This window comes from Alphaproteobacteria bacterium (assembly GCA_033344895.1).
Taxonomy (GTDB): Bacteria; Pseudomonadota; Alphaproteobacteria; order UBA8366; family Aestuariispiraceae; genus Pacificispira.
The window spans coordinates 1022982-1079344 of sequence record JAWPMN010000001.1 but is presented as its reverse complement, the minus strand read 5'-3'; the positions used below and the strand labels follow the sequence as shown (position 1 = coordinate 1079344).

Here is a 56363-nt window from a genome sequence, read left to right as displayed (position 1 = left end):
AGGAAGGCGTTTGGCTTCAGCGCGGGGAGGCCGTTGGCGGCACGAAACTGATTGACCAGCTGCAGAACCCGACGACGCCAGTCGCCTTCTGCCGGGCGGGCCGGTTCGGCGATGACGACGGCCCAGATGTTGGTTGGAATATTCGGCACCAGCGAACCGTCGCTGTTCAGATAGGCAACGCCGATTTCCTGGACGTTCGGATTGACCAGGATGCTGTCCGGTCCGCCTTCCCGCAGCCATTCGTTCAGCATGTCGCCGACGGCCCCTTCGGTCGTCGCGTAGCGGCCGCCGAACTGGATATGGGGATAGCCTTTGTCCTGCAGCAGCTGTTCCAGCCCGTCGGACAGGGCGTTGAGGCGTTGTCCGGCATAGATCGACAGCGTCAGCTGACGGGCGATCTGGGTCAGGCGCGGTTCATAGTTCAGGCGCGGCAGGCTGCGTTCGGTACGGGCGGCGTTGATCAGCTGGATGAGGCGGGACTCCGTCTCTTCCCGCTTGTCGGCCGCTTGCGCGTGGGCGGTCGGGTCGCCGATGAGAACGGTGGCACCCAGTACCAAGCACCCGAGGGCCCGTCTCCATGCCGATCCGCGGCTCCACCGCACGGAACCGGACCGCCCTATTCCGTCACGAAGCGCGGGGCCGCGCGCCCGCCGCCGGCCCCCAAGGCGTCCCGAACCTTCTCCGCGACCGCCATGTAAGCCGCTGCGTGCGGGCTGTCAGGCTTGGACACGACGATCGGGTTCCCGCCATCGGCGGTTTCGCGAATTTCGATCTCCAGCGGGATTTCGCCCAGGAACGGGGCGCCCAGCTTCTCGGCTTCCATCTTCGCCCCACCATGCCCGAAAATATGGGCTTCATGGCCGCATTTCGGGCAGACATACATCGACATGTTCTCGATGATACCCAACACCGGGACATCGACCTTGCGGAACATGTTCAGACCCTTGCGGGCGTCCAGCAGCGCGATGTCCTGCGGGGTGGAGACAATCACCGCCCCGGCGAGCGGCACGTTCTGCGACATGGTCAGCTGCGCGTCGCCCGTGCCGGGCGGCATGTCGACGATCAGAACGTCCAGCTCGCCCCAGGCGACATCGTCCAGCATCTGCTGCAGGGCGCCCATGACCATCGGGCCGCGCCAGACTACCGGCTGGTCCTCGGCAACCAGGAATCCGATGGACATGACCTTGATGCCGAAACTTTCCAGCGGCTCCAACGTCTTGCCGTCCGGCGAATTCGGGCGGCTGCCGGAAATTCCCAGCATGCGGGGCTGTGACGGTCCATAGATGTCGGCGTCAAGCATCCCGACTGACAGGCCGAGCCGTTTCAGCGCCAATGCGATGTTGACCGCCGTCGTGGACTTGCCGACGCCGCCCTTGCCGCTGGCCACGGCGACGATCTGGCGAATCTGGTCCGAACCCTTCTTCTTTGCAGGGGCGGCGGGCTTCTGGGCGCCACCGCCTTTCGGCGCCTCCGCCGTAAGGATGGCGGTTGCGTTCAGAACCCCGGACATCGCGCCGACGACCTTTTCGACATCCCGACGCACCGGTTCGTAGCTTTCGGCCTTCGCCGGATCGTCAATTTCCAGCGTCACCTGAACCATTCGGTCCTTGACCACGATCCCCGCGATCAGCCCCGCGCTCACCACGTCGCTGCCGCCTGGCGCCCGTACGCCGCCCAATGCCTTGCGGACGCTGTCTTCGGTGATGTCGGCCATGGATGCGGGTCCTCCTGCGAACGGTCGGTCGAAATAGTTGGACAAAGCGCCGCATTCTCGGGGGGCGACGCTGGCGATTGCCTTTCGGCTACATATATGAAGCGGGGAGGCGGCGCAAAGCCCTGAAATCCGGACCGGGCTTGACGCACGGGTTGTTTGCACCGGTAAAATCGAGTGTTATGCGCCGCGAACCGGGTCGAAACGGGGATTCCGGAACGCACCCGGCGCGTCCTGACCGGGCACGGAACGTGACAACGGTCGGGCAGGGTGCCTGAACGCATCAGCACAACAACGGCGGACGGATAGAACGAGATGCCATGGGAAAATAACAGCGGCGGCCCCTGGGGTAGCTCGGGTGGCGGCGGCAATCGCGGCAATGGTGGCGGTGGGCCGAACAGTCCCTGGGGGCGCCCCGGGGGCGGCGGCGGTGGCCGCGGACCGGGCGGGCAACCGCCCGACGTCGAGGAAATGGTCCGGCGCGGCCAGGAGAAACTGAAATCCATGATGCCTGGAGGTCTGGGCGGCAAGGGCATAGTTGCCCTGATCCTGCTGGTCGTTCTGGGCTGGCTGGCGACCGGCTTTTACCGCGTGGAGCCGCAACAGCGCGGCGCGGAACTTGTCTTTGGCAAGCTCGTCGCGACAACCGAGCCTGGCCTGAATTATAACTTCCCGGCCCCGATCGGTGAAGTCCTGCTGCCCAATGTGACCGCGATCAACCAGGTCAACATCGGGTTCCAGAACCTTAGCAACGGCAATAAACGCGTGATTGATGAGGAAAGCCTGATGCTGACGGGGGACGAGAACATCGTCGCCGTACAGTTCTCGGTTTTCTGGAAAATCAAGAAGGCGGAAGATTTCCTCTTCAACGTCCGCAATCCCCAGGAGAGCGTTCGCAATGCCGCCGAGGCTGCAATGCGCGAAATCGTGGGTAAGAGTGGGTTCGAATACATCCGTACCCGAGGTCGGAATGCGGTCGGATTGGATGCCCAGAAACGGATTCAGGAAATTCTGGACAGCTATCAGGCCGGTATCGAGATCACCCAGGTCAATCCGCAGAGTGTGGAGCCGCCGGGTGAAGTGATCGGCGCCTTCCGTGACGTGCAGGCCGCAAATGCCGACCGCGAACGGATGATCAACCAGGCAACGGCCTATTTCAATGAAGTGACCCAGACCGCCGAAGGTGAGGCCCAACGTATCCTGCGTGCTGCCGAAGCTTACAAGGAGGAGCGGGTCAATCAGGCGCAGGGGGATTCGCAGCGTTTCCTGTCGATTCTGACGGAGTTCGAACAGGCGCCGGACATCACCAAACGCCGGATCTATCTGCAGACCATGGAGGAAATCCTGGAGCGCATGAACAAGGTTCTGATTCAGAATAGTGGCGAAGGCGGGGGGAGTGGCGTGCTGCCTTATCTGCCGCTTGACCGGCTGACGAACCAGCAGTCCCAGAACCGGGGGGCGAGCCAATGAACAAGAAAGGTATCGCAGTCCTCGTCATCGTCGTCATCGGCCTGATCGTCACGGCCAGCGCCGCGTTCACCGTTCGCGAGACGGAACAGGTACTGGTGCTGCGTTTTGGTGAGGTGCAACGCTCGATCACCGAACCCGGCCTGAACTTCAAGCTGCCGTTCATCGATACGGCCCGCTTCTTCGACAAGCGCGTGCTGGATTATGACGCGACGGTTCAGGAGATTCCGACGGCGGACCAGAAGCAGTTGGTCGTCAACGCCTTCGCACGGTACCGGATCGTCGATCAGTTGGATTTCTACACCACGGTCGGGACCGAATTTAACATGGAGCAGCGGTTCGATGCGCTCATCAACTCGGCCCTGCGTCGGGTTCTGGGTGAAGTCGAACTTTCCGTGGTCCTGACGCCGGAACGAGCCCGACTGATGAGCGAGTTCACCCGAATCGTTGCAGACGAGGCGAAGGATTTCGGGGTGGAGGTCGTCGATGTCCGCATTAAGCGTATCGACCTCCCGGCTGAGAACAGCAAGGCAATCTTCGATCGTATGAGCACCCAACGAGAGCAGGAAGCCCGGCTTGTCCGCGCTGAGGGTGACAAGGAGTCCAAACGCATCCGTGCAGAGGCCGATAAGCGCAAGCGTGTTATCGTTGCCGAAGCGGAGCGCGAGGCCGAGATCCTGCGCGGTCAGGGCGACGCAGAAGCGCAGGCCCTTTATAACCAGGCCTACGGCAAGAACGTCGAATTCTTTGATTTCTGGCGTTCGATGCAAGCCATGCAGAAGGGGCTTTCCGGGGATACGACGACCTATGTCGGCCCGCCGGACAGCGATTTCTTCCGGTTCTTCCGGGACGAAACCGGCGCAGCGCCGGAATCGCAGTAAGTCCGGTTTTCAGAAGTACGAAAAAGACGGCCCCGGATACCCTCCGGGGCCGTTTTTGTTTCCCCCCCGCAACGCCAATACGTGTATGAAGAAGGCGCTTTCGATTGGGGGAGGAAAGACCCGTGAGTCCCGAGATTTCGAGCCTGATCCAGGAATCGCTGTCCAGCGCCATCGTGCTGATCCTGGTGCTGTTTGCGTTGATCCTGGTTTTCCAGGGCGTGAAGGTGGTCCCGCAGAGCCGGGTTTATGTCGTTGAACGGTTCGGCAAGTACACGAAGACGCTCAGCGCCGGACTGAACTTCATCGTGCCGTTCCTCGATCGGGTTGCGCACCGCATTTCGATCCTGGAGCGCCAGCTTCCGGAATTCGAGATATCGGTCATCACCCGCGACAACGTCGAGGTCCGTCTGGAGGCCACGGTCTTTTACCGCGTGCTGGATGCCGCTTCCTCCGTCTATCGCATCAACAATATCGATCAGGCGATCTATACCGCCGCGACCTCGATCGTCCGGTCCGCGGCCGGCAAGCTGGAATTGGACGAGCTGCAGTCGTCGCGCGAATCCATGAACGCGGAGATCGCCAAGAACCTGCAGCAGGCCGCCGAGGTCTGGGGGATCGAGATCACCCGGACCGAGATCACGGACGTCATCATCGACGAGCAGACCAAGGAAGCACAGCGCCAGCAACTCAACGCCGAGCGTCAGCGCCGCGCGACCATTGCGAAGGCGGAAGGCGAGAAACGGTCGGTCGAACTGGCAGCCGAGGCCAAGCTGTACGAGGCACAGAAGGATGCAGAGGCGATCCGCGTTCAGGCCGAAGCCAATGCCTATGCGGTCAAGGTCGCGGCCGAAGCGGATGCCGAACAGACCCGTCTGATCGCCAAGGCCATTGCCGAGAACGGTCAGCCGGCCATCGATTTCGAGATCATGAAACGCCAGGTGGATGCGCTGGCCGCGGTTGCCGGTGCGGATAACGCCAAAACCGTCATCGTCCCGACGGATGTGACCGGTGCCATCGGCTCGCTTCAGGTGCTGGCGGAGACGCTGGCCGGATCGCGGCGAAGCGGCTAGGCGGGCCAGGCCGATGGATCACTTCGTATCGATTACCTACTGGCTGTTTCGACCGGAGGTCTGGATCATCCTGGCGATGGTGCTGATCATCGCCGACATCATGATCGGGCTGAACCTGTTCGTCCTGCCGGTCGGGGTGGCGGCGGCGCTGGTGTCGGCGGCGCTGTTTGCGGAGAACCGCTTCTGGTTCAGTGACACGATCCTGCTCGAGGATTGGCAGGACGTGCTGATCGCGTTCGCGGTCCTGTCCGTGGTGTCGGTGTTCCTGATCCGGAAGCTGTTTCAGCGGCGCCGGGACGACTCACCCGACATCAACGAATACTGAGCCCTAGCGCGCGCCGCTTGCGGCCTCTGAAACCGCTTCCCGCTCAATCAACAGTGCCGGCAGGCCGCCCATGCCGTCCCGGATGTCCTGTTCCACCGCGAGGGCCAATGCGTCCTCGTCCCGGCCGCGGATGGCGCTGATGGCCTCCACATGCCGGTCTTCCAGATAGGTCGTGCCCAGGCTTTCGCGTGTCAGGTACAGGAACGGTCCGATCTGAAGCCAGAGACTTTCGATCAGCGGCATCAGCACCCGACCGGGTGCGCATTCATACAGCGTGAAATGGAAGGCGCGGTTGCGTTCCTGATAGCCGGCCCAGTCGCCGGCGGCGATGGCGTGGTCCTGTTCGGCATTGATGGCATCCAGACGGTCGGCCAATGCGGCATCGGTCTGCGGAAAGGCCCGGCGTGCGGCGAGAACCTCCAGCGCGACCCGTGCTTCGGTCAGTTCCCGGAACGTTTCCGGCGTCATGTGGGGCACGGCGATCCGGCGATTGGGCAGAAGGTCCAGGGCCCGTTCCGCGACCAGACGGCGCAGTGCCTCGCGGGCCGGCATCATGCTGGTGCCCAGTTTTTCCGCCAGACCGCGGATCGTCATCGCCTCGCCGGGGCGGAAACGGCCCAGCATGATCTCTTCGCGCAATTCGCGATAGACCCGCTCCTGCAAGGTGCCGGCGGGGGACGAGTCGTCGGGTGGGGTCGGGTCGTTATGGCTGCTCATTTTGTGATCACATTGTGGTCGGCGAACCGACCATGAGCAACAGAAATCGACGGAATTCGGGTGTCTGGCGTCAGATGTCCTTGACGCCTTCATCCTCTTCCTTGTCCCGTCTCGGGCTGCGATCGTCCTGAGGGGGGATGCGCCGGATGATGATGTCGCCGTTCGGCAGGACTTCCGGCGGCTCGTAGAGCGGGATCGTGTCGACGAAGAGTTCCAGCGCGCGCATCATCCGGTCCAGCCCTTCCAGGGCCAGGGTTTCGGGCGTCTTGTCCTCCTGCGCCAGGGCCGGGCTGCCCGACAGTGGCATCAGAATGGTCAGGGCGGAAACAAGCATCATGCGACGCATCGGAAACTCCTTCGCTCAAGCGACTGGTCTAATGTGGTGGCGGTGGGTCGTCGTGTCAAAGGACGCACATTCCTCCGGCCCCGGCGGGTTGCCCCTCCGACCGCTTTGGGGCAATGTCCGGCTAACCAAGGAACAGCCATCCAAATCGGGGGTTCTCGACAATGAGCGATACCTATGACGTCGTAGTAATCGGCGGCGGTCCGGGCGGTTATGTGGCCGCAATCCGGGCCGCGCAACTGGGCATGAAGACGGCCTGTGTGGAAATGCGCGGCGCGCTGGGCGGCACCTGCCTGAATGTCGGCTGCATCCCGTCCAAGGCGCTGCTGCAATCCTCCGAACTGTATCATGAGGCCCAGCATTCCTTCTCTAACCACGGCATTGTGGTGAAACCAAAGCTGGATCTGGGCGCGATGATGACGCGCAAGGCCGGAATCGTCGACGGCCTGACCAAGGGCATCGAGTTCCTGTTCAAGAAGCACAAGATCGACTACCTGAAGGGCCGTGGCCATATCGACGCGCCCGGCAAGGTCTCCGTGACGGAAGGCGAGGACAAGGGCAAGACCGTCGAGACCAAGAACATCATCATCGCGACGGGGTCGGAATCGACGCCGCTGCCGGGTATCGAGGTGGACGAGAAATCCATCGTCACGTCGACGGGCGCGCTGGATTTCGACAAGGTGCCGAAGCATCTGGTCGTGATCGGCGGCGGGGTCATCGGGCTGGAACTCGGTTCCGTCTGGGGCCGTCTCGGGGCGAAGGTCACCGTGGTCGAGTTCCTGGACCGCATTGTCCCGACCATGGATGGCGAAGTGTCCAAGAACTTCATGCGTATCCTCAAGAAGCAGGGCATGGAGTTCAAACTGAAGACCAAGGTCACGGGTGCAAAGAAGACCAAGTCCGGTGTCGATCTGACCATGGAGCCGGCGGCTGGCGGCGACGCCGAAACGCTGTCCTGCGACAAGGTCCTGCTGTGCATCGGTCGCCGCCCGTATACCGAAGGCCTCGGCCTGGACGAACTGGGCGTTGAGCGTGACAAGCGCGGCGTGATCCAGGTCGACAGCCACTACAAGACCAATGTCGATGGCATCTACGCCATCGGTGACTGCATCCCGGGGGCCATGCTGGCCCACAAGGCCGAAGATGAAGGCGTCGTCGTCGCCGAAATGCTGGCGGGGCAGAAGCCGCATATCAACTACGACGCAATCCCCGGCGTGATCTACACCTGGCCCGAGGTTGCCGATGTCGGCGCGACGGAAGAGCAGTTGAAGGAGGAAGGCCGCAAATACCGGTCCGGTAAGTTCCCCTTCTCCGCCAATTCCCGCGGCAAGGCGAACGATGCCACGGACGGGTTCGTCAAGATTCTGGCCGATGCCGAGACGGACAAGGTTCTGGGGGCGCATATCATCGGGCCGAATGCCGGTGACCTGATCCACGAGATCGTGACGATCATGGAGTTCGGTGGTTCTGCGGAGGATGTGGCGCGGACCTGCCATGCCCATCCGACCTTTGCCGAGGCGGTCAAGGAGGCGGCGTTGGCCGTCGACGGTCGACCGATCCACATGTAGTGACGGCCGGACCGGACATCGCCACCCCGTCAGTGCGGGTGACATTGGGGTTTCTGGCCGCCGGCCTGGGATTCCTGCTGTTGCCCGTCTCTGACGCGATCGCGAAGGCGATGGGGATCGGCGGTGTCCATCCGCTGCAGATCGGTTGGGGCCGCTGGCTGGCTCAGGTCGTCTACATGTTGCCCCTGGCGCTGGCCTTCTATGGCCGCAGAGCGCTGGTTCCGAAAGCCCCCCTGACCCAGATCGGCCTCGGCCTCTCGGTTGCCGGGGCGACGGTGCTGGTCTTCTTCGGATTGCGTGAACTGCCGATGCCGACGGTAACGGCGACACTCTTCGTCGCGCCGTTGATCGTTACCGCTGTCTCGGGCCTTGTTCTGGGGGAGCGGGTCGGTCCGTGGCGCTGGGGGGCGGTTGCCGTCGGATTTGTCGGCATGCTGCTGATCGTGAAGCCGGGCACGGCGCGGTTCGAAATCGGTTCCCTCTACGCCGTCGGGGGGGCGATCTGTCTGGTCCTATACCTGCTGATCGCGCGCAAGAATGCCGGCCGGAACCCGCCCATGGTGACCATGCTTTGGATGGGCATCGTCGGCGCGATCGGCATGACGCCACTGGCCTGGCCGGTATACCAGGCCTTCACTGCCGAACAATGGCTGCATATCGCGATCATGGGGGCGGTGCTGACGCTGGGGCACGGTCTGATCGTCTGGGCAGCCGACCGGCTGGAGGCGTCCGCGATGGCGCCGATGCCCTACTTTGAGATGGTTACGGCCACGATCCTGGGATACCTGATCTTCGGTGAGTTTCCGGCGCTGTCGGTCTGGCTCGGCTGCGGCCTGGTGATCGGCGGCGGCCTGTTCGTCGCCTGGCGCGAGGCCCGACGCTAAGAAGGCCACCGCCTTCGACCTACCGCAGAGGCCTGTGGATCGCCACCCCGGCCATCACCAGCGCGATACCCAACAAGTCTCGGAAACTGGGAATCTGAGCCAGGACCAGGGCGGCGATGAGGGTCGCCGTCGCGGGCAGCAGGGCGAGCATCAGGGCAAAGCTGGCCCGCGGCAGCCGCGACATGGCCAACTGATCGCAGATATAGGGGATCACCGAAGAACAGATTCCGACCCCGACCCCGGCAAGAATCAGCATCGGTTGGTCCAGAACGGCCACGGCCTGGGCGATGCCGATCGGCATCAGGGCGACAAAGGCGATCAGCATCGCCGCGCCCAGGCGCTCGACCCCCTGATCCGCGCCGTTGGCGGCCGCGCGATGCCCCAGCACGATATAGCCGACAAACAACAATGCGTTCAGCGCCGCCCAGAAAAGGCCCATCGGGTCGGACACCCATTTCACGTCGATCAGAACCGCGACACCCAGGACCGTCAGCGCGAGCGCGGCCAGGTTCCGCCCGTTGCGCAGTCCGATCAGCGCGACCGCGATCGTGCCGACAAACTCCATCGCTGCGACCAGGCTCATCGGCAGCGTTTCAAGCGCCAGATAGAAGGACGTGTTCATCACCGCGAGACACAGCCCCAGCCCCACAAGCAACAGACGGCCTGTCCAATTGGCCTGCCGGAATGTCCGGATGGGGGAGGTGATCAGGCAGAACGCCGCCGCAGCGGAAGCAACACGGAACCAGGCGACGCCCAGTACGCCGACCGCCGGAAAGAGCAGTACCGCGAAGGACGGCCCCAGATAGTGAAAGATCGCGCTGACGCCGAACCATGCCTGGGGCGGTACCCGCGTCGCGACCCGACCATAACCCGATTGCATTTCCGCCATGCCGGCCTCCTCTTTCCTGGGAAGGCACAAAATGCATGGTGAATGGGGAGGTTTGAATGGATATTTGAAGGAAGATGTGGAAATATAAATTCGAACAAAAGGAAATTTTTATGTTTAAACTTCGATTGAAAAACGCGTCTCTGGACGAAACGGATATGCGGATTGTTACGGCCCTGTCCGAGAATGCCCGCATCAGCACTGCGGAGCTGGCGCGTCTGGTGGGGCTGTCCGCGCCCAGTGTCGCGGAACGTATCCGGCGCCTGGAAGAGGCCGGTGTCATTCGGGGGTATACGATCGATCTAGATCCAGCGGCCATCGGCCTTGCAATCACGGCCTGGCTGCGCATCCGTCCGTTGCCCGGCAAACTGCAGAAGGTGGCTGAGATCCTGGCTGAGACCCCGGAATTCGTCGAAAGCGACCGGGTTACCGGGGATGATTGCTTTGTCGCCAAGGCCCATGTGCGGACCGTGCAGGACCTGGAGGTACTGATCGATCGATTGATCGTGCATGCGACGACCAACACATCGGTCGTGCAGTCGTCCCCCTTTGAACGCCGGTTGCCGCCGCTGGTTCCCATCCGATAGCCGCCACTTGACGTCGGTGGGGTTCCCGCTGTCAGATCGGGGAAACCGAAGGAGGCTTGCGATGGAATATGTCGGCTGGACCAGGATGGAAGACGGCACCAAGGAAGATTGGGAGCTGCTGTGCCGTCTGGAAGACGCGTTCAATGCCGATCTGGTCGACCGAATCCTGACGCAATTGCGCAGTCTGGATGTCGACTGGGGCGGTTACCGGGTTACGCGTTATGTCCATTCCCTTCAATCCGCGACGCTTGCCCATCGCGACGGCGCGGACGAGGAACTGGTGGTCGCGGCGTTGCTGCATGATATCGGCGACATCCTCAGCCCCTACAATCATTCGGAAATGGCGGCGGCGATGCTGAAGCCCTTCGTGTCGGACAAGACCCATTGGATCGTGAAGCATCACGGTCTGTTCCAGGGCTATTACTATGACCATTTCCTGGGCGGGGACCGGAATGCGCGGGACCGGTACAAAGACCATCCCTATTACGAAGACTGTGTCTATTTCTGCCAGAACTACGATCAGAACGCTTTCGACCCGGACTATGACACGCTGCCGCTGGAGTTCTTCGAACCCATGGTGCGGCGGGTCATGGCGCAATCGAAATTCGGCCACCAGGAACTGGGATCCACAAAGCCCCAGGCGGCGGAATAGCGATCCGGCGGTGCGCTAGAAATTGTGTTCGGCGACCTTGCGCAGCAGGAAGTCGCGGAAGACGGTGATCCGTTTCGAATGGCGCAATTCTTCGGGATAGACGAAATAGGCCTGTGTAACCGGGCCTTCCAGCTCGGGCAGAACCGGCTCCAGCTTCAACTGTTCCGGTTGCATGAACTCAGGCAGGGCGGCAAGGCCGAGGCCCGAACGCACTGCGCGATAAATGCCGTAGACATTGTTGACGCGTAGAATCGGCCGGCGCGGGGTTTCCGGTCGTGCGCCGACATCCAGAAGCCAGTTCACGGATTTGGACGGCTGCGGCGCTTCCTCACCGAAGACGATCAGATCGTGATGGTCCAGGTCGGGTGCGGCATTGGGACGGCCCCGCCGTTCGAAGTATTCCGGGCTGCCATAGATCAGATGTTTGACGCTCATCAGCGGCCGCTGGATCAGGTCCGGCTGGCGCGGCGGCGACATGCGGATGGCAACGTCGGCCTGGCGCATGCCCAGGTCCAACTCCTCATCGGATAGCAGCAGGGTGACCTCGACCTCCGGGAAAAGGTCGATGAACTCCTTGATCTGCGGCGTCAGCCAGGTGGACCCGAAGGCCATGGTCGTGGTGACCTTCAGCGGTCCGGACGGCCTGTCCTTGGTTTCGGCCAGCCGCGCCTCGGCCATGCTCAGCTTGTGAAAGACATCCTTGACCGTTCGGTAGAGCATTTCGCCCTGTTCGGTCAGCAGAAGGCCACGCGCATGACGATGGAACAGCGGAACGCGCACGCTTTCTTCCAGCGCGGAAATCTGGCGCGAAATCGCCGACTGGCTGAGGTTCAGCTTCTCACCGGCATGGGTGAAGCTGCCCACCTCGGCCACGGCGTGGAAAATCCGCAGTCTGTCCCAATCCATTGGCATGGGGTCACCTTACAACGCGACGGTCACTCCTCCCGAAAGGCATATGTAGGAGAGTCGCCGCCGAAAATCGACGAAAAACGGGTCAGGTTTCGGAATTGTCCCGTCGCGACAGAAGGGCATTCAGTCTCGCGGCGGCGCGTTCGGTGTCGTCCAGCGCCTGAAAGTCCCAATCCTGCAGGGTTCCTTCGAAGGGTCGGGTGGCGCCGTGACGCTCCATGGCCGCATGAAACCGTTCGAACTTTTCCGCCCGTCCGGATACCGGCAATCGGATCACCTGGACCGGCCGGCCGGTCGCCGCGGCCTCCGAGACCATGTTCACCGAATCGCCGGTGACCAGAACCCGGTCGGCCAGGCCGAGATAGCCGAAATAGGGGTTGTCGCCCTGGCCGTCCCAGATCTCCGCGCCGCTTCCATCGAGTGCGCCTCTGATCGCTTCGGCAGCCTGAGGGTCGGTCCGGCGGGAAAAGGTCAGCATCAGGCCCGCCCCGGTCTCCCGGATCAGCCGTGCCAGATCGCTGCCGACCCGATGGCCGACCGCCGCGTCGAAACGATAGGCGGCATTGCTGCCGCCAATGCTGACCGCGATGCGCGGCGTCGGCAGGTGCGCCAGGCGGCCCTTCCATTCCTGGGCCGCCCGGTCCAGCATCTCGCGGGTGACACGGTGGACCGAGCCGCAGACAACCTCGACATTCGGTCCGGTCAGTCGGTCATGCTCCGGGACGATCAACAGGTCGAAACGTCCGGGGTTCATGCGGGGGTGCTGGATATGAACGGTTCGGGTTCGCCCTGCGCTGCGCCGCCGGATTTCGAGCGCGGGACCGATTGCGCGCCGACCGCAGGAAATCGTGACGTCCGGCCACGGGGGTGTCAGGGAGGCAGAAGCCGGGCTGCCGGTTCCCATCACGCCGGGCGGCCAGAGCCCGGGCGGCAACCAGACCCACGGCCTGGCCAGAACAACCGGCTTTTCCTCGATCTGCAATCCGGCGGCTTCGGCCAATCCCAGGGCAGGGTTCACGTTGCCGGGCCTGCCATCCGTCAGAATCCAGCAGGTCGGCCTGTCCGCAGGGTTGGAGGGGTGTCCGGATCGGTGCATTCCCCGGTTATGCCCGTGCCCTCAGGGGCTGGCAAGCGGCTGAAAATGTACGCTGTGGATATAATATTATTGCGTGTAACGTCTCGTCAGGGTAATTCCAGCCCAATTGGCATTACCGCCGGTCGAAAGGACTCATTGCGTCATGCGCCACGCGAAACTGGATAAAATCGATAAGAAGATTCTGCGCGACCTGCAGGATGACGGCCGGATCACGAATGTGGAACTGGCGAAGCGCGCCGGTATCTCGGCACCGCCTTGCCTGCGCCGTGTGCGGGCATTGGAGGAGGCCGGCTTCATCCGCGGTTATCATGCCGATCTGGATGGAGAGATGCTGGGTTTCGATGTGACGGTCTTCGCCTTTGTCGGTCTGGTCAGTCAGGCCGAGTCGGATCTTCGACAGTTCGAGGAGATGGCCCGGGGCTGGCCGCTGGTACGTGAAGCACACATGCTTCAGGGGGATACCGATTTCCTGCTGAAGATCGTCGCTCGGGATCTGGACAGCTACAATCGTTTCCTGACCAGCCAGCTGACCGCCGCGCCGAATGTCGCGAATGTGCGTTCGGCCATCGGTATTCGTGCGTCGAAACAGGAATACGGCGTGCCCGTCGATCCCGACATCGACATCGAAGATATGATCTGACGCTAGGCGGCGGTTCGGCGCAGCCGGTTCCGTGCTGAAACCAGGGCGATATCGCCTGCCAGACCGCTTGCCCCGCGAAAACCGATCAGGTCGGCGTCCGCGCCTACTGCTATGCGGCCCTTCCGGGCGCCCAGACCGACGGCTTCGGCGGGATTGCCGGAGACCAGCTCCCATGCCTTCTCCAACGGCAGCAGGCCCAGTTCCGCGATCAGGAAGGGGGCGCGCAGAAGGCTTGGGTAGAAGTAGTCGCTGACTAGGATGCTGACCCGGCCCTCGGCGATTTCATCCCGAACGCTGGTGCCGCCGACGTGACTGCCGCCGCGAACCAGGTTTGGCGCACCCATGACCACCGCCGCCCCGCGTGCCAGTCCCTTTTCGGCGCACTCGGCGGTCAACGGAAATTCGCAGATCCGGACACCCAACTCCTCGGCGCGGGCCGCATCCTCCGCGGTCCGTTCGTCGTGGGATGCCAGCGCCACACCGGCCGCATGGGCGGCTGCGGCGAGTTCGACCGTCTGCGCGTAGCCCAGATCGCGCCGGGATTGCCGGTCGGCAATGAAGCGTTCCAGGTCATCCGGGGACATGGTGAAACGCCGTTGCGCACCGGCCCGGTATCGGTCCAGCTTGCCCGTATCGCCCGGCATCGGCAGGTGGTCGTTCAGGGACAGAAGGTCGATGCGCCGGTCGGTGATCCAGCTCAGCAATTCGTCATGATCGTCGGTCGCGACGCATTCATGACGAATATGGATGCGGCTGTCGGCGACCAGTCGGTCACGCCGCGCTTCGATTGCGTCCAGCAGGCCCCGCACGGTCGCACGGTTCCGAACGCTGGGCTCGAACCCGTCCGTGATGGAATAATAGAAGGTGGTGATGCCGGCGGATATCAGATTGGCGTCATTGGATTCGATGGCCAGATCCAGAGGAAACCCGCAGCCAGGGCGTGGCGCCATTTCACGCTCGAAGGCATCGCCATGCAGATCGATCAGACCCGGCATGACCGTCAGGCCGCTTCCATCGATATCCACCGCGGCGGCGGGGCCGGCGCCGTCCCCGATTTCGGTGATGCGACCATCATGGATGGCAATGGTCACGCCGTCCTGAAACCCCTCCGGCAGCAATGCGCGGACATTCCGCAGGGTGACGCTGTCCTGTGTGGTGATGCTGTCTGGCATGGTCCGTCCGTTTCTGGTGGAAGGTAAGGGTTACAGTCTGGGGTTGGCGCCGTCGAGCAGCTTCGCGCGTGCCCAGGCGCCGAACCGCTCCACACCCAGGACCAGGATGAAGATCATCAGCACGATCATTGCGGCCTGGTCGTAGCGGAACATTTCCATGGATACGGCCAGTTCCGCACCAATGCCACCCGCACCGACGAGACCGAGCACGACCGAGGACCGGACGGCCTTTTCCAGGGAGAACAGACCGGCATTGGTCAGTCCCGGCGTCGCGGCGGGCAGGACGGCACAGGTGACGATATCGATCCGCCGTGCGCCCATTGCGGCCAGTGCTTCGCCGGGACCGGGGTCGACCTCTTCCATGCTCTCGGCGAAAAACCGGCCGCAGAAGCCGACCGTGTCGACAATCAGCGCTAACGTGCCGGCAAAAGGTCCAAGCCCGACCGAGGCGACGAAGAACAGCGCCCAGGCGAGATCGGGTACCGTGCGCAGAAAACTCACCAGAGCGCGGGCCCCTGAATAAACGACCGGATGCGGCGACAAGTTGCGGGCGGCGAGGACCGCGACCGGCAGGCTCAGCACGATCCCGATCGCCGCCCCGACCAATGCCATCTGAAAGGTGGTCAGGACGGAATTCAGCATTGGCACAAAGCGGTCCGTCGCCGGAGGGACCATTTCGGATGCGATCACGCCCATCGCTGGAAGACCGGCGATCAGATCCGGAATGGAGATACCCGCCCGGCTGAGCGACCAGGCGAAGAACGCCACGAAGGCGACGAACAGGATGCCGGGCAGGAGCCCCGGACTCTGCCAGCGCGCCGGCATGTGCGGGTCGATCCTTGGGCCGCTCATTCGGCCGCCTCCGTCTCATACAGCCAGGCCAGGTCGTCCGGGCACAGGCCGCTGCTCGACCGGTCCAGGACCAGACGGCCCGATTTCAGGCCGATGACACGATCAGAATAGTCCAGGGCGTGTTCCAGATCATGGGACACGAAGACCAGCGTGATCCCCGCTTGCTGCTGCAGTCGGGCAAACAGGGTCATGACGTCCCTGCCGGCCTTTGGGTCCAGACTGGCAACAGGTTCATCGGCAAAAATCATCGTCGGTTCCTGCATCAGGGCGCGTGCGATGGCGACACGCTGCGACTGGCCACCGGAAAGCTTGTCCGCGCGCCGACCGGCCAGATCCGCAAGACCGACCTGTTGCAGGGATTCGAGCGCCTGGTCCCTTTCCAGTTTGCTTGCAAAGCTGTGGCTCCAGGCGCGCGGACCGGCCCCGCGTGCCAGGGCGCCATGCAGTACGTTGCTCAAGACGCTGAGCCGCGCGCAGAGATTATGACGTTGAAATACGAAGCCGACCTTGGCCCGCGCCTGGCGAAGGGCCTTGCCGGAAAGTCCGGTAATGGCCGTGTTGTCGATGCGGATATCACCGGCACTCGGCTCGATCAGGCGCATGGAACAGCGCAACGCGGTGCTCTTGCCGGATCCGTTTGCGCCAACGATAGCCACCGACTGGCCGCGCTGGACTGAGAAATCGATGCCGCGCAGGACCTCATGCGCGCCTTCCGGTCCGTGATAGGTCTTGCGAAGCCCGCGGACAGTCAGAGCCGTTGCGGCATCCGAATGCCGCGCATCCCGGTCGAAGGCGGCGGGGGAGCGCCGATCCGACGCTCCCCCCTTATCCGCATTCCCGCCCGGTGTCAGGGCGACCCGGAGACGGTCAGTTGCCGATGAAATCGGCATATTCCGGATAGCCTGCGGTTTCATACATGGCACGGACGTAGTTGTAGTTGCTGTCCTGGATGTTGGAGATGAAACGCATCCCCTTGTATTTCTGATTGTCCTCGCCGGTCAGGATGGCGGCCACAAGGTCGTCCGACCGTTCCACAAAGGCCTTCCTGAAGGCGGCGACGACATCCTTGCCGACATGGGCCCCGACCATCAGGACGTCATTCGGCAGATCAGGGCCGCGACCGACGATCCGGAACGCACCGGGGGGGAGGCCGCCCGTCGATTCTTCCTTTTCGCGCAGGCTCAGGAACTTGATGTGATTGACGCCCATTGCGGCGACATCACCCTTCTTCAGCGCTTCCCAGGCCACCGGTACCTTGGTGTGAATGACTTCGACATCCTTCTGGGGCGCAAGGCCGTAGTCGGCCAGGACCTGGATCGGGCCTAGATGCTTGGAGGTCGAACCGACGGAACCGAGGGCGATCTTTTTACCTTTCAGATCGGTCGGCAGATCATAGCCGTTTTCGGCCAGCGTGATCAGGACAGCGAAATAGTCCGGGCGCGAGAAACCGACCACGATCTCCGCATTGGTGCGCTTCTTCATCACCACATATTCGGCAGGACCGGTCAGAACGAAATCGACCTTGCCGAAGCGCAGCGCCTCGGACGCGGCGGTGCGGTTCGTAACCGGCAGGAACTCGATCTCGTGACCCGTGGCGTCTTCCAGAACGGCTACAAACTCCCCGAACTCGCGCTGCAGTTCTTCCAGGCCGACCAGGTCGGTCACCGCAAGCTTGATCGGTTCGGCCTTGGCCGGTGCGGCGAAGACGCCGACAAGAATGGCGAGACTGAGCGCCGAGAACAGTTTCCTCATGACAAACTCCCCCCTCGGGATGTGTTTCGAGAGGGTAAGCGTAGAACCGGGGCATGAAGCACCCGTGGCCGCGTCATGAAGCCACCGTGAAGTTCAGGTCGCGCGCGCCGGGGATTTGTCGCGGGCGCGTAGCATTTCGGTCATGAGGCTGCCGGGGGGGCTAGTAAGGCAGGTCGTTTTCCGCGCGAACACGCCGTTCGGAATAGACCAGGATCTTGGACACCTCGACCCCATTGTCGGTGAAGGGCAGCACGATCGAGTATTCGTTGACGTGCAGGCCCCTCGAATCGATGAAGTCCAGCGGGGCGAACAGCGGCGTCCCGGTCCGCCGAACCGTGTCGTAATCCGTCAGGCAGCTTTCCAGGCTCGGTCCGAAGAAGCCGTCCTCCACCAGGGATCCGGTCGGGTTGTGACCGCGCGCCGCCACTTCCCACTGGCCGACAACCCGATAGCGATAGATCCCGGTTCCGTCGGGGCGAACCCCCTCGATATCGATCAACAGAATGCCGGGAAGATGATGGGGAATGTCCGTCGGATCGAAATCCGACCGGTACGGCATGGATCGGCCGGCGCGAATCTCGTTCCAGTAGTCGTAGATCCTGCGCACTCGAATGCTGGAATGGTCCAGCGCGGATACATCGAATTCCAGCCTGGTCATGACAGAGCCGTGTTGCATGCGGTGCCGCAAGTCTAGGTCGGCAAAGGTTACGCAACCCTTAATCGGAACCGGAACGCCCGTGGCTTTTCCGCAAGGCGTCGCAGGGATCGGGTCGGTCCTGTGGGTCGGTTACAATCACCAGGTCATAAGGTGCCGGCGCGCCCTGCCACGAATCACGCTCCACGAACCCGATGGCAAGAACCACATCCTCCGGAAGGGCACGGCGCAGAAGAGCCCCGGCACCATGATCGATGCGGACGTGACCCGTTCCTGCAATCAGGACGACCGGTCCGCCCGAGCGCAGCCTGGCGTCCGCTACCGCCTCCGCCAGGGCGGCGTCGCGGGCGCGCTGGATCGTGATCATGCCCGCCATCCGTTCGCGCGGGAACAACTCGCAATGGGACCGGAATTGAAGCTCTGTCATTTCGCTTCGCACTGAATCCGGCAATGGGTCCATCAATCGAAACATGCGAAGCACGGCAGAGGGGAGGGCTTCCGTCCCGTCGCTGTAGAGTGTGTGGATCAAATCCCGATCCAGATCGCCGGCGATCAGCCGGGCCTCCAAGGCGAATGCGGCGTCAAAAACCGGTTGATAGATCGCCGCATCCGGCCAGCCGGTGTCGTGCCAGCCCATCGCGTCGGCAAAGCCGGCCGCACCGCCCTGATAGGCATCAATGGTCGACTGTTTTGATCGGGGCAGCATTTCGAAGACCACGCTGGCGGGCCGGTCCACATTCGCGAAGCGTTGGCGCAGTATCGCGGCCTGTCCGATATGGTGCATGGGGTTGTCGTGCACTTCGCCCAGCAACAGGATGTCGGCGGATCGGATCCGTGCGTCAAACTCGTCCAGGGTGAGGGGGGCGCCGCTGCGGGCATCCAGGACGTCGACGCTTTCAAGGTCGGGAAAAACAGGTTCGGCCCGCGCCACCCCGATTGCGATTACAAAGGCGATCAGGGCAGCGGCGGGTCGAATCATGGGCTTGCGATCAGTTCTGTTGCTCCGACAGGGAGCCAAGGAACTTAGTGACCTGATCGCGCAGGACAACCGAATCCTGCGTCAGCGCGTTCGCGGCACTGAGCAGGTGCGACGCCACCTCGCCCGCGCTGCGCGCCGTATCGGTCACGGCGGCCACGTTGCTGCTGACCTGTTCGGTACCGCTGGCGGCCTGCTGGATGGATCGGCTGATTTCCTGCGTCGCGGCGGCCTGCTGCTCGATGGCGGCACTGATCGCCGTTGCCGACCGGGACACATCCGAAATGACATCCCGGATGTTCGACATTTCCCCCGCCGCGTCGCCGACAGCCTTCCGGATTCCATCGATATGGGAGTTGATGTCGTCGGTCGCCCGCTGCGTCTGCTGCGCCAGGGCCTTGACCTCGCTGGCGACGACGGCAAAGCCCTTGCCGGCCTCACCTGCTCGGGCGGCCTCGATGGTGGCGTTCAGGGCCAGCAGGTTGGTCTGCTCCGCGATCTCGGCGATCAGGCCCAGCACGTCGCCGATCTTCTGGGCCGCCTCGACCAGGCCCTGTACGGTATGCTCTGAGCGTTCCGTGGCCCCCACGGCTTCCTCGCTGACGGAGCGCGCGCTTTCGGTTTGTCGGCCGATTTCCTGAATGGAGGCAATCAGTTCCTCCGTCGCCGTGGCCACGGTGGCGACGTTCTCCGACGACTCGCTGGTCGCCGCGGAGGCTTCGCCCGCCTGATGCTGGGTCGACTGCGCCATCTCCGACATATCGTTGGCTGCGGCGCGAACTTCCTCGGAAGCCTTGGAAACCTTGCCTACCACGGATTCGACGGACGCGCGGAATTCCTCGGCAATGCGGGCCAGCTGTTCCCGGCGTTCCCGTTCCGCCGCGGCCTTGGTTTCCGCCTGCTGCTCACGCAGGACCGATGCTTCCTTCGCGCCGGCGCGCAGCACATCCAATGCCCGACTGATCGTTCCGACCGCGTCGCCGCGTTTCTGATCCGGCACGTCGACGTCCAGGTCACCATCGTTCATCTGCTGCATGACCTTGGCCACACGTCCCAGGGACCCGGCGATATCCCGCGCGATCAGCAACGCAATCAGAATCGAAAGTCCGGCCAGAACAACGATCACGATCACGACCGTGATCATCTGTTCCTGGAAGGCCGCATCCAGATCCGCGATGAATACGCCCGTGCCGACCATCATATCGAACGGTTCGACATAGCGGGCCCAACTGACCTTCGCGATCGGCGGTTCGTCCTTCGCCGGCGGCCAGAGGTAGTCATATCGACCGCCTTCTTCCGACGCGAGCGAGATCTTCCAGAGGTCGCGGATCAGGTATTGTCCGCTTGGGTCCTGCAGGTCCCAGAGGTTCTTGCCCACGATATCCGGACGAATGTGGGCGATGGCATTGCCCTTGCGGTCCCAGGCGAAGAGATACTCCTTGCCCTCATAGGTCATCGCCGACACGACCTTGGCCCATTCCTGAATCGCCTCGTCCCGGCTCATTTCTCCGGCTTCGACGCGCTGGTTATAGGATTCGGCGATATTGACGCTGGTTTCGGTGAGGGCGTTCAGCTTGGAAAGACGCTCTGACACCATCGCCTTATGCATGGCGTCCAGCGTAACCCAGGCCACAACGACGCTGGTAAGTGTCAGCGCCGCTACGATCAGCAGCAGCTTCGCGTTGATCGACAATCTGGACAGCATTGGGTGGTTCCTCCGGATATCCCCTATTCTTGTAGGGTACCATCTAACGGAGAACTGGTTAGGATAACCTTAAAATGCTGCGAATGTTACGAATCCTGCCGCGGGTCCCGGTAATCGTAGACGACTTGGTCGTGCTCGCTTGCACGCGAACGATGCATCAGCAGCATCAGAGCTGCATACAGACCGAATACCCCGATCAGCGTGAGCAGGATGGCGATATAACCATGGATGGAGAATTCGAGGCCGGTAAGCCCGTTCAGCCAGTTCGTCAGAGGGGCGAAGAAATCGTTCATCCGGAAAACTTCACGGAAACGACTTCATAGTCGCGGGATCCGCCGGGGCTGTTGACCTCGAAAACGTCGCCTACTGACTTTCCGATCATGGCGCGTGCCATCGGGCTGGTGACCGAAATCTTCTTCTCAGTCAGGTCCGCCTCGAACTCGCCAACAATCTGGTAGACGGATTCTTCGTCGGTTTCGCAGTCGGCAATCGTGACGGTCGCCCCGAACTTGACGGAATCGCCATCCAGCTTGGACGGGTCGATCACCTCGGCGCGGCTGGACTGATCTTCCAGCTCCGCAATACGGCCTTCGATGAAGCTCTGCCGTTCGCGCGCGGCGTGGTATTCCGCGTTCTCCGACAGATCGCCATGTTCACGCGCTTCCGCGATCGCCTGAATGATCGCCGGGCGCTCAGTGCCCTTCAGGGTTTTCAGCTCGGCCGTCATGGCTTCATAGCCACGCAGCGTCATCGGAACCTTCTGCATTCCACCAATCCACTATCAATCATGACCGCCGGGCCCGCCCTATGCGGTGCACCGGGTTTCGGCACTATCTTCCAGCGAGCGGAAAAGACCTTGAGGCAAGTTCTTCACCGACCGGCATGTATTCAGGACGTCGTGAGATAGCCCCGCGTCTGTCGGGAAAGACCCCTCAAGCCGAACGCTTAAAGTACGATTGAAGGGGCGCGACTTCAAGGGTTCCTTGTTTCAGCGTCTGGATCGCCAGGGCCGCGGCGCGGACCCCCGCGACGGTCGTGTAATAGGGGACTCCCATGCTCAGCGCGGCCTGCCGCAGGGAGAAACTGTCCTCCAATGCCTTGCGGCCCTCGGTCGTGTTGAAAATCAGCTGCACTTCGCCGTTGATGATCGAATCGACGATATGGGGCTGACCTTCCAGCACCTTGTTGATGTGCCGGACCGGGACGTCGTTTTCCTCCAGGAAGCGCGCCGTGCCGCCGGTCGCAATCAGCGACAGGCCGCATTCCGCCATCATGCGGGCGGGTTCCAGAATCGCCGGCTTGTCGCTGTCCTTCACCGACACGAAGATCGTACCGGAGGCCGGAAGATCCGCACCGCAGGCGAACTGCGCCTTGGCGAAGGCATGGGCGAAATCGACATCCAGCCCCATGACTTCGCCGGTCGATTTCATTTCCGGACCCAGGATGACGTCGACGCCCGGGAAACGCTTGAACGGGAAGACTGCTTCCTTGACCGCGATGTGATCGCCCAGCGCATGCGGTTCCAGATCGAAGGCGCCCAGCTTCTCGCCGGCCATGACACGCGCGGCGATCTTCGCGATGGGAACGCCGGTCGCCTTGGCGACGAAGGGTACCGTGCGGCTGGCGCGCGGGTTGACCTCCAGAATATAGACCGTGCCGTCCTTGACCGCGTACTGAACATTCATCAGGCCGACGACCTGCAGCGCCTTCGCCAGCGCTTCGGTCTGGCGTTTCATGTCGTCGACGATCTCGACCGGCAGCGAATAGGGCGGCAGGGAGCAGGCGCTGTCGCCGGAGTGAATGCCGGCTTCCTCAATATGCTCCATGACCCCTGCAACATGGACGGTCTCGCCGTCCGACAGGGCGTCGACATCGACCTCGATAGCGTCCTTCAGGTAGAAGTCGATCAGCACCGGGCTCTTGCCGGAAACCTGCACGGCCGAATTGATGTAGCGTCGCAATTCGCCCTCGTCATGGACGATTTCCATGGCGCGTCCGCCCAGAACATAGGACGGGCGGATGACGACGGGGTAGCCGATATCCGTGGCGATGGCGATCGCCTGCTCCTCGGACGTCGCAATGCCGTTCGGCGGCTGACGCAGATCCAGCTCCTGCAGCAGCCGCTGGAACCGTTCGCGGTCCTCGGCCAGGTCGATGGCATCCGGCGACGTGCCCAGGATCGGGATCCCCGCCTGTTCCAGCGCACCGGCCAGTTTCAGCGGTGTCTGGCCCCCGAACTGCACGATCACGCCTTTGACTTCGCCTTTCGCCTGTTCCTTGCGGACCAGTTCGATGACGTCCTCGGCGGTCAGCGGCTCGAAGTAAAGCCGATCCGACGTGTCATAATCGGTCGAGACGGTTTCCGGGTTGCAGTTGACCATGATCGTCTCGAAGCCGGCATCGGCCAGGGCGTACGAGGCATGGACACAGCAATAGTCGAATTCGATCCCCTGACCGATCCGGTTCGGGCCGCCCCCCAGAATGACCACTTTCGTGCGGTCGGTGACGTCCGCCTCGCATTCCGGTTCGGTCAGGCCATCGCCTTCGTAGCAGGAATACATATAGGGCGTTTCGCTGGGGAATTCCGCGGCGCAGGTGTCGATGCGCTTGTAGACCGGCCGCACGTTCAGCTCGTCCCGCAGCGCAAAGACGGCACTTTCCTCCTGGCCGCTCAGCTCCGCCAGACGGGCGTCCGAGAAGCCCATCTTCTTGAGCCGCAGCAGGCTCTGGCGGTCCTTCGGCAGGCCGTCCGCGCGCACCGCTGCCTCGGCCTGCACAATGCCTTCGATCTGTGCCAGGAACCAGCGGTCGATCTTGTTGGCCTTGTAGATTTCTTCCAGCGTCATGCCCTGGCGGAAGGCCTGGGCGACCTTCAGCAACCGATCCGGCAGCGGCTTGGAAATCGCGGCGCGCCAGGCATCCTTGTCGTCGCCGATTTCAATTTCGTTCAGACCGGTCAGCCCGGTTTCCATGGACCGCAGGGCCTTCTGCAGGCTTTCCTGGAAGGTCCGGCCGATCGACATCGCCTCGCCGACCGATTTCATGGAGGTGGTCAGCGTCGGATCGGCGCCGGCAAACTTCTCGAAGGTGAAGCGCGGCATCTTGGTGACGACATAGTCGATCGACGGTTCGAAGCTCGCCGGGGTCACCTTGGTGATGTCGTTGTCCAGCTCGTCCAGCGTATACCCGACGGCCAGTTTGGCCGCGACCTTGGCGATCGGGAAACCGGTCGCCTTGGATGCCAGGGCGGAGGATCGGGAGACGCGCGGGTTCATCTCGATCACGACCAGGCGGCCGTCGTCCGGGTTCACCGCGAACTGCACGTTCGATCCGCCGGTATCCACGCCGATCTCGCGCAGGCAGTTGATCGAGGCGTTGCGCATGATCTGGTATTCTTTGTCGGTCAGCGTCAGCGCCGGGGCGATGGTGATCGAATCGCCGGTATGCACGCCCATCGGATCGATATTCTCGATCGAACAGATGATGATGCAGTTGTCGTCCTTGTCGCGGACGACCTCCATCTCGAATTCCTTCCAGCCCAGTACCGATTCCTCGACCAGCACCGTATGGACTGGCGACGCGGCCAAGCCATCCTTCACCAGCTTCTGGAACTCTTCCTTGTTGTAGGCGATGCCGCCGCCGGTGCCGCCCATGGTGAAGGACGGGCGGATGATCGCCGGCAGCTTGACGTAGTCCAGCGCCAGCATGGCCTCTTCCAGGGTGCCGATCTGGCGCGAACGCGGGCTTTCAAGGCCGATCTTGTCCATCGCCTCGCGGAACCGCTGCCGGTCCTCCGCCTTGTCGATGACATCGGCGTCGGCTCCGATCATCTCGACATTCAGCAGGTCCAGCACGCCGCGCTTTTCCAGTTCCAGCGCCGTGTTCAGCGCGGTCTGTCCGCCCATTGTCGGCAGCAGGACCAGTTTCTCGTCCGGATGTTCCTGGCGTTCGCGCTTCAGAACCTTGGCGACCATTTCGGGGGTGATCGGTTCGATATAGGTCGCATCCGCCGTTTCCGGGTCGGTCATGATCGTCGCCGGGTTGGAGTTCACCAGCACGACGCGGTAGCCCTCCTGCTTCAGCGCCTTGCACGCCTGGGTGCCGGAATAGTCGAATTCGCAGGCCTGACCGATCACGATGGGGCCGGCCCCGATGATCATGACGGCGTCGATATCTGTACGTTTGGGCATGGGCAAACGCGCCTCCGGAAATGCGAAGCGTTGATACGGCAGTGCGACCCTGTGGGCTAGGCGGGTTCTCTACACGAAGCGCCCCGGCATGGAAAGCGCGGGATGGCGGATTTCTTGCCAAATATCGCCCCCGTGTGGGATTGTCGCGGATGCGATTTTTACGCGATGTTTTCGTTGCCCCTTGCGCCGCCGCGGTTTTGCTGACCGTGAGTGCGGGCTTCCCGGCTGTCCGGGCGGAGGAATTGTCGGACTCGCAACGCTGGGCGTGGCAGCTCATCAGCCAGTTTTCATATGGCGCACTGATCCGGCAGGAAGGGTTCGATCCCATTCGGATTGCCTATGGGCCGGAGCTGGCCTGCGGAGAGACCGGTGCCGATCCTGCGTCTTGCCGCAACCTCGACCGCTTGCCGGCGGCGGTGGAAACCGCCGCGCGTTGGTGGGACGGCAAGCGTGCCGGCGAGGCCGATTTCCTGGACGAAGCGCCGACCGATGCGCTGCGTGACATGGCCGGGATGTTCCGGGACCTGGAGTGGGCTATTGCCGAAATGGCATTGTCGGTACCTGCCAAGGGCGACCTTGATCGTCGGGCGGAACAAATCTGGCGCCATTCCATCCTTCTGCTCGGTGCTGAGCGGCTTCTGCTCGATGCCCAGCTCGAACGCGTTGGTTACTGGTCAGATGGCGTGAAGTCGTTGGTGGAGGCAAGAGATTTGGGTGGTGCCGCGTCGGCAATGATGAAGGCCACGGCGTACATGGCGATATCTCACAGACTGGCAATCCTCTGCGCGCGAATCGACCCGGACCGGCAGGACCGTCTGTGTCTCAGTCTGCTGCGCTTCGACGACAGTTACGACTTCGCTGCAAAACGATATGGTGAAAGTGTGCTCGAGGACCTGAAACAGGTCGACCGCTTCTGGGCTCTTCTGGACGCGGAAATCGAGCGTAACCCGGATTGGTTCTGGGTTTATGAACTGGAGATCTTGGAACGCTATCGAATAGGTACCGTAGCGCTGAAACGGGCTCATGCGTCGGATTCCGAACTCCTAGAAGACCTGGCCAGCCTGCCGCAAGACACCGACGCCGAAGTCGCCGCCGGACTGGAGCGGCGCTTCGGAGCTCCTACCAAATATCGCTGGGCCGCGAACGGGAACGATGTCCGTTGATTGAACCGGGGTGGCCGCTCGGTCTCAAACGATCTCCAGCACCCCTTCCGGCGGGCGGCCGATCCTGGCCTTGTCGCCGTTCAGGACGATGGGGCGTTCGATCAGGATCGGGTTGTCGGCCATGGCCTGGATCAGGGCGTCCTCATCGGTGACGTCCTTCAGGCCCAGCTCCTTGTAGACCGTCTCGCCCCGGCGCATCAGGTCGCGGGCGCTGGCGAGGCCGAGCCGGGCGACCAGGGCGCGGATCGTGGCGGCGTCGGGCGGGGTTTCCAGATAAAGCACGATTTCCGGCTCGATGCCCTTTTCCTGCAGCAGGCCGAGCGTCTGGCGCGATTTGGAGCAGCGCGGATTGTGATAGATCGAGACGGACATCTTGAGACTCCCGGACCGTAGGTTATGTAGGGCGCTCTAGTGTCGTTTTGTCGGAGGCGTGGTCAAGTGTCGAAAAGCGTGGATTGGGATCTGATCGTCGTGGGTGCCGGGGCGGCGGGAATTGGCGCCGGGCTGACCGCGCGGGCGGCCGGTCTGAAGGTGCAGATCCTGGAGGCTGCGGACCGGATCGGCGGCCGGGCGCATACCGTCCGGGATCATGGCATCGCCTACGATCTGGGCTGCCATTTCCTGCACTGCGCGTCACGCAACCCGTTTTCGTTGGCCGCCCTGGCTCGGGGTGAGATCTTGACGATGCATCACACCCACGACAGCTTTCCGCCCACGCTGTATCGTGACGGTGCCCTTCAGAACGAGGAAACCCGCGCCGCCTGTGCCCGGTATTACGGTGAATGCCATGACCGAGCCCTGGCGGCGGAGAGGGATGTTTCCGTCGAGGATGTGATCGACAGCACTTCGCCCTTTCATGACTTCTATGTCGGATGGTCCGGGGCGATGGTCGGCGTCCCGCCCGATCGCGTCTCGACGGAGGATCTCAAGGAATACTCCGAGACGGAAGAGGACTGGCCGGTTCGGGATGGATACGGCGCCCTGATCTGCAGTTTCGCAGAGGGCTTGCCCATTCGCACGGGCTGCAAGGTGACGGCGATCGATCGCAGCGGCAAGGACGTGCGGGTGGAAACGGTGGATGGCACCCTGACGGCGCGGTCCGTGGTGGTGACCGTCTCTCCGGAGGTGCTGCGATCCGGGTCGATCCGCTTCACGCCGGACCTGCCGGAATCGGTGCGTGCGGCGCTGGACGATGTGCGCCTGGGCTTCGCGGAGCGGGTGGCGCTGTTCACCAACGGCCCGGTCATGGATCCGCCGGTGATTGCCCATGTCATGCCCCGGGCGGGGCATATGATCGGAATCAACTTCCATGAATTCGGCCAGAACACGATCGGTGGCTATCTGGCCGGGGACCTAGCGGCAGACCTTGCCCGGGAGGGAGGGCGCGCGGCGCTGATCGACTATACCCTGCAGGCCGCGGTGGAAATCCTGGGCAGCGATATGAAGCGCAGGATCCTCGGCAGCGTGTCGAGCTGCTGGTCGACCGATCCCAACATCCTGGGCGGCTATTCGGCCGCTCTGCCGGGACGATTCAGCGCAAGAGCCGCCCTGCGCGCGCCCTTCGACGACCGCCTGATCCTCGCCGGTGAGGCCTGCTCCCCCGACTATTTCAGCACCGCCCACGGCGCCTATATCTCGGGCACGGAGGCGGTGTCCCGCATGCTGCAGGGCGGGTTGCGGGCAGCGTAGTTGGCGTCCCAAACAGTTGTATTGGCAAGTCCGCGGTGCAGCAATTCATGACCGCCATTGTTCGCCTGTAACGGTGACGATTGTTCTGAAGGAACCCAGGTGTCTCAACTGATCGGGGCTGCCGCGGCTTGGTTTTGGTTCGAAGCGGAATAGACTGACAGTTCGGTATGCGATGCGGGTGACATGCAGGTGTCGACGGATAGTGAGAGGCGCAGGGCCAATCTGCGCGGCATGGGGTGGATGTTTCTGTCCGGCCTGTGCTTTTCGGCGATGCATGCGTCGATCCGGCATGTCGGTGAGACGATTCATCCGTTCGAGATCGCTTTCTTTCGCAATCTGTTCGGCTTCGCGGCGCTGACGCCGTTGTTCCTGCGCTATGGACTGGCGCCGCTGAAGGCAAGGCGGCCGGGGCTATTGGGGCTGCGCGCGGTCATCAATCTGTTTGCCATGCTGGCCTATTTCACGGCGCTGACCCTGACGCCGTTGGCCGATGTCGCCGCCCTGGGCTTTACCGCGCCGATTTTCGCAACCGGTCTGGCGGCGCTGATCCTCAAGGAGGTGGTGGGCTGGCGTCGGGGAACGGCGATTGCCGTCGGCTTCATGGGGGCGATGATCGTCATCCGGCCGGGTTTCTCGACCGTCGAGCTGGGCCATGTTCTGGTGTTGGGATCGGCGCTGCTCTGGGCCTGCGCCATGCTGGTGATCAAGCGGGCGTCGCAATATGACAGCTCGTTGACCATTACCCTCTATATGGGATTGATGATGACGCCCCTGTCGCTGCCTTTCGCCCTGACGGTCTGGACCTGGCCACAGGGCGGGGAGTGGCTTTGGCTGATCGTCATCGGTGCGCTGGGCGGTGCCGCGCAATGGGCACTGACCGAGGCGCTGCGCCAGGGCGAGACGGCGGTCGTCATGCCGGTCGATTTCTTCAAGCTGATCTGGGCCGCCGTGCTGGGCTTCGTCTTCTTTCAGCAGCAGCCGGGCCTGTTCACCTTCCTGGGCGGCGCGGTGATCTTTTCCGCCGCCACCTATATCGCCCTGCGCGAATCCCGCCTGCGCCGGCCGCCGCCGCCCCCTGCCGCGCGCAGCACGCCGGGCTGACCTCCCCCTGCTGATCCGGACAAAGAAAAAGGGGAGGCCGGAGCCTCCCCTTTCCCAAACCGTTGGACCCGAACTTTGCGGATCAGAACAGGCCCTGGATCAGGCCGGCATCGTCCAGCTTGATCGAGTTCGCGGCGGGTTTCCGCGGCAGGCCCGGCATGGTCATGATCTCGCCGCAGATCGCGACGATGAAGCCGGCCCCGGCCGACAGGCGTACTTCGCGGACCGGAACGACATGGCCCGACGGGGCGCCCCGCAGATTCGGGTCGGTGGAGAAGCTGTACTGCGTCTTTGCCATGCAGACCGGCAGGTTGCCGTAGCCTTCCTCTTCCCACTGATGCAGCTGATCGCGAACCTTCTTGTCCGCGATGGCTTCCTCCGCGCCGTAGATTTCGCGGCAGACGGTATTGATCTTCTCGAACAGCGGCATGTCGTCGTCATAGAGCGGACGGAACTGGGCGTGACCGCCGTCGATCAGGCCGACCACCTTGTTGGCCAGTTCCTCGGTGCCTTCGGAGCCCTTGCCCCAGTGCTCGCAGACCACCGCTTCGACGCCCAGCGTCTTGGTGAATTCCTGGATCGCCTGCAGTTCGGCCTCGCTGTCCTTGATGAAGCGGTTGATGCCGACCACCGCCGGGACACCGAACTTGCCGACATTGCGAATGTGCCGGCCAAGATTGGCGAGACCCTTCTTCACGGCCTCGACATTCTCTTCGCCCAGCTGATCCTTCGGCACGCCGCCATGCATCTTCAGGGCGCGAACCGTGGCGACGATGACCACCGCTTCCGGCGACAGGCCGGCCTTGCGGCATTTGATGTCGAAGAATTTCTCGGCGCCCAGATCGGCACCGAATCCGGCTTCGGTCACGACATAATCGGCGACCTTGAGGGCCGATTTGGTGGCGGAGACCGAGTTGCAGCCATGGGCGATGTTGGCGAAGGGGCCGCCATGGATGAAGGCCGGGTTGTTTTCCAGCGTCTGCACCAGGTTCGGCATCAGTGCGTCCTTCAGCAGGACCGTCATCGGGCCCTCCGCCTGCAGGTCGCGGGCCAGGATCGGCTTCCGGTCGCGGGTATAACCGACGACGATGCGGCCCAGGCGCTCCTGAAGATCCTTCAGGCCGTCGGCCAGGCAGAAGATCGCCATGACTTCCGAGGCGACGGTGATGTCGAAGCCGGTCTGACGCGGGAAGCCGTTGGCAACGCCGCCCAGCGAGACGACCGTGTCGCGCAGGGCGCGGTCGTTCATGTCCATGACGCGACGCCAGGCCACGCGGCGCTCGTCGAAGCCCAGCTCGTTGCCCCAGTAGATATGGTTGTCGATCAGCGCCGAAAGCAGGTTATGGGCGGAGGTGATGGCGTGGAAGTCGCCGGTAAAGTGCAGGTTGATGTCCTCCATCGGGACAACCTGGGCATAGCCGCCGCCGGCTGCGCCGCCCTTCACACCGAAGCACGGACCGAGCGACGGTTCGCGCAGGCAGATCATGGCCTTCTTGCCGATGCGGTTCAGGCCGTCACCCAGGCCGACCGTGGTGGTGGTTTTGCCTTCGCCCGCCGGGGTCGGCGAGATCGCGGTGACAAGGATCAGCTTGCCGTCCGGCTTGCCCTTCAGCGAGTCCAGATAGGCGAAGCTCATCTTGGCCTTGTTCGGGCCGTACTGCATCAGCTGCTCAGCCGGAATGCCCAGCTTCGCGCCGACCTCGGTGATCGGCAGCATCTTCGCTTCGCGGGCGATTTCAATATCGGACTTGCTCATTCTCCATCCCACCTTTCGATTGGCACATCGGGGCATCGTGCGGGGAAGACGGATTGCGATTCGGCTCCCCCAAGTCGATCGTGCAGTATTGCTAGGGGCAACGCGGGCCCGTTGAGCGCGCTCCCGCGACTTCTTTTGCGTTTAACACGACATGACGGTGTCGCGGACCCGATGACGGGGCTGCGCTGTCGAAATCGCGACATCCACAGTGGATCACTCGGCCGCGGCGTCCAGGCCGGTCGGGCTCGGTTTGTCATAGGGCAGGTCGTTGGTCAGCGACGGAACCATGGCGCGGACCTCGTCGACCCGGTCGAGGTCGATTTCCGCCAGCACGACACCCGGTTCCGGGCCGCCGTCGGCCAGGATTTCGCCCCAGGGGTCGATGACCAGCGCATGGCCGAAGGTCTTGCGGCCGTCTTCATGGTCGCCGCATTGCGCCGGCGCGATGACAAAGCAGCCGTTCTCGATGGCGCGGGCGCGCAACAGCGTGTGCCAATGCGCCTGGCCGGTCGTGCGGGTAAAGGCCGCCGGCACCGCCAGGATACGAGCGCCAGCCTTGGCGAGGTCGCGAAACAGATGCGGGAACCGCACATCGTAGCAGACCGCCATGCCATATCCGCCCCAGGGCGTGTCGACGAGGGTGGCGTGATCGCCCGGTCGGAAGCCGTTGCTCTCGCGGTAGCTTTCGCCATTCGCCAGATTGACGTCGAACATGTGGATCTTGTCATAGCGGCCGCGAATCTCGCCGTCGGGCCCGATCAGAAAACCGCGATTGGCGAAACGCGCGTCGTCGGACAGTCGGATCATCAGCGACCCGGCATGCAGCCAGATACCGAGTTCCTTCGCCAGGGTGCGATAGGCTGCAAGGGAGGGGTCGTCGGATTCCAGCGCCGCGACCTTCCGGGATTCGTCGCGGTTCACCTGCATCAGGTTCACCACCTCCGGCAGGGCCACCAGTTCGGCGCCCCTGGCCGCGGCGTCACGGATCATGGCGCTGGAGATTTCGATGTTGCGATCGACCGATGTGGTCGACGTCATCTGTACCAGTCCGACCTTCAGCGTGTTCGTCATTGCTTTCGCCCTCCCCGTCGAAATTGCTCTAGGCGGCTTCGCCCAGCATCTTATCCAGGCTGCCGTCGGCCTCGGCCGCCATCAGATCGTCGCAACCCCCGACAAGCTTGTCGTCGATGAAGACCTGCGGGACGGTCTGCGCCCCTTTGCTGCGCTTCTCCATCTCGGCCTTGCGGCCATCCTCTGCCCAGATGTCGTATTCGGAGTAACTGATGCCCTTGCTGTCCAGCAGCTTCTTCGCGCGGTAGCAGAAACCGCACATCGGGCGGGTGTAAATCTCAACAACGGCCATTCTTCGGCTCTCCCAATGATAGGCGACGGGGCGCCGGATGGTGGCGCCGATCTACCCGCAAGATTGTATGCCAAACCCGAAATGTCCAGTGCAGCCCCCGGCGGCAGGGGCGGGCGTACGGTCATTCCTTGGGGATGTCGACACCCATTTCTTCCAGCACTTCGGTGGCGATCTTGAAGCCTTCCAGGGCTGCCGGTACGCCGCAATAGATCGCGACCTGCAGCAGAATCTCCTGCATCTCCGCCGGGCTGACCCCATTGTTCACCGCGCCACGCAGGTGAATTTTCAGCTCATGCGGCCGGTTCAGCGCGCACAGCATGGCGATGTTCAGCATGGACCGCGTGTGCCGGGACAGGCCCGGACGGCCCCAGACATGCCCCCAGCAATAGCCGGTCACCAGTTCCTGAAACGGCATGTTGAAGGAGTTGGCGTTCTCCAGCGACTTGTTGACGTAATCCTCGCCAACCACCGCCTTGCGGATCTCCAGCCCCTTTTCAAACAGTTCCTTGTCCATCTTTGCCTCCCGGTTCTCTATTTTCCGGGACGCAGCCTATTCGGCAGGGCTGGCTTCGGCAATCGACCCCTTGCGTCTGCCGCGTCGGCGGGCCAGCGCATTGGAAATGTCGGCCCGCAACTGCAGCCAGCACGGCGTGACCAGCAGGGTCAGCAGCGTCGCAAAGGCGAGACCGAAGACGATCGCTGTGGCCAGTTGCACCCACCATTGCGTCGATGGGGCGCCTTGCGATACCTCGCGGGTGACAAAGTCGATATTGGTCTGAAGCACCATCGGCAGCAGGCCGAGGATCGTCGTCACCGTGGTCAGCATCACCGGCCGCAGGCGCTGTGCCCCTGTTCGCAGGATCGCGTCCCGCGCCGTGGCCGATGATTTCTTCAGCCGGTCGAATGTGTCGATCAGGACGATGTTGTTGTTCACCACGATCCCCGCCAGCGCGATTACCCCGATGCCGCTCATCACGATTCCGAAGGGTTCCTGGATGACCATCAGGCCGATCAGCACGCCCACGGTCGACATGATCACCGCGAACAGGATCAGGAACGCGGAGAAGAAGCTGTTGAACTGTGTCACGAGGATGATCGCCATCAGGAACAGCGCAATGGCGAAGGCTTTCATGAGGAACTGCTGGGCTTCCTGCTGTTCCTGGTCTTCGCCCTTGAATTCAACCGTCACACCTTCCGGCAGTGGATTGGTTTCCAGCCAACTGCGCAGGTCATTGACGAAATCGTTCGGCAGCAGTCCCTCTTCGACATCCGCCTTCACGAAGGCGATGCGGGACCCGTCGACCCGGCGCAGGATACCGGTATTCTGCTTGGCAGTACGGGTGACAAAGTTGCCGGCCGGAACGCGCCCCTGGTCCGTGTTGACCCGCAGCCGGTCCAACTGGTCGATTGACCGGTACTGCTCGGGGAATCGGGCCGGGATATCGATCTCCTCATCCGAATCGTCCGGCCGGTAGTCGGACATCTTCAGACCGTTGGTGACCAGTTCGATAAAGCTGCCCAGGACGGCGACATTGGCACCGAACTTGGAGGCCTGCGCGCGGTCGACGCTGTATTCCCATTGAATGCCTGGGATCGGGTTCGAATCCTCGATGTCGATCAGGCCGTCCATGCCGTCGAAATGTGCGCGGGCGATCTCAACCGCTTCGTCCAGAACCGCGGGGTTTCTAGCGCTCATCTGCAGGTGCACCGGCTTACCGGTCGGCGGGCCCTGTTCCTCCTGCCGGATCTCAATGACGATTCCCGCCAGATGGGCGGTGCGTTCGCGAATTTCCGCCTTGATCTCGGCGGCGGGGCGGCGCTGGCTCCATTCGACGAACTCGATCGTGATCTTGCCGATGATGTCTTCGGCCTCGTCGTCGCGCACCTCGAAATTGCCGCTGGAGGTGTAGATCGACTGGAATTCGCCGGTCTCGTCACCGATGGCCAGGATTTCGCGCTCCACCTCGGCGGTCAGCGTGTCCTTCTCGTCGACCGACAGATTGCCGCGGCCGTGGACGTTGACGATCATCAGCTTGGGTTCGATCTCGGGGAAGAACTCGACGCCCTTGCCGATGGTGCCATAGGCCATGATGGTGCCAACCAGGGTGCCGGCCGCCAGCAACAGAACAAGCCAAGGCGCCCGCAGCGCCAGGGACAGGGTCTTTACGTAGATTCCCGTCACGCCGCGGACCGAATTCGGGTCCATGGTCGCGTCGACGCCGTCATCCTTGCCGGAAGGGGCTGCCAGGGCGCGGGCATTGGCGTTGTCCACTTCGTGCCGCTCCAGCAGGCGTCCGGCAATGCCGCCCAGCCAAACACCGAGGACCAGACCGATGATGGCGGCGGGCAGGGCGAAGACGGGGCCCATCTCGGTAAGGCCGAACTCCCCGGCCATGCCGAACCCCATGCCGCCCAGAGCGACGGTCAGGGCAACGGTCAGGATGATCCGGGTTACCGCCGCCAGGTTTGCGCCCAGCGTCGGAATGAAGATCAGCGCCATGGCCAGCGACGCGGACAGCGTTGCGATCAGGGTGATCGGCAGAAACTTCATGAACTCGCCGACGACGCCGGGCCAGAACAGAAGCGGCAGGAACGCGGCAAGCGTCGTCGCGGTGGACGCGATGATCGGCCAGGCCATCCGCTTTGCTGCCAGCCCGTATGCCTGCTTCTTGTCCACGCCTTCCGAGAGCTTCCGATCGGCATATTCGGTGACGACGATGGCGCCGTCGACCAGCATGCCGACCGCCAGGATCAGCGCAAACAGGACGACCACATTCACGGTCAGGCCCAGAACCGACAGGACCATGACGCCGGCCAGGAAGGATCCGGGGATCGCCACACCGACCAGCAACCCACCGCGCAGACCCAGTGCCGCGACGACAACGATCATGACCAGCAGGATCGCCGACAGGACGTTGTTCTGCAGGTCGGTCAGCATGGTTCGGATGTCTTCGGACTTGTCGTTCGAATATCCGACCTCGACCCCGGTGGGCCAGTATTGCTTCTCGGTCTCCACGATGGCCCGGACCGCCTCAATCGTCTCGATGATGTTTTCGCCGCTGCGCTTGACGACTTCCAGGGCCAGCGCCGGCTTGCCGCCCAGGCGCGCGTAATTGACCGGGTCCTTGAACCCGCGCCGGACCTCCGCGATATCACGGATGCGCACGACGGCGTCGCCGTTGTTGATCAGCGGCAGGTCCAGAATGTCGTTCACATCCTCGAACAGGCCCGGAACCTTGATGGCAAAGCGGCCGCTGCCGGTGTCCAGCGCGCCGGCTGCGACCAGCCGGTTGGAGTTGCCGATCCGGGTCAGTAGCGCTTCCGGTTCCAGGCCGTAACTTTCGACCAGGACCGGGTCGACCAGCACCTCGACAACTTCATCGCGGTCGCCGGTGATGTTGACTTCCAGTACAGTGCCGATGCCTTCGAGCCGGTCCTGAAGGTCGCGGGCGATGCGCAGCAGGGTCCGCTCCGGCACGTCGCCGGCCAACGTGACCACAAGGACCGGGAAGAGGCTGAAATTCACTTCATTGACGGTCGGGTCGTCCGTGTCCTCCGGCAAGTCGGGACGGACCAGATCGACCTTCTCCCGGACATCGTCCAGGGCGCTGTCGGCATCGAATCCGGCCTCGAACTCCATCAGCACGTTGGCGCCGCCCTCATAGGCGGTGGAGCGCATCTCCTTCACGCCCTCGATGCCGCGCAACTCTTGTTCCATCGGTCGGACCAGCAGGCGTTCGGCGTCCTCCGGCGAAATGCCGTCATGATGCATGGAGACATAAATGATCGGGATGTTGATGTCCGGATCGGCCTCCTTGGGGATCGTGATGTAGGCCAGGGCCCCGGCAATAAGGATAAAGGCGAGTGTTCCAAGAACCGTTCGCGACCGGTTCAGGGCGGCATCGATCGGACTCACGAGGGGTCTCCGGAAGGCATGGAGCTCAGGGTCTGGGACGCGGCGGGCCGCTCTTCATAAGGCTTCTCCGCCTCACTCTCGGGGATCGGACGAACCGTCGCACCGGGCGCGACATAGGCCTGCCCCACGGTGATCAGTGTCACCGTGTCGGGCAGGCCGGACACCCACATGGCGCCCGCCGTATCCTCGACAATCTCGATCGGATAGAAGACAACCCGGTTTTCCTCGTTGACCGCCTTCACGCCGACCGCGCCGTCATCGCTGAGCGCCAACAGGGCCGGTGTGATACGGTGCGCCGATACTTCCTGCGCCGGCAGGAACACCTTGGCCGTCATGCCGTCCAGCAGCCGCGTCCCCTGATTGGCAACCTCCAGTTCGACTTCGAACGTGCGGGTGGCGCTGTCGGCCGTGGGGGCGATGCGGCTGACCAATCCGAAATGGGTCTGACCGTCCAGCAATTGAATTTCCGCCGTTACGCCCGGGTCAACGCGGGAAATCTCGCGCTCGGAGACCTGGATCGTCACGACGATCGGGTCGAAATCCGCCACGACGGCGATTTCGTCTCCGGGCTGCACGTAATCTCCAACCTCGACCGAGCGGGATTCTATGACGCCGTCGAACGGGGCCTCGACGGTGGTACGGCCCAGATCGACCCGAATTTGCTCCAGCGCCGCCTTGGCGGCTGTCAGGTTGGCTTCCGCCTCAGCGCGCTTGGATTCCGTCTGGAACCCCTTGCCGGCCAATTGTTTTGCGGCGTCATATTCTATCTCGCGCTGACGAACCAGGGATTCGGCTTCTTTCAGCTTCGCATATCGGTCATTCGCGGCCAGCTTGACGATCAGTTTTCCGGCGGTGACCTCATCGCTCACGCTGGCGCCGACTTCGACGATGCGTCCTTCGGTTTCGGCGCGCAGGACCGCGCGGCGGTCCGCCTCGGTGCGACCCGTGTAAAGCAGGACCGCGCGGTGATCCGATGCCCGGCTTTCCGCGACCCGGACCGAAGGCAGTTCCTTCTTCGCGGGTTCGGGTTCCGAGAGCGCCGGCTTCTCGGCCGTTGCTTCCCCTTCGGTCGCGGCGAAAGGATCGTCCTCCAACTGCCCGGAATAGATCCACCCCGCGGCGCCCGCCGCCAGGGCGAAGGCGATCAGAAAAGAAGGTTTGATCGGCAGTTTCATCGTTTTTTCCCAGTCTCGATCATTCCGCGGCGGTTTGCCGGCAATTGTGACATTTGCCCGCGGCGGCCACGAAGGCGTCACGGTGCTCAACCAGATAATCCAGCGCGGCCTGATAGACGGCGCAACCGAACCCGTGAACCAGACGCTGGCCCACCATCAACCCGTCCAGGCTCGAACAGTCTTTCATGGCTTCCAGCTTGTCGCGGTAGAAGTCGATCCGCGCGTCAATCACGCGCGCAATCCATTCCGGGGCCTGCCAATCGGCGAAAAACAGGATGAACAGCAGATCGGATCTGTACTTGTCCTCACCGGGGATGCGGGCACGCATTTCCTGCTCCAACCGGTCCCAGCCGGCTTCGGTCAGTCGGTACACTTTCTTTGAGGGGCGCTTTTCCTGATGTTGGGCGGTGCAGGTGACCAGCCCCTCGTCCGTCAGCTTGTTCAGCGCAGGATAGATCGAGCCGAAGCCGCCGTCCGCGAAATGGCTGAACGGGCCTTCCTCGAACGCCTTGCGGATCTCATAGCCGGACGCTTCGCCGAGGGCGAGCACACCGAGGCATGTGGTTTTTGTGTCCATCTGGGTCCCGACCGTGCGCCGCGCGCCCGTTGTTCGGGCTGCATACCCGATCCCGCGCAGTCATTTGGCACGGCGGACACATAGTACCCGCGCCGACCTATATCAAGTCAAAATATATCGGATCGATATAACTTTATTCGGGAGTTTTTGCCGAAAACGCGGCCATAAACAACCAATAGGCGTTAGTTGTCCTTGGCTTCCTCGATCCAGGGGATTTTCGCGATGGGGATTCCTTCTTCCGCCAGGGATTCCGCTTCTTCGCTGGTCGCTTCGCCATAGATGCCGCGCGCCTCGCTTTCACCGTAGTGAATCTTGCGGGCTTCCTCGGCGAACCGGTCGCCGACATGTTCGTGGGTGGATTCCACCGTGCGCCGGAATTCGCGCAGAATTTCCCGCATCTTGCTGGCGGCTTCGGTCTGTGCGGCGGTCTGGCTGCGGCTGGACGAGATGTTCGGTCGGCTCAGCGCCTTTTCGACCTTGCGGCTGCCGCATATCGGGCAGTCGATCTTCTTCTGGGCGATCTGGTCCTCGAATGCGGCTGAATCCTTGAACCAGCCCTCGAATTCATGGTCCTTTGCGCAGCGAAGGTTGAACGAAATCATATCGGTCGACCATATTTTCGTTACCCCTTGAAGGGGCCTTGTTTCTGATTTGGCCCTAAATGCCGTGGCTTGCAAGCCATCTGATACGAAAGGCGGGATCATGACAGATCATCTGACCCAGCGTCATGCCGGGTTCACAGCGCCAAGTTCCTGGATCGAACGCTGGGCCGGGCTTGTCCCCCCGGGTGCCCCGGTCCTGGATCTAGCCTGCGGGAACGGGCGTCACGGCAGGCTGTTTCTGGGCCGTGGTCACGAGACCGTCTTCCTCGACAAGGATACCACGGCCGTCGCGGATCTGGCCGGTACTGCCGGCGCGGACATCCGGGAGGTGGACCTGGAGGGTGGCCGGCCGTTCCCCCTCGCCGGCCGCCGCTTCGGCGCGGTGATCGTGACCTGCTATCTGCATCGTCCCATTCTGCACGATATCGTTGCCGCCGTCGCGCCGGGTGGCGTTCTTCTCTATGAGACCTTCGCGAAGGGAAACGAGGCCTATGGGCATCCTGCGCGGGAGGCGTATCTTCTGGAGGAAGGCGAATTGCTTCGCGCCGTCGACGGCAAACTGACTGTCCGGGCTTACGAGCATGGCTATGATGACGTGCCGAAGCCGGGCATCCGTCAGCGCATTTGCGCAGTGCATCCGGCCGGCTAAGGCTTGGTCGCGTTCAAAACAAACGGCAAAAACAAGCAATTCATGTCGCGAACCGAATACTGAGATGTTGGGACTGGGAGATTCTAGAGGGCAATAACGCTTCGGCGCATTGTCTTAGGGAGATCCATCAGTATGGCCCGAACATCCGGCCGGCGCGCGATGCGCGAACGGCGCGGCAAGTCCGCCGGTATCAAGCAGCTTCCCTGGTACCAAAGCCTGCGCAACCCATTTCCGCCCATGTGTCCGTTGTCGGCCGATCAGGTCGAAGCGATCCATGAGGCCAGCCTGGACGTCATCGAACGTGAGGGGCTGGAGGTGAACGGAGACCGGGCGCTGGACCTCTACGCCGCAGCCGGGGCCGAGGTGGACCGTGCCAATGAAAAGGTGAAGATGGACCGGGCGCTGGTGATGGAGTTGATGGCGCATGCGCCGTCGGAATTCATCCTGACGCCGCGCAACCCGGATCATGCCATCGTCGTCGGCGGCGATCATATCAATTTCGGTCTGGTTTCCGGGCCGCCGAATGTGCACGACGCGATCCGCGGGCGTCGCGTGGGCAACTTCGCCGATTACGTGACGCTGGCCAAGTTCGCGCAGTTCTTCAATTGCATCCGGTTTCTGGGTAATCAGGCCGTGGCACCGACGGATCTGCCGGCCAACACCCGCCACATGGATTCGACCCGGGCCAATGTCGTCTTTACCGACAAGGCCTTCAATCATCAGCTGATCGGCGCGGGCCGGGCCAGGGATTCCTGCGAGATCGTGGCACGGGCCTGCGGCAAGTCGCTGGACGCATTGATGGAGACACCCGCCTGTATCGGCAACATCAATGTCAACAGCCCGCGCAAGCTGGACGAACATATGGCGACGGGCGCGATCCAGATGGCTGAACTGGGGCAGGCCACGATCGTCACCCCGTTCACGCTGATGGGGGCGATGACGCCGGTGACCATGGCCGCCGCCCTGGTGCAGCAGAATGCCGAAGCCCTGTTCGCCATGTGCCTGACCCAGATCGTCCGGCCCGGCGCACCGGTCGTCTATGGCGGGTTCACGTCCAATGTCGACATGAAGTCGGGCGCCCCCGCATTCGGGACCCCGGAAAACTCCAAGGCCAATCTGGCGGGCGGGCAGTTGGCACGCTTCTACAAGGTTCCCTACCGGACCAGTGCCTGCAACGCTTCCAACACCGTCGATGCGCAGGCCACCTATGAGACGATGATGGCGATGTTCGGCGCGCTGATGGGTCACGGCAACTTCATCTATCACGCGGCCGGGTGGCTGGAAGGGGGGCTCGTCGCCTCCTTCGAAAAGGTCATGGTCGATGTCGAGATGATTCAGCACATGATCGGCATGATTCAGCCGATCGACACCGCGCCGGACGAGTTGGGGCTGGATGCCATCGCCTCGGTGCAGCCGGGCGGGCATTTCTTCGGCACCGACCATACGATGGCACGCTACGAGACGGCGTTCTACGCGCCGATCCTCAGCGACTGGACCAATAGTGAGGCCTGGGCCGCCGCCGGGGCGAAGGACACGACCCAGCGCGCGACCGACCTGTGGCAGCAGGTTCTGGAAGAGTACGAACAGCCGCCGCTCGATCCGGATCGTCTGGAATCGATCGACGCCTTCATCGCCGGACGGAAGGAAGAAATCGGTGCCGGGGAGCCATGAGGCACACCGGAATCGAATTCGTTCGACAGCGCGCAAAACGCGCTTTTGCTTTTGCGCGAAGGGATTAAGGTACCTCGCATGGTGATGCGTGGATCCGGCGAGCCCGAGCAATTCGGGTATCTTCTCCTGCCAAGCTTTTCGTTGATGGCGTTTTCCTCCGCCGTCGAACCGCTGCGCGCGGCCAATACGATTGCCGGCAAGACGATGTACGAATGGTCGCTGATTTCGATGGATGGCGAGGCGGTAACCGCATCGAACGACATCGATATCATGCCGGACCTGTCCGTCGCGACGGACAAGAGATTCGACTATCTGTTTGTTGTCGGCGGTACCGGGGCGGAGAAGATCAAGGACCCGCGGGCAATCAACTATGTGCGCAAGCTGTCCCGGATGGGGACGACCATCGGGGCGGTTTCGACGGCGCCTTATCTGCTGGCGCATGCCGGGCTGCTGGACAACCGGCGCTGCACCATCCACTGGGAGTATCTCGACGGATTCCGGGAGGATTTTCCGCATCTCGAGATTACCGACGAACTGTTCGAGATCGACGGCGGAATCGTGACCTGCTCCGGCGGCACGGCATCGATCGATCTTCTGCTGCACATGATCAGCCATTCCTATGGTCACGATCTGGCGACCCATGTGTCGGAGTGGTTCCTGCACAAGCAGATCCGTGAGCAGTCCGAACATCAGCGCATGGCGCTGCGGTTTCGTGTCGGGGTCAGTCACCCCAAGCTGCTGGGTGCGATCCAGTTCATGGAAGAGAATCTGGAGACACCGTTGGACCGGGAGGAGATCGCCGAGGCGGTCAGCCTTTCCACACGCCAGTTGGAGCGCCTGTTCCGGAAATACCTGAATTCCACGCCCCGCAAATACTATTTCGGCCTGCGCATGCAGCGGGCCCGCATCCTTTTGCGCCAGACCAGCATGTCGGTGCTGGATGTCGCCCTGGCCTGCGGCTTCGTGTCGGCCAGTCATTTTGCAAAATGTTACCGCGAGTTCTTCGGCCATTCGCCCCGCCGGGACCGCGCACCGGAGGCCTGAGATCATGAGCGAGGATCGTGTTCTGTATGACCGCGACGGGGCGGTCGTAACCCTGACCCTGAATCGGCCGGACGAATTGAATGCCTTTTCCGAGGCCCCGATGATCGAGGCGTTCCTCGGCGCGCTGGCGCGGGTGAAGGCCGATGACGGCGTGCGGTGCGTTGTCCTGACCGGAGCGGGACGTGCCTTCTCGGCGGGCGGCAACGTCAAGCACATGCGGGACAAGACCGACATGTTCTCCGGCACAACGTCGGATATCGAACGCGCCTATGCCGAAGGCATACATCGGGTGCCACCGGCATTCTGGAACCTGGAGATCCCGGTGATCGCGGCCGTGAACGGGCCCGCCTATGGCGCGGCGCTGGACCTCGTCTGCATGTGCGATATCCGATTGGCGACTCCGGCGGCGAAGTTCGGGGCGCCTTTCGTGAAGCTGGGCATTTCGCCCGGGGATGGCGCGGCGTGGTTCCTCAGCCGGATCATCGGTCTCTCGGCGGCGGCGGAGATGATCCTGACAGGGGAGCCGGCCGACGCGGAGAAAGCGAAGGAATGGGGCTTGATCTCGCGCATCGTGCCGCAGGAAAACCTGCTGACCGAGGCACATGCCATCGCCTGCCGCATCGCGGCCAATGCACCGCGTGCCGTTCAGTTGTCGAAGCGTCTGCTGCGCAAGGCCCCGCATCAGAGCCTGGAGGACCATCTGGCGATGTGTGCGTCCTATCAGGCCCTGCTGCATGGTACGGCCGATCATGCCGAGGCCGTGGCCGCGCATCTGGAAAAGCGGAAGCCGGTTTTCGACGGTTCCTAGGCGGCCCCGGTCACGCTGCGAGGCGCGGCTGTCGGATCATTGCGCGGTTCACCAGGACCAGCCCGATCGCGACCAGGATGGCGGCGATGCTCTGCTGCGTGCTGGGGATTTCCGCGAAGATCAGATAGGCCAGCGCGATGCCGGTAACCGCTGCGACCGATCCGATCTGACTCAGATAGACGGGCCCGGCCAGTTTCTGGAGCCGGAAATAGACATCATAGAGGACCGCGAAGGTGAGCGATTGCACGGCCAGCAATCCGGCGCTTTCCGCTGTCCAATCCGCAGGACCGAAATCGATTCCGAAGAACATCAGCATCGCAACCATGGTCACGGCGCCGAAAACCAGCATGCCGATCGACATCTGCATGGAATCCGCGCCTTTGGGCCAGTAGGCGCTGCGGTAGATGTTTGCGATTGCCAGGATGACCGGCACGGAGAGCGCAGCCAGAACCCAGAGATTGTAGCCGCCGTCGACGCCGGTCTTGGCCGTCGCCAGAACCGCTCCGCCCGCGACGCCGAACAGGACGCCGAGAAACTTCATGCCATCGAACCTGTCCATCCGAAGGGCCAGGGCCAGGGCGTAGGTCAGCATGAGCGGGAAGGCAAAACACAGGGCGACGAAGCCGGCGCCGACATGCTCGACCGCGGCGAAGGTGATCGCGTTGGGAATCGCAAAGAGGATACCCGAGAAGATCGCGAAGACCAGGGCGGAGCCGCCGGGAAGCGGCGTCCGTCGCCGGGCCAGTTGTCCGACGGTCTGGATGGCCGCACCGATAATCATGGACCAAAGCAGCAGGGCCAGCGGCGGCCAGGACACCGAGCCCGATGCCTTCGCCCAAATGGCCGAGAGCCCGAGCAGGGATCCCGTGGCCAGCAGCAGGCCCACGGCGTGCCACACATTCGGGCGGATTGCGGAATTCGTCTGACCTATTTTCATCGCTCCTCACGCATAGGCGGTCCGGACAGTCTGGACAACTCGATCCGCATTACTTAATATCAAGTATCTTAATAGCAAGAGATTTTGTGATGACGGATCGCGCAGCCAATGCAAGGGCCCAATGGGAGGCGGAAATCCCCGGGTTGAACCTCCTTCCGATGGAGCTTCTCGGACGTATGACCGAGGCGTCCCAGCTGATACGGGCGACATTTCTGTATCCTGTCTTCAACCAGTTCGGGTTGAAGCCGGGAGAGGTGGATGTCCTGATGACCTTGCGGCGGTCCGGCCCGCCCTATGCCCTGACGCCGACGGAGCTATACAATTCGACCATGATCTCGTCGGGCGGCATGACGGCACGGTTGGATCGGCTGGAAAAGGCCGGATTGATCGTCCGCATGCCCCATGAAACGGATCGGCGTGCCGTCCGGATTTCCCTGACGGATGACGGCAGGGATCTGATCGACCGGATGCTTCCCCTGCATGTTGCCGCACAGAGGCAGGCTGTTGCCGGACTTAGCGATGCGGAACAGCGTGCCCTCGCCGATCTACTGGCAAAGCTGCTGCAAGAGGTGTCTGCCGAAGGTCGTAATAACAAATAGAATATGTATAATTATTATTTCTACAGTTGACATGGTGGAAATTTTGCCGCATCACTTGCCTCTGGCGTATGAGGGCCCATTTGTGGTATCTCGCGAATTTGGAAATCCGGAAGTCCCCGCTGTCACGGTTGGGATGCCGGGTTTTTTTGGAAGGAGCGTCGCAAGATGGAAGTGAAGAAACAGGCCATTCCGGGTTCGGTCAACGCCGTCACGGTCGTGGATGTGCATCACTGGACCGACCGTCTGTTCTCATTCCGGGTCACTCGCCCGGATAGCTTCCGTTTCCGCTCCGGCGAGTTCGTGATGATCGGGCTAATGAAGGACGACGGCAAGCCGCTGCTGCGTGCCTACTCCATTGCCAGCCCGTCCTGGGATCACGAACTGGACTTCTTCTCGATCAAGGTTGAAGACGGGCCGCTGACCAGTCGCCTTCAGAAGATCCAGGTCGGCGATGAAATCCTGCTGGGCAAGAAGCCGACCGGCACGCTGGTGCTGGACGCCCTGCTGCCGGGCAAGACGCTGTATCTGCTGTCCACCGGTACGGGCATTGCACCTTTCGCCAGCGTCATCCGCGATCCGGAAACGTATGACCGGTTCGAGCATGTCGTTCTGACGCATACCTGCCGCGACGTGGCGGAACTCGCCTATGGCGAAAAGATCGTAAAGGACACGCTGGAAGACCCGCTGGTCGGTGAAATGGTTCAGGGTCGTCTGACCCATTACACCTCGACGACCCGTGAGGCGCATACCCATACCGGCCGCATCACGACCCTGATCGAAAACGGAAAGCTGTTCGAGGATCTGGGCCGCAAGCCGTTCAACAAGGACGACGACCGGGTCATGATCTGCGGCTCCATGGGCATGCTCCAGGACACGAAGGATCTGTGCGAGGCGGCGGGCCTGACCGAGGGCGCCAACTCCATGCCTGGCGAATTCGTGATCGAGAAGGCCTTCGTCGGTTAGGCCGACGCCGGCCCTATTTTCCGGTTTTTTCGTAACAGCCCGCGACGGCGCCGCGCAATTGCGTGAGCGCGAGTACGGAATCGATCGTCGGTGTCGGCGTTTCGGTCAGTCGACCCAGTTCCTGGACAGCGGTCACAAGCGCGTCGATTTCCATAGCCCGACCGCGCTCAAGATCCTGCAGCATGGACGTCTTGTGTGCGCCGACGGCGGCTGCGCCATCGATGCGTTTCTCGACATCGATGGCAAAGCGGACACCCAGTTTCTCACCGATCGCCTGCCCTTCTAGCATCATGGCCTTCGCGACGGCGCGCGTGCCTGGATCGGCGCAGATCTGTTCCAGGGTCGCCCCGGTCAGCGCACTGATCGGATTGAAGGACAAATTCCCCCAGAGCTTGACCCAGATCTCGTCCCGAATGCGCGGTTTGACCGGCGCTTTCAGCCCGCCGGCGCGCATCGCCTCGGCCAGGGCGGAGACGCGGTCCGATTTTTCGCCACTAGGCTCCCCCAGGGTGAATCGGTCGCCTTCGATATGACGGACAATGCCGGGCTCGGTGACCTCGCAGGCAGGATAGACGACGCAGCCGATGGCGCGTTCCGGTCCGATCCCGCGCCACTGGGCGCCCCCCGGGTCGACGCTTTCAAGCCGCGTACCGGCTAGCGGCCCCTCGATGCCATGGAAGTACCACCACGGTACCCCATTCACGGCCGTCACCACGGCGGTCCGGTCGTGAAACAGCGTTGTCATCCGGTCGGCAACGGCCGGGACCGAATGGGCCTTCAGGGCAACGATGACGTAATCCTGTGGACCGAGATCGGCGGGATTGTCCGAGGCCGCAACCGCAATGTTTCTGGTTTCTCCGCCGATATGCAGGCTGAGGCCGTTCTGCCGTATGGCCGCCAGATGAGGGCCACGAGCGACAAGACTGACATCCGCGCCGCCATCCGCCAGAGCCACGGCCATATAGCCGCCGATGGCACCGGCTCCGTAGATGCAGACCTTCATACTCAACCCTCCCCCGCGATGAAGCCGTCAGCCTAGCACGGTACCTTCGGATAGGCGCAAGCCGCGCAGGAAGTCCGCACCGGAAACAGGGCTGCGGCCGGGGCGCTGCACGCGGCGCAGGCGCAGACCGCCGGTGCCGCAGGCGATCAGCCCTTCGTCGTTCAGCACGGTTCCGGGGGCGGCGTTGCGGTCCGGCATGCCGGGCAGGGCACTCAGAAGTTTGATCCGTTCGCCGCCATGATTGAAATAGCAGCCGGGCCAGGGCGTGAGGGCACGGACGCGACGGTCGAGTTCGGCGGCGCTTTCCGACCAGTCGATCAGGCCCTCCGATTTCCGGAGCTTCTCCGCATAGGTCACACCGCCATCGGGTTGCGGCGTTGGCCGGATCGACCCGTCGACCAGACCGTCCAGAGCCTCCACGATCAAACGCGCGCCCAGATGTGCCAGGTCGTCATGCAAATCCTGCGCAGTGGCACGGTGAAGAATCTGCATGGGCTCTTCCAGGAGGACCGGGCCGGTATCCAGTCCCTCGTCCATCTGCATGATGGAAATGCCTGTTTCCTCATCCCCGGCCAGAATCGCGCGCTGGATCGGCGCGGCGCCGCGCCAGCGCGGCAGCAAGGACGCATGGATGTTCAGGCAGCCGAATTTCGGCATCTCGAGGATCGGTTTCGGCAGGATCAGGCCATAGGCGACTACTACCGCGGCATCCAGCCGCAGATCGGCAAAAGCCGCCTGAGCTTCCGGCGTTTTCAGACTGGCCGGATGGCGCACCGGGATGCCCATTTTCAGGGCCGCCAGATGCACCGGACTGGGTGTTTCCTTCTTGCCGCGGTTCGCCGGGCGCGGGGGCTGAGTATAGACGGCCTCGACCTCATGCCCCGCCCGGACAATCGCGTCCAGAGCGGGAACGGAAAACCCGGGGGTTCCCATGAAGGCCAATCTCAATTTCGTCATGAACCGGATTCCGCGACGGCCCGGCGCTTACTCGGCGGCGGCGGCGCGGCCTTCCTTACTGCGGAGTTTCGTCTGCTTCTGCAGCTTGCGCATGATCATACCACGCTTGAGCGACGAGATGTGATCGACGAAGACAACGCCTTCCAGATGATCGATCTCGTGCTGGATGCAGGTTGCCAGAAGCCCGTCGCATTCGAGGGTCTGTTGCGTCCCGTTCTCGTCGAGATACTTCACTGTCACCGTGGCCGGGCGCCGCACCTCGGCATACTGGTCCGGAAAGCTCAGACAGCCCTCTTCATAGGTTGCCAATTCGTCGGACTGCGTCACGATTTCCGGGTTGATCAGCTTCATCGGCTCCGGGTCGGCGCCACGCGGGGCACAATCGACAACGATAATGCGCTTGGACACGCCGACCTGCGGCGCGGCCAGGCCGATACCCGGGGCGTCATACATCGTCTCCAGCATGTCGTCGAGCAGCGTGCGGATTTCGTCATCCACAGTCTCGACCGGCTCGCATTTCATTTTCAGCACCGGATGCGGTGCGACCAGGATCGGCAGGATCGCCATGGCCCGAATTCCAACTAGTGAATGTTCTGTGTCGTAGGTAAGCCGCAAGGCCCGTCCGGTCAAGGGAACGGCGGGCTCTGGTGCCGGATCAGGCGCCGACCTCGACGATCACCGGAACGTGGTCGGATGGTTTTTCCCAGCCTCGGGCGTCGGTGAGAATACGCATGTCGGACACACTGTCGGCCAGTCCGGGCGATGCCCAGACATGGTCGAGGCGACGGCCCTTGTTTGCGGCGCGCCAGTCGCGGGAGCGGTAGCTCCACCACGTGTACATCTTCTCGTCGTCAGGCACGAATTTGCGCATGCAGTCGACCCAACCGAAGGCGTTCTGGGCGGCGGTGAACTTTTCGACCTCGATCGGCGTGTGGCTGACCACTTTCAGCAGTTGCTTGTGGGACCAGACATCCTGCTCCAGCGGGGCGATATTCAAATCGCCGACCACCATGATCTTGTCGGACTGCTTGCGGTTGGCGCCAAACCAGGTGGTCATCTCATCGACGAAGTCCAGCTTGTGGCCGAACTTTTCGTTCACAGCGCGGTCCGGCTCATCGCCGCCGGCCGGGACATAGAGCGAGTGAATTTCGATCCCGCCGGGCAGGGTGGCAAAGATGTGCCGACCGTCGGCCTTGCCGGTCCATTCGTGACGTCCGACATTCTCCAGCGGCAGCTTGGACAGAATGCAGACGCCGTTATAGCCCTTGATCCCGTTGATCGCGACATGCTCATAACCGAGGGCGCGCACGTCATCGAACGGAAACTGCGGGTCGTCGACCTTGGTTTCCTGGAGACACAGGACGTCCGGGGCGACCTCCTTCGTGAACTGCTCTACGATCGGCATGCGAAGGCGTACCGAATTGATGTTCCAGGTTGCGATCCGCATGGCGTGGTTCCCTGTCGGTTACTTCGTTTTCGAATAGGCGCGTGCTGCATCGCCGAAGGCGGCGAACATGGCCTGACTCAACGGCCAGGCCAGGGCGGTCGGGTGTTCCGGATGCCATTGAACGCTGAGCAGGAACCCCTTGGCGTCGGGCAGGGAGACCGCCTCGATCACGCCGTCGTCACTGACGCATTCGACGAACAGGCCGTCGGCCAGCCGGTCGATGCCCTGGGAATGCAGCGAGTTCACCATGACGGTACCGGTCTTGCCCGCAAGTTTCTCCAGCATGCCCCCGGGCTTGATGTCTACCGGATGCGCCTCGCCATACCGTTCGCCGAGCGGGATATCCCGACGCATGCGGTGATCCCGCTTGCCGGGCAGTTCCTGCAGGTTCTGATGGAGCGTGCCACCCAGCACGACATTCAGTTCCTGATGGCCGCGGCAGACCGCGAAAATCGGCAGGCCGCGGTCCAGTGCCTTGCGGATCAGCGGCAGCGTCATGGAATCGCGCAGCGGATCGCGCTCCGTGTCCGGGCGGAACTCGGGGCCGTTATAGTGCTGCGGCTCGACATTGGATGGGCTGCCGGTCAGAAAAAGGCCGTCCAACTTGTCCAGCAGGTCATCCATGTCGATCTGGTCTGCCATGGCCGGGATCGGCATCGGCAGCCCCCGTGCGGCGCTCGCCACCGCCGATAGATACTTGTGGCCGACCTGGTGGTAATAGCTGCCGCCCTCGCTGTGGCGGGTACAGGCGGAAACGCCGATCAGGGGGATGGACATGGATCGCCTCAGGATTGACTGCGTGGATTGGTAACGCCGGTTTGATTCGCTCCGCTGTCTTACGCGTCTTGCCGGGTCTCGGCAATCCGCCCACTTTATCCATGATGGAAAACCTGACGGAAACGCTGCTCACCTATAAATCCGCCATTGTCGCGGGTTGGATTGCGCTGTTCTTCGCGGTAGAAAGACTGCGCCCGGCGGCCATCGTTCCATTGGGTCGATCGGAACGCATGCGGCGCCTGATCAGCAATGGTGGCTTGTTCGGTGCGAATATCGCGGTGTCGCTACTGATCGTCGTGCCGGTCAGCCTGTGGGCGGCCTCCGTAGGGCCGGAATGGCGTGAAAGCCTTGCCCCCTGGTGGCAAGGCGGCTGGGGGCTGGTCTTCGATCTGCTGCTGCTGGATTTCCTGATCTACTGGTGGCATCGCGCCAACCACCGCGTGCCCTTCCTGTGGCGGTTCCACGAGATTCACCATCTCGATGAGACCTTGGACAGCACGACGGCAATACGCTTTCACTGGGGTGAAGTCGCCTTGTCGGCCTGTGCCCGGGCGGTCTTCATCATCGTCTTCGATATCCCGCTGGAAAGTGTTCTGATCTTTGAGATCCAGGTGCTGCTGGCGGCGATCTTCGCCCATTCGAATGTGCGCCTGCCGAACGGCGTGGAACGGGCGATCGGTTGGATCTTCGTTACCCCCGCGATTCATTGGGTGCATCATCACGCCGTCCGGCGCGATACGGATTCGAACTATGGGAATCTGTTCAGTTTCTGGGACAGGATGTTCGGATCGTTCAGCCCGAACCGGCGCGAACCCGATATGAAGATCGGCGTCGAACGGGAGTCTGAGCGCTCTTTCTGGCACCTGATGGTCAGGCCCTTCGAAAGGCGAATCTCCTAGAACAGGATGCGTTGCGCGGCGGCGATCCGACCCGTCGCGGGGTTCTGGATCAGAACGGCGCAGCCGCCGTCGCCGGCGACCTCGGACATCTCGACTTGGAACTCGGCGTCGCCGCCGGACCAGGAGGGGCCGACGGTGGTCATGCTCCGTACTACATGGGCGTTCACAAGGCTCCGGCCCGAGTTTTCGCCGCGCAGAATCTCGGTTTCGTGCCGGGCATCGAAGCCGACGACGATCGCCTGATAGGGGCCCGCATCCGGCGGGGTACCGGCCAGTCGGATCGTCAGGCCGCCATCGTCCCCGTGGCTCAGCGTCATTTCCGACGCGCCGTGCTTCTGGGCCTCCATCATGCGCTTCATGGATGCGGCCTCGATCCGGGCCTCCACGGCGCTGCGGCGGGAACCGACTTCATGCGCGCGGCCGTCGACGACCATTTGCGGTGTGTAATTGTAGGGGGAACCGAACAGGGCGTTGTAGGAACGTTGCCGGGCAGTGTAGCGCGGATCGGCAAAGGGATCCTTCCAGCCAATGTAATCCCAGTAATCGACATGGAACTCGAGCGCGATGACGTCGTCACGCGCGGCCAGTTCGGCCAGGAACGCCTCGGCCGGGGGACAGGAACTGCAGCCCTGGCTGGTGAAGAGTTCCACCACGACCAGCGGCGTCTTGCCTGCGGCCTGTGCCGGGGTTCCGGCCCCGGTAAGGGAAATGGCAAGGGCGCCTGCTGCGCCCGCGAGGAGAGTACGACGTGACGTTTTCATGGCGCTAAAATAGGCGCGCGGGCACTCACACCCGAATCAATTATGGGTGACATCACAGGCTGGTGAGCGCGCCTGATCAGCCGGATGCGACCTTTACCGAGATGGACAGCGATTGGAACGCTTCTTCCGGCCCGAAATAGGAGCCTCGTACCGGGGACGCCTGGGATGGATCGCGTGCCACGGCGACCCGGATCAGGTTCGCACCGCCGGCAATCCCGTTGGTCGGATCGAACTCGACCCAGCCGGCGCCGGGCAGATAGATCTGCACCCAGGCATGCGTGGCACCGGCCCCGCGCAGGTCCGCGCCACGCGGCAGGGTCGGGTCCTTCATTGCCGCGTCCAAAGCCGGATCGTAGAGATAGCCCGACACGAAGCGTGCACCCAGACCGATGCTTCGGACCGCCTCCATGAAGAACAGGGCGAAGTCCCGGCACGTTCCTGCCCCGCGATCCAGGGTTTCCGTCGGCGTCTGGGTTCCGTGAGCTTCCCGGGATTCGTAGGCGAAGGTCTTGCGGACCGCATCGTTCATCGCCATCAGCGTGTCCGGCGTGTCCTTGCCGTTCAGGAACTGCCGCGCCCATTCGGTGATGCGGTGCTGTTCGTCGTGATAGTGCCGTTCCATACACCGCCCGAGATCCGCCACCTCGTCCGAATGATAGGGAAAGGGCAAGGTCCGGGCATAATCGTCCAAGGGTGAGAAATCCGGCTCCGTGAGGCCGTAATGCTCGATCCGGATCGTGTTCTCGATATCCAGCCGGTCCGATTCTTCCTGGAACTCGACACGCGCGACGGAGTTGCCGAACACGTCATGGGTCCAGCGGATCGTCGATGCCGGATGAATGGCGATCGATGCTTCCAGCATGCGCAGATCGTGGCTATCGCGCGGCCGCATCATCAACGCATGCTCCCCGAACCGGACGGGCCGGTCATAGGTGTAGCTGGTTACGTGATGGACCGTCAGTATCTGCATGGCGGGGAGGGTATAGGCCAAGTCCGTTCGCAGGGCACGGCAAAACTGCGGCTGTCCCGCCCTAAAACGAAGAAAGCGGGCGCCGGGGCCCGCTTTCTGCTCCGTGACATGATCCGCAAGCGTCAGGCGGCCTGCTTCCCCTCCGCCATCAAATTGCGCAGGACGTATTGCAGCACACCCCCATGGCGGTAGTACTCGACCTCGCCCGCGGTATCGATACGGCAGGTCAGCGGAACTTCCTGAGTGCTGCCGTCCGATTTGTTGATGGTCAGGGTTATGTCCTGACGCGGTTTCAATCCGTCCTCGATCCCCTTGATGTCAAAGGTTTCACTGCCGTCCAGGCCCAGAGACTGCCAAGTCGTGCCCTCCTTGAACTGAAGCGGCAGGACGCCCATGCCGACTAGGTTCGAGCGGTGGATACGCTCGAAGCTTTCGACGATGACCGCCTTTACGCCCAGCAGGTTGGTGCCCTTCGCAGCCCAGTCGCGCGACGAGCCTGTGCCGTATTCCTTGCCGCCGAAGACCACCAGCGGCACGCCTTCCGATTTGTACTTCATGGCGGCGTCATAGACCGGCATGGTCTCACCCGACGGCATGTACTTGGTGAATCCGCCCTCGATCTCCGGCACCATGGCATTGCGGATGCGAATGTTGGCGAAGGTGCCGCGCATCATGACCTCATGATTTCCGCGGCGCGAACCGTAGGAATTGAAGTCCGCCGGGCGCACCTGACGTTCGATCAGGTACTGACCCGCCGGGGTGTCGGGCTTGAAGGAGCCGGCCGGCGAGATGTGGTCGGTCGTTACCGAGTCGCCCAGCATCAGCAGCGGGCGCGCGCCTTCGATGTCGCCGGGCGCCTCCGGTTCAGGCTTCATGTCCTCGAAGTACGGCGGGTGCTGAACATAGGTCGAGCCCGAATTCCATTCATAGGTTTCGCCGCCCGACACGTTGATCGCCCGCCATTCCGGCGGCCCCTCGAACACGTTACCATAGCGGGAGCGGAACATCTCGGAGGTGAGCGCAGCCCGAACCGTTTCCTCAACCTCGTGGTTGGTCGGCCAGATATCCTTCAGAAAGACCGGCTTGCCGTCCTTGTCTTCGCCAAGCGGCTCCTTGGTGATGTCGATCGTCATGTTGCCGGCAATGGCATAGGCGACGACCAGCGGCGGCGAGGCCAGGTAGTTTCCGCGGGTCTGCGGGTTGACGCGGCCTTCGAAGTTCCGGTTTCCGGACAGGACCGATGTGACGACCAGGTCGCCCTCATCCACGGCTTTGGAAATCGGCTCCGGCAGCGGGCCGGAATTGCCGATGCAGGTCGTACAGCCATAACCGACCAGATCGAAGCCCAGCGCGTCCAGGTCATCCTGCAGACCGGCCTTCTCAAGATAATCGGTGACGACCTGGGAGCCCGGAGCGAGGGAGGTCTTGACCCATGGCTTTGTGGTCAGGCCCTTTTCCCGCGCCTTGCGGGCCACCAATCCGGCGGCGACAAGGACGGACGGGTTGGATGTGTTGGTACAGGAGGTGATCGCCGCGATGACGACATCGCCGTGCTTCAGCTTGTAGTCGGCGCCTTCGACCGGAACCTGTGTGTTCCAACCGCTGTCGGTCGCCTGGGCTGGTCCGCCTTCGGCGGCCAGGCGGGCTTCCTCGTCATTGGACGGGACCCCCAGATAGTCGGCGATGACTTTCTTGAACTCCGGCGCGGCCATGGACAGGCTGACGCGGTCCTGCGGGCGCTTCGGCCCGGCGAGCGACGGCTCGACCGTGTCCAGGTTCAGTTCCAGTGTATCCGTGAAGACCGGGTCGGCCGATCCGGGTTCGCGCCACATGCCCTGCGCCCTGGCATAGGCTTCAGTCAGCGCGATGTCCTCTTCTTCGCGGCCGGAGAACTCCAGATAGCGGATGGTTTCGGCGTCGATCGGGAAGATACCGCAGGTCGCGCCGTATTCCGGGGCCATGTTGGCGATGGTCGCGCGATCGGCCAGGGTCAGGCTGTCCAACCCTTCGCCGTAGAATTCGACGAACTTCCCGACGACACCCTTCTTCCGCAACATCTGGGTGACGGTCAGCACGAGGTCGGTGGCGGTCATGCCTTCCTTGAGCTTGCCGGACAGTTTGAAGCCGACGACTTCCGGAATCAGCATGGTGACCGGCTGGCCCAGCATGGCGGCTTCGGCTTCGATCCCGCCGACGCCCCAACCCAGCACGCCCAACCCATTCACCATGGTGGTGTGGCTGTCGGTGCCGACCAGAGTGTCCGGATAGGCGATTTCGGTATCGCCGCCATTTTCCGGCGACGACCAGACACCGCGTGCCAGATACTCGACGTTGACTTGGTGGCAGATGCCGGTACCGGGGGGCACGACACGGAAATTGTCGAAGGCAGTCTGTCCCCAACGCAGGAACTCATAGCGTTCGCCATTGCGTTCGAACTCAAGCTCGACATTCTTCTTGAACGCATCCGGACCGCCGAAATAGTCGACCATGACCGAATGGTCGATGACCAGATCGCAGGGGGAGAGCGGGTTAATCTTCTGCGGGTCGCCGCCCATCTTGACCATTGCGGCGCGCATTGCGGCCAGGTCGACGACGGCGGGCACGCCGGTAAAGTCCTGCATCAGCACGCGGGCCGGCCGATAGGCAATCTCCCGGTCGGAACTCCTGGCCTTCAGCCAGTCGGCCATGGCCTGTACGTCCTCGGTCGTGACGCTGGCGCCGTCTTCGAAACGCAGCAGGTTTTCCAGCAGAACCTTCAACGAAAAGGGTAGGCGCGACACGTCGCCGATTGTCTCCGCGGCTGCCGCGATCGAATAATAGTCATAATTCCGCGCACCGACGGTGAGCGTGCGGCGGGTCTTCAAACTGTCTTGGCCAGTCATGGTCATGGCTTTGAAATCTCCCGTTCCAAAAAAGGCTGGGGACGGGGAATTCGAGGCCCTGCGCTCTGCGGTTCATTGGCGCGGGCTGACCGAACTTCCCCCGCGAATTACAGATGGGTCGGGTTATACTGCATCGCAATAGGCCCGTCCAATTTGCGACGATGCAGGGGGCGTGGCGGCGCCCGGGGCAGGGGTCAGCCGAGGCCGATGCCGTCGGCGACGGCCTTTGCGACGGCCGCGGTAAAGCTCGAAACACCGAAACGCTTGGCAATCTGCTGGTGTCGTTTCTCCAGCATGCGCGGCGAAATATCCAGCAGCTTGGCCTGTTCCTGGAAGCTCAGTTCCGGGTGGTCGATCTGGATGCGCAGGACATCCATCTGCTTCTCGCTGAGATTGATGAAGTCACGCGCCGTGCGGGTCAGGCCCGGATGACCGCGCAGCAGTTCATCCATACGCACCGCCGCGATCGACAGTTCAGCGCGGAACTGCATGAAAAGGGAATCGACCGATTTGTCGGATGTCAGGATGAGGGCGCTGACATTCTGACCGCGCCCGCCGAATATGACGGTTCCGTCGCGAACACCGAACGCTTCCCAGACTCGGGTAGCGTCGTTGGCATAGGGGCCCGTCAGTGTCGCGCGCGCCTCGGAGAAGGTGAAATTCTGCCAGCGGCGCCGAATGGCGACGGCCACGGGACAGAACCTGTCCGCCTGAATGCCGTAGTAATGCTCAAGGAATCCATCCGGCATGGCATCCCAGGTCAGGACCGCGTCCGTTTCCCAGGATTGCCAGAAGGCCCATTTGAACCCCAGCGCCTTCACGGTCCGAACCACGGTCATGGGCGAATCCGCGTTTGCGAACGCATTCAAAGCCGATCCCGTCCCCAGGGAGACGAGCGGCGCCGATACGGCGTTGGCATTGTGGGACTTACGATCCGCCACGTTTCGGAATTTACCCTTCAGTACATTCAGTGATTGTAGAATACGCCGATTCTATTACCGGGACCTTAAAGTGGTTGTCGTCATCCGCGCCTTGCGCACATGCCGTGACCCTTGTACCGCGTCCTTTATGTACGCCCCATCTGGATTCGGGCAGCCGGTGGGCCGCCCGCTTCCAGCGCAACGGTAGGATCCGCCTGTCTAACTGGCTGAAAACCCTACATTTCGGCATGCTGAGACAGGTATCGGTCGAAATCGAGATATTCGACCGACCCATTCATTGCCTCAAGGAGGTCGGAATCCTCCGACACGGCATGAATGTCTCTGGCATCGCGTAGATTTAGCCGAATCTGGTGATACTCGACATTGTTGTATACTGCGGGCGGTACATTCATCAACTCAAATCCATGCTTCTGCCAGAATTTGAGCAGTTTCGGGTTCTCGACCGCGCCGACAACCGCGCTGACCCCTTTGAATTCGCTGTAGGCCCGTGCGGTTCGGGCGAGACCCAGCAGCGCCTTCGTGCCGAGCCGACCGGCATTGGGGAGAATGGCCAGCCGTTCCCATGCCGCGACGCCGCCCGCGCCCGCGCTCAGGATCCTCACCCGCATGGTGCCGATCGGCGCTTTGCCGCATTTCGCCAGGAGATGGGTCGTGCTGACCAGATCGTTGCCGTCG

General features: G+C 62.6%; 56 protein-coding genes (2 of these 56 cut by a window edge). 19 read left to right on the top strand and 37 right to left on the bottom strand.

Translation table 11 applies throughout. The annotated features are described in order from the left end of the window. Positions 1–557, bottom strand: the 5' portion of a protein-coding gene (locus tag R8L07_05260; GenBank protein ID MDW3204932.1) for a CAP domain-containing protein. Its footprint begins 322 nt before the window's first position; 557 of the gene's 879 nt are visible here — the first part of the coding sequence; the start codon lies at positions 555–557; its stop codon lies beyond the left edge, outside the window. Between the two features lie 59 nt (positions 558–616). Next, positions 617–1714 carry an iron-sulfur cluster carrier protein ApbC gene (apbC, locus tag R8L07_05255; protein MDW3204931.1) on the bottom strand — a complete coding sequence of 366 codons (1098 nt, stop codon included), beginning with the start codon at positions 1712–1714 and terminating at the stop codon, positions 617–619. Positions 1715–2026: 312 nt separating this feature from the next. Between apbC and hflK the strand changes: the two genes are divergently transcribed. The 4 genes from hflK to R8L07_05235 all read left to right on the top strand — a co-directional run bounded on the left by hflK (position 2027) and on the right by R8L07_05235 (position 5454). Next, complete coding sequence (gene hflK, locus R8L07_05250) at positions 2027–3181, top strand: FtsH protease activity modulator HflK (GenBank protein MDW3204930.1); 1155 nt, start codon at positions 2027–2029, stop codon at positions 3179–3181. Beyond that, on the top strand, positions 3178–4059 hold the full coding sequence (gene hflC, locus R8L07_05245) for a protease modulator HflC (protein ID MDW3204929.1): 882 nt from the start codon (positions 3178–3180) through the stop codon (positions 4057–4059). Before hflK ends, hflC begins: the two co-directional genes overlap by 4 nt. A 122-nt stretch (positions 4060–4181) precedes the next feature. Then, entirely contained in the window at positions 4182–5129 is a 948-nt protein-coding gene (locus tag R8L07_05240; GenBank protein ID MDW3204928.1) for an SPFH domain-containing protein, read from the top strand. Positions 5130–5142: 13 nt separating this feature from the next. Then, positions 5143–5454 carry a hypothetical protein gene (locus R8L07_05235; protein MDW3204927.1) on the top strand — a complete coding sequence of 104 codons (312 nt, stop codon included), beginning with the start codon at positions 5143–5145 and terminating at the stop codon, positions 5452–5454. A gap of 3 nt (positions 5455–5457) precedes the next feature. On the opposite strand, the gene R8L07_05230 is transcribed toward R8L07_05235, so the two are convergent. Together R8L07_05230 and R8L07_05225 are read right to left on the bottom strand one after the other, a co-directional pair. Then, positions 5458–6171 carry a GntR family transcriptional regulator gene (locus R8L07_05230; protein ID MDW3204926.1) on the bottom strand — a complete coding sequence of 238 codons (714 nt, stop codon included), beginning with the start codon at positions 6169–6171 and terminating at the stop codon, positions 5458–5460. A 70-nt stretch (positions 6172–6241) separates the two neighbouring features. Further along, positions 6242–6517, bottom strand: coding sequence for a hypothetical protein (locus R8L07_05225; protein ID MDW3204925.1), 276 nt, complete (start codon positions 6515–6517; stop codon positions 6242–6244). A gap of 161 nt (positions 6518–6678) precedes the next feature. Between R8L07_05225 and lpdA the strand changes: the two genes are divergently transcribed. Together lpdA and R8L07_05215 are read left to right on the top strand one after the other, a co-directional pair. Further along, positions 6679–8082, top strand: a complete 1404-nt coding sequence (lpdA, locus tag R8L07_05220; protein MDW3204924.1) for a dihydrolipoyl dehydrogenase — start codon at positions 6679–6681, stop codon at positions 8080–8082. Further along, on the top strand, positions 8082–8966 hold the full coding sequence (locus tag R8L07_05215; protein ID MDW3204923.1) for an EamA family transporter: 885 nt from the start codon (positions 8082–8084) through the stop codon (positions 8964–8966). The genes lpdA and R8L07_05215 overlap by 1 nt, the downstream gene beginning before the upstream one ends. Positions 8967–8985: 19 nt before the next feature. Here the strand turns inward: R8L07_05215 and R8L07_05210 are convergent, their stop codons facing one another. Next, a complete protein-coding gene (locus R8L07_05210; GenBank protein MDW3204922.1) occupies positions 8986–9855 on the bottom strand; it encodes an EamA family transporter in 870 nt (289 codons plus the stop codon). 110 nt (positions 9856–9965) lie between these two features. Between R8L07_05210 and R8L07_05205 the strand changes: the two genes are divergently transcribed. Next, on the top strand, positions 9966–10439 hold the full coding sequence (locus tag R8L07_05205) for an Lrp/AsnC family transcriptional regulator (protein ID MDW3204921.1): 474 nt from the start codon (positions 9966–9968) through the stop codon (positions 10437–10439). Positions 10440–10500: 61 nt separating this feature from the next. Next, complete coding sequence (locus R8L07_05200) at positions 10501–11091, top strand: HD domain-containing protein (protein ID MDW3204920.1); 591 nt, start codon at positions 10501–10503, stop codon at positions 11089–11091. A gap of 15 nt (positions 11092–11106) precedes the next feature. On the opposite strand, the gene R8L07_05195 is transcribed toward R8L07_05200, so the two are convergent. Further along, on the bottom strand, positions 11107–11997 hold the full coding sequence (locus R8L07_05195; protein ID MDW3204919.1) for a LysR family transcriptional regulator: 891 nt from the start codon (positions 11995–11997) through the stop codon (positions 11107–11109). 88 nt (positions 11998–12085) lie between these two features. Then, positions 12086–13096 (bottom strand): mitochondrial fission ELM1 family protein, encoded by a 1011-nt coding sequence (locus R8L07_05190; GenBank protein MDW3204918.1) that lies wholly within the window; start codon positions 13094–13096, stop codon positions 12086–12088. Between the two features lie 142 nt (positions 13097–13238). On the opposite strand from R8L07_05190, the gene R8L07_05185 reads away from it, so the two are divergent. Then, positions 13239–13736, top strand: coding sequence for an Lrp/AsnC family transcriptional regulator (locus tag R8L07_05185; GenBank protein MDW3204917.1), 498 nt, complete (start codon positions 13239–13241; stop codon positions 13734–13736). A gap of 2 nt (positions 13737–13738) precedes the next feature. Here R8L07_05185 and R8L07_05180 read toward each other — a convergent pair whose 3' ends face one another. The 10 genes from R8L07_05180 to carB form a co-directional block, all read right to left on the bottom strand. After that, positions 13739–14908 (bottom strand): alpha-D-ribose 1-methylphosphonate 5-triphosphate diphosphatase, encoded by a 1170-nt coding sequence (locus R8L07_05180; protein MDW3204916.1) that lies wholly within the window; start codon positions 14906–14908, stop codon positions 13739–13741. 30 nt (positions 14909–14938) lie between these two features. Next, positions 14939–15760, bottom strand: a complete 822-nt coding sequence (gene phnE, locus R8L07_05175) for a phosphonate ABC transporter, permease protein PhnE (GenBank protein MDW3204915.1) — start codon at positions 15758–15760, stop codon at positions 14939–14941. After that, positions 15757–16650 carry an ATP-binding cassette domain-containing protein gene (locus R8L07_05170; protein ID MDW3204914.1) on the bottom strand — a complete coding sequence of 298 codons (894 nt, stop codon included), beginning with the start codon at positions 16648–16650 and terminating at the stop codon, positions 15757–15759. Before R8L07_05170 ends, phnE begins: the two co-directional genes overlap by 4 nt. After that, positions 16628–17512 carry a PhnD/SsuA/transferrin family substrate-binding protein gene (locus tag R8L07_05165; GenBank protein MDW3204913.1) on the bottom strand — a complete coding sequence of 295 codons (885 nt, stop codon included), beginning with the start codon at positions 17510–17512 and terminating at the stop codon, positions 16628–16630. Before R8L07_05165 ends, R8L07_05170 begins: the two co-directional genes overlap by 23 nt. A 160-nt stretch (positions 17513–17672) precedes the next feature. Continuing rightward, positions 17673–18170, bottom strand: coding sequence for a PAS domain-containing protein (locus R8L07_05160; protein ID MDW3204912.1), 498 nt, complete (start codon positions 18168–18170; stop codon positions 17673–17675). 58 nt (positions 18171–18228) lie between these two features. Further along, positions 18229–19146 (bottom strand): ChaN family lipoprotein, encoded by a 918-nt coding sequence (locus R8L07_05155; protein MDW3204911.1) that lies wholly within the window; start codon positions 19144–19146, stop codon positions 18229–18231. Between the two features lie 10 nt (positions 19147–19156). Further along, positions 19157–20848: a cache domain-containing protein gene (locus R8L07_05150; protein MDW3204910.1), complete on the bottom strand. Its 1692-nt coding sequence runs from the start codon at positions 20846–20848 to the stop codon at positions 19157–19159. Between the two features lie 86 nt (positions 20849–20934). Next, positions 20935–21141 carry a hypothetical protein gene (locus tag R8L07_05145; GenBank protein MDW3204909.1) on the bottom strand — a complete coding sequence of 69 codons (207 nt, stop codon included), beginning with the start codon at positions 21139–21141 and terminating at the stop codon, positions 20935–20937. Then, positions 21138–21614, bottom strand: coding sequence for a transcription elongation factor GreA (gene greA / locus R8L07_05140; protein ID MDW3204908.1), 477 nt, complete (start codon positions 21612–21614; stop codon positions 21138–21140). Before greA ends, R8L07_05145 begins: the two co-directional genes overlap by 4 nt. A gap of 166 nt (positions 21615–21780) precedes the next feature. Next, complete coding sequence (gene carB / locus R8L07_05135) at positions 21781–25038, bottom strand: carbamoyl-phosphate synthase large subunit (protein ID MDW3204907.1); 3258 nt, start codon at positions 25036–25038, stop codon at positions 21781–21783. Between the two features lie 149 nt (positions 25039–25187). On the opposite strand from carB, the gene R8L07_05130 reads away from it, so the two are divergent. Beyond that, entirely contained in the window at positions 25188–26201 is a 1014-nt protein-coding gene (locus tag R8L07_05130) for a hypothetical protein (protein MDW3204906.1), read from the top strand. A 24-nt stretch (positions 26202–26225) separates the two neighbouring features. On the opposite strand, the gene arsC is transcribed toward R8L07_05130, so the two are convergent. Then, a complete protein-coding gene (arsC, locus tag R8L07_05125; GenBank protein ID MDW3204905.1) occupies positions 26226–26573 on the bottom strand; it encodes an arsenate reductase (glutaredoxin) in 348 nt (115 codons plus the stop codon). Positions 26574–26639: 66 nt separating this feature from the next. On the opposite strand from arsC, the gene R8L07_05120 reads away from it, so the two are divergent. Next, positions 26640–27890, top strand: coding sequence for an NAD(P)/FAD-dependent oxidoreductase (locus tag R8L07_05120; protein MDW3204904.1), 1251 nt, complete (start codon positions 26640–26642; stop codon positions 27888–27890). 189 nt (positions 27891–28079) lie between these two features. Then, the gene (locus R8L07_05115) at positions 28080–28991 is read left to right on the top strand and encodes a DMT family transporter (GenBank protein MDW3204903.1); all 912 of its coding nucleotides are present in this window, start codon (positions 28080–28082) and stop codon (positions 28989–28991) included. 82 nt (positions 28992–29073) lie between these two features. On the opposite strand, the gene R8L07_05110 is transcribed toward R8L07_05115, so the two are convergent. From R8L07_05110 to R8L07_05075, 8 genes are all read right to left on the bottom strand, one after another. Next, positions 29074–30747, bottom strand: a complete 1674-nt coding sequence (locus R8L07_05110; GenBank protein ID MDW3204902.1) for a formate--tetrahydrofolate ligase — start codon at positions 30745–30747, stop codon at positions 29074–29076. 213 nt (positions 30748–30960) lie between these two features. Continuing rightward, on the bottom strand, positions 30961–31818 hold the full coding sequence (locus tag R8L07_05105; GenBank protein ID MDW3204901.1) for a carbon-nitrogen hydrolase family protein: 858 nt from the start codon (positions 31816–31818) through the stop codon (positions 30961–30963). 28 nt (positions 31819–31846) lie between these two features. After that, positions 31847–32110, bottom strand: coding sequence for a glutaredoxin 3 (grxC, locus tag R8L07_05100; protein MDW3204900.1), 264 nt, complete (start codon positions 32108–32110; stop codon positions 31847–31849). Between the two features lie 121 nt (positions 32111–32231). Beyond that, positions 32232–32624: a 4-carboxymuconolactone decarboxylase gene (gene pcaC, locus R8L07_05095; GenBank protein MDW3204899.1), complete on the bottom strand. Its 393-nt coding sequence runs from the start codon at positions 32622–32624 to the stop codon at positions 32232–32234. A 36-nt stretch (positions 32625–32660) separates the two neighbouring features. Next, a complete protein-coding gene (locus tag R8L07_05090; protein ID MDW3204898.1) occupies positions 32661–36026 on the bottom strand; it encodes an efflux RND transporter permease subunit in 3366 nt (1121 codons plus the stop codon). Next, positions 36023–37201 carry an efflux RND transporter periplasmic adaptor subunit gene (locus R8L07_05085; protein MDW3204897.1) on the bottom strand — a complete coding sequence of 393 codons (1179 nt, stop codon included), beginning with the start codon at positions 37199–37201 and terminating at the stop codon, positions 36023–36025. The genes R8L07_05090 and R8L07_05085 overlap by 4 nt, the downstream gene beginning before the upstream one ends. A gap of 19 nt (positions 37202–37220) precedes the next feature. Beyond that, positions 37221–37778, bottom strand: coding sequence for a PadR family transcriptional regulator (locus R8L07_05080; GenBank protein ID MDW3204896.1), 558 nt, complete (start codon positions 37776–37778; stop codon positions 37221–37223). A gap of 182 nt (positions 37779–37960) precedes the next feature. Further along, positions 37961–38380: a DUF1178 family protein gene (locus R8L07_05075; GenBank protein MDW3204895.1), complete on the bottom strand. Its 420-nt coding sequence runs from the start codon at positions 38378–38380 to the stop codon at positions 37961–37963. Between the two features lie 100 nt (positions 38381–38480). Here R8L07_05075 and R8L07_05070 point away from each other — a divergent pair, with 100 nt between their 5' ends. From R8L07_05070 to R8L07_05055, 4 genes are all read left to right on the top strand, one after another. After that, complete coding sequence (locus R8L07_05070; GenBank protein ID MDW3204894.1) at positions 38481–39029, top strand: class I SAM-dependent methyltransferase; 549 nt, start codon at positions 38481–38483, stop codon at positions 39027–39029. Between the two features lie 132 nt (positions 39030–39161). Next, a complete protein-coding gene (locus R8L07_05065) occupies positions 39162–40700 on the top strand; it encodes a trimethylamine methyltransferase family protein (GenBank protein MDW3204893.1) in 1539 nt (512 codons plus the stop codon). A gap of 144 nt (positions 40701–40844) precedes the next feature. Further along, positions 40845–41744, top strand: a complete 900-nt coding sequence (locus tag R8L07_05060) for a GlxA family transcriptional regulator (protein MDW3204892.1) — start codon at positions 40845–40847, stop codon at positions 41742–41744. Positions 41745–41748: 4 nt separating this feature from the next. Then, positions 41749–42552, top strand: coding sequence for a crotonase/enoyl-CoA hydratase family protein (locus tag R8L07_05055; GenBank protein ID MDW3204891.1), 804 nt, complete (start codon positions 41749–41751; stop codon positions 42550–42552). A gap of 10 nt (positions 42553–42562) precedes the next feature. Here the strand turns inward: R8L07_05055 and R8L07_05050 are convergent, their stop codons facing one another. Continuing rightward, positions 42563–43489, bottom strand: a complete 927-nt coding sequence (locus tag R8L07_05050) for a DMT family transporter (protein MDW3204890.1) — start codon at positions 43487–43489, stop codon at positions 42563–42565. An 89-nt stretch (positions 43490–43578) separates the two neighbouring features. Here R8L07_05050 and R8L07_05045 point away from each other — a divergent pair, with 89 nt between their 5' ends. Continuing rightward, on the top strand, positions 43579–44088 hold the full coding sequence (locus R8L07_05045; GenBank protein ID MDW3204889.1) for a MarR family transcriptional regulator: 510 nt from the start codon (positions 43579–43581) through the stop codon (positions 44086–44088). 165 nt (positions 44089–44253) lie between these two features. Continuing rightward, complete coding sequence (locus R8L07_05040) at positions 44254–45051, top strand: ferredoxin--NADP reductase (GenBank protein MDW3204888.1); 798 nt, start codon at positions 44254–44256, stop codon at positions 45049–45051. Between the two features lie 13 nt (positions 45052–45064). On the opposite strand, the gene R8L07_05035 is transcribed toward R8L07_05040, so the two are convergent. The 5 genes from R8L07_05035 to R8L07_05015 form a co-directional block, all read right to left on the bottom strand. Further along, entirely contained in the window at positions 45065–46054 is a 990-nt protein-coding gene (locus R8L07_05035; GenBank protein ID MDW3204887.1) for a 2-dehydropantoate 2-reductase, read from the bottom strand. 27 nt (positions 46055–46081) lie between these two features. Then, on the bottom strand, positions 46082–47011 hold the full coding sequence (fmt, locus tag R8L07_05030) for a methionyl-tRNA formyltransferase (protein ID MDW3204886.1): 930 nt from the start codon (positions 47009–47011) through the stop codon (positions 46082–46084). 27 nt (positions 47012–47038) lie between these two features. Continuing rightward, complete coding sequence (def, locus tag R8L07_05025; GenBank protein MDW3204885.1) at positions 47039–47578, bottom strand: peptide deformylase; 540 nt, start codon at positions 47576–47578, stop codon at positions 47039–47041. 88 nt (positions 47579–47666) lie between these two features. Further along, the gene (gene xth, locus R8L07_05020) at positions 47667–48458 is read right to left on the bottom strand and encodes an exodeoxyribonuclease III (protein ID MDW3204884.1); all 792 of its coding nucleotides are present in this window, start codon (positions 48456–48458) and stop codon (positions 47667–47669) included. An 18-nt stretch (positions 48459–48476) separates the two neighbouring features. Continuing rightward, positions 48477–49235: a gamma-glutamyl-gamma-aminobutyrate hydrolase family protein gene (locus R8L07_05015; GenBank protein ID MDW3204883.1), complete on the bottom strand. Its 759-nt coding sequence runs from the start codon at positions 49233–49235 to the stop codon at positions 48477–48479. A gap of 101 nt (positions 49236–49336) precedes the next feature. Between R8L07_05015 and R8L07_05010 the strand changes: the two genes are divergently transcribed. After that, the gene (locus tag R8L07_05010; GenBank protein MDW3204882.1) at positions 49337–50134 is read left to right on the top strand and encodes a sterol desaturase family protein; all 798 of its coding nucleotides are present in this window, start codon (positions 49337–49339) and stop codon (positions 50132–50134) included. Here R8L07_05010 and R8L07_05005 read toward each other — a convergent pair. From R8L07_05005 to R8L07_04985, 5 genes are all read right to left on the bottom strand, one after another. Next, a complete protein-coding gene (locus R8L07_05005) occupies positions 50131–50895 on the bottom strand; it encodes a DUF1223 domain-containing protein (protein MDW3204881.1) in 765 nt (254 codons plus the stop codon). The two genes, R8L07_05010 and R8L07_05005, sit on opposite strands and share 4 nt — an antisense overlap. A 76-nt stretch (positions 50896–50971) precedes the next feature. After that, positions 50972–51865: a transglutaminase family protein gene (locus R8L07_05000; protein ID MDW3204880.1), complete on the bottom strand. Its 894-nt coding sequence runs from the start codon at positions 51863–51865 to the stop codon at positions 50972–50974. Between the two features lie 122 nt (positions 51866–51987). After that, complete coding sequence (acnA, locus tag R8L07_04995; GenBank protein MDW3204879.1) at positions 51988–54753, bottom strand: aconitate hydratase AcnA; 2766 nt, start codon at positions 54751–54753, stop codon at positions 51988–51990. Positions 54754–54941: 188 nt separating this feature from the next. Next, entirely contained in the window at positions 54942–55586 is a 645-nt protein-coding gene (locus tag R8L07_04990; GenBank protein ID MDW3204878.1) for a hypothetical protein, read from the bottom strand. 317 nt (positions 55587–55903) lie between these two features. Further along, on the bottom strand, positions 55904–56363 hold the 3' portion of the coding sequence (locus R8L07_04985; GenBank protein ID MDW3204877.1) for a GNAT family N-acetyltransferase. Its footprint extends 149 nt past the window's final position; only the last 460 of its 609 coding nucleotides appear in the window; the start codon falls outside the window, past its right edge; it ends in the stop codon at positions 55904–55906.

Bases quoted from the DNA above. Each gene is read 5' to 3' on its own strand.
- apbC (MDW3204931.1), bottom strand. From the start codon at position 1,714: ATGGCCGACATCACCGAAGACAGCGTCCGCAAGGCATTGGGCGGCGTA.
- hflK (MDW3204930.1), top strand. From the start codon at position 2,027: ATGCCATGGGAAAATAACAGCGGCGGCCCCTGGGGTAGCTCGGGTGGC.
- hflC (MDW3204929.1), top strand. From the start codon at position 3,178: ATGAACAAGAAAGGTATCGCAGTCCTCGTCATCGTCGTCATCGGCCTG.
- R8L07_05235 (MDW3204927.1), top strand. From the start codon at position 5,143: ATGGATCACTTCGTATCGATTACCTACTGGCTGTTTCGACCGGAGGTC.
- R8L07_05230 (MDW3204926.1), bottom strand. From the start codon at position 6,171: ATGAGCAGCCATAACGACCCGACCCCACCCGACGACTCGTCCCCCGCC.
- R8L07_05225 (MDW3204925.1), bottom strand. From the start codon at position 6,517: ATGCGTCGCATGATGCTTGTTTCCGCCCTGACCATTCTGATGCCACTG.
- lpdA (MDW3204924.1), top strand. From the start codon at position 6,679: ATGAGCGATACCTATGACGTCGTAGTAATCGGCGGCGGTCCGGGCGGT.
- R8L07_05210 (MDW3204922.1), bottom strand. From the start codon at position 9,855: ATGGCGGAAATGCAATCGGGTTATGGTCGGGTCGCGACGCGGGTACCG.
- R8L07_05205 (MDW3204921.1), top strand. From the start codon at position 9,966: ATGTTTAAACTTCGATTGAAAAACGCGTCTCTGGACGAAACGGATATG.
- R8L07_05200 (MDW3204920.1), top strand. From the start codon at position 10,501: ATGGAATATGTCGGCTGGACCAGGATGGAAGACGGCACCAAGGAAGAT.
- R8L07_05195 (MDW3204919.1), bottom strand. From the start codon at position 11,997: ATGGATTGGGACAGACTGCGGATTTTCCACGCCGTGGCCGAGGTGGGC.
- R8L07_05190 (MDW3204918.1), bottom strand. From the start codon at position 13,096: ATGCACCGATCCGGACACCCCTCCAACCCTGCGGACAGGCCGACCTGC.
- R8L07_05185 (MDW3204917.1), top strand. From the start codon at position 13,239: ATGCGCCACGCGAAACTGGATAAAATCGATAAGAAGATTCTGCGCGAC.
- R8L07_05180 (MDW3204916.1), bottom strand. From the start codon at position 14,908: ATGCCAGACAGCATCACCACACAGGACAGCGTCACCCTGCGGAATGTC.
- phnE (MDW3204915.1), bottom strand. From the start codon at position 15,760: ATGAGCGGCCCAAGGATCGACCCGCACATGCCGGCGCGCTGGCAGAGT.
- R8L07_05170 (MDW3204914.1), bottom strand. From the start codon at position 16,650: ATGCCGATTTCATCGGCAACTGACCGTCTCCGGGTCGCCCTGACACCG.
- R8L07_05165 (MDW3204913.1), bottom strand. From the start codon at position 17,512: ATGAGGAAACTGTTCTCGGCGCTCAGTCTCGCCATTCTTGTCGGCGTC.
- R8L07_05160 (MDW3204912.1), bottom strand. From the start codon at position 18,170: ATGACCAGGCTGGAATTCGATGTATCCGCGCTGGACCATTCCAGCATT.
- R8L07_05155 (MDW3204911.1), bottom strand. From the start codon at position 19,146: ATGATTCGACCCGCCGCTGCCCTGATCGCCTTTGTAATCGCAATCGGG.
- R8L07_05150 (MDW3204910.1), bottom strand. From the start codon at position 20,848: ATGCTGTCCAGATTGTCGATCAACGCGAAGCTGCTGCTGATCGTAGCG.
- R8L07_05145 (MDW3204909.1), bottom strand. From the start codon at position 21,141: ATGAACGATTTCTTCGCCCCTCTGACGAACTGGCTGAACGGGCTTACC.
- greA (MDW3204908.1), bottom strand. From the start codon at position 21,614: ATGCAGAAGGTTCCGATGACGCTGCGTGGCTATGAAGCCATGACGGCC.
- carB (MDW3204907.1), bottom strand. From the start codon at position 25,038: ATGCCCAAACGTACAGATATCGACGCCGTCATGATCATCGGGGCCGGC.
- R8L07_05130 (MDW3204906.1), top strand. From the start codon at position 25,188: ATGCGATTTTTACGCGATGTTTTCGTTGCCCCTTGCGCCGCCGCGGTT.
- arsC (MDW3204905.1), bottom strand. From the start codon at position 26,573: ATGTCCGTCTCGATCTATCACAATCCGCGCTGCTCCAAATCGCGCCAG.
- R8L07_05110 (MDW3204902.1), bottom strand. From the start codon at position 30,747: ATGAGCAAGTCCGATATTGAAATCGCCCGCGAAGCGAAGATGCTGCCG.
- R8L07_05105 (MDW3204901.1), bottom strand. From the start codon at position 31,818: ATGACGAACACGCTGAAGGTCGGACTGGTACAGATGACGTCGACCACA.
- grxC (MDW3204900.1), bottom strand. From the start codon at position 32,110: ATGGCCGTTGTTGAGATTTACACCCGCCCGATGTGCGGTTTCTGCTAC.
- pcaC (MDW3204899.1), bottom strand. From the start codon at position 32,624: ATGGACAAGGAACTGTTTGAAAAGGGGCTGGAGATCCGCAAGGCGGTG.
- R8L07_05085 (MDW3204897.1), bottom strand. From the start codon at position 37,201: ATGAAACTGCCGATCAAACCTTCTTTTCTGATCGCCTTCGCCCTGGCG.
- R8L07_05080 (MDW3204896.1), bottom strand. From the start codon at position 37,778: ATGGACACAAAAACCACATGCCTCGGTGTGCTCGCCCTCGGCGAAGCG.
- R8L07_05075 (MDW3204895.1), bottom strand. From the start codon at position 38,380: ATGATTTCGTTCAACCTTCGCTGCGCAAAGGACCATGAATTCGAGGGC.
- R8L07_05070 (MDW3204894.1), top strand. From the start codon at position 38,481: ATGACAGATCATCTGACCCAGCGTCATGCCGGGTTCACAGCGCCAAGT.
- R8L07_05065 (MDW3204893.1), top strand. From the start codon at position 39,162: ATGGCCCGAACATCCGGCCGGCGCGCGATGCGCGAACGGCGCGGCAAG.
- R8L07_05060 (MDW3204892.1), top strand. From the start codon at position 40,845: ATGGCGTTTTCCTCCGCCGTCGAACCGCTGCGCGCGGCCAATACGATT.
- R8L07_05055 (MDW3204891.1), top strand. From the start codon at position 41,749: ATGAGCGAGGATCGTGTTCTGTATGACCGCGACGGGGCGGTCGTAACC.
- R8L07_05050 (MDW3204890.1), bottom strand. From the start codon at position 43,489: ATGAAAATAGGTCAGACGAATTCCGCAATCCGCCCGAATGTGTGGCAC.
- R8L07_05045 (MDW3204889.1), top strand. From the start codon at position 43,579: ATGACGGATCGCGCAGCCAATGCAAGGGCCCAATGGGAGGCGGAAATC.
- R8L07_05040 (MDW3204888.1), top strand. From the start codon at position 44,254: ATGGAAGTGAAGAAACAGGCCATTCCGGGTTCGGTCAACGCCGTCACG.
- R8L07_05035 (MDW3204887.1), bottom strand. From the start codon at position 46,054: ATGAAGGTCTGCATCTACGGAGCCGGTGCCATCGGCGGCTATATGGCC.
- fmt (MDW3204886.1), bottom strand. From the start codon at position 47,011: ATGACGAAATTGAGATTGGCCTTCATGGGAACCCCCGGGTTTTCCGTT.
- def (MDW3204885.1), bottom strand. From the start codon at position 47,578: ATGGCGATCCTGCCGATCCTGGTCGCACCGCATCCGGTGCTGAAAATG.
- xth (MDW3204884.1), bottom strand. From the start codon at position 48,458: ATGCGGATCGCAACCTGGAACATCAATTCGGTACGCCTTCGCATGCCG.
- R8L07_05015 (MDW3204883.1), bottom strand. From the start codon at position 49,235: ATGTCCATCCCCCTGATCGGCGTTTCCGCCTGTACCCGCCACAGCGAG.
- R8L07_05010 (MDW3204882.1), top strand. From the start codon at position 49,337: ATGATGGAAAACCTGACGGAAACGCTGCTCACCTATAAATCCGCCATT.
- R8L07_05005 (MDW3204881.1), bottom strand. From the start codon at position 50,895: ATGAAAACGTCACGTCGTACTCTCCTCGCGGGCGCAGCAGGCGCCCTT.
- R8L07_05000 (MDW3204880.1), bottom strand. From the start codon at position 51,865: ATGCAGATACTGACGGTCCATCACGTAACCAGCTACACCTATGACCGG.
- acnA (MDW3204879.1), bottom strand. From the start codon at position 54,753: ATGACCATGACTGGCCAAGACAGTTTGAAGACCCGCCGCACGCTCACC.
- R8L07_04990 (MDW3204878.1), bottom strand. From the start codon at position 55,586: ATGACCGTGGTTCGGACCGTGAAGGCGCTGGGGTTCAAATGGGCCTTC.